Raw genomic sequence first — 57,671 nt, forward strand, 5'->3', positions numbered from 1 at the left:
CCTCGTTGAGGGCTCGCGACTTGGTATTTTTAAGCTTCACGATTTACCCAAAGAAATTCATCTCAGTGAAATGATTCGCAGTGGCCAAGATGCCGCACTGTCGGGTGACGTGTTGGTTCTGACCAAAGGCAATCAGAAAAGTAAAGTCCATCGGCCTGCGTTTGCTGATTATATTGGCATCAAGCGCTTCAATGATGCAGGCCAAGTGATTGGCGAGCACCGCTTTATTGGCCTGTACTCATCGTCGTTGTACAACAACAGTGCTCAGCACGTCCCCATGTTGAATAAAAAGCTCGCTCGGATCATGTCGAAGTCGGGGTTGATGAGCGGCTCTCATGCTTACAAAGCGTTACTCAATCTGGTTGAAACCTATCCAAGAGACGAATTGATCCAAGCATCCGAAACAGAGTTACTGACTGCAGCCATGGGTGTGTTGCAAATACAAGAGCGCGATATGACCCGTGTGTTTGTCCGTCGTGAAGTGTTTGGTCGCTATTATTCGTGCATGGTGTATGTCACCAAAGAACGCTACAACACCCAGTTACGGCGGCAAACTCAAGCGATTTTAAAGCATCACTTTAACAGCAGTGACCCCGTCGAGTTCACGACATTTTTCTCCGAGTCAGAATTGGCCCGTACTCACTACATCGTTCGCGTGGATGACCACCAACAGGAAGTAGATGTGAATCAGATTGAACAAAACCTCATTGAAGCCGCACGTTCGTGGGATGACCGTTTCGCCGATGCGCTGACCAAGAAGTTCGGTGACAACAAGGGCCGTAAGCTAGCAGCAAAGTACCAACATGCGTTTGTGCCAAGCTACAAAGAACAAGTATTACCGAATGCCGCTTTGGTTGATATCGACAAGATCGAGCAACTGACTGGCGATGATCAGCTTGGCATGCTGTTCTATCAGGCCCAAGAAGAAACCGACAACAATGCGGTGAAACTCAAGCTATTCCATCGCGATCAACCGATTCCACTGTCTGATGTCCTCCCTGTGCTGGAAAACCTTGGTTTGAAAGTGATTGGCGAACGGCCTTATGAGGTTCGCGACCAAGAAGGCGCGAAAAGCTGGATCCTTGAGTTTGCGATGACCTACCTTGGTGAAGCGGAGCTTGATATTGTCGCCAGCCAACAACGCTTCCAGCAAGCGCTCGCTGGTATCTGGCAAGGCCATTACGAAAACGATGGCTTTAACCGCTTGGTATTGGCAGCCGATTTGTCGGCTCGACAAGTGTCGATGTTACGCGCTTACAGCAAGTACATGCGCCAAATTGGCAGCACGTTTTCTCAACAATACATCGAAAATGCGCTTAACAAATACGCCGGCATTGCTAAACAACTTGTTGCGTTATTCGAAAGCCGTTTTTCGCCGGACTTTGCCGGTGACCGTGTTGCGGTCGCGCAACAGCAGGCCGATGACATTGAAGCGGCACTGGATAAGGTATCCAATCTCGATGATGACCGAATTATTCGTCGCTACTGGTCATTAATTGCAGCGACTATTCGTACCAACTTTTATCAAACAGAAAATGGCGAAGCCAAGCCTTACTGTTCATTTAAGCTACTACCTGGGCAAATTCCAGAAGTGCCTAAACCGCTGCCAGCATACGAAATTTTCGTATACTCGCCACGCGTGGAGGGCGTTCATTTGCGCGGCGGCAAGGTTGCCCGCGGCGGTTTGCGTTGGTCCGATCGACGCGAAGATTTTCGCACTGAAGTGCTTGGCTTGGTGAAAGCCCAGCAAGTGAAAAACACCGTCATCGTACCTGTGGGCGCGAAAGGAGGTTTTGTCTGTAAGCAGCTGACTGATGACATGAGCCGCGATCAGTTTCTTGCTGAGGGCCAAGCCTGCTATCGCTTGTTTATTCGCGGTTTACTCGATATTACAGACAACGTCATCCAAGGCGAGTTAATTCCGCCGTCAGATGTCGTTCGTCATGACGGCGATGACTCCTACCTCGTAGTGGCGGCAGACAAAGGTACCGCAACCTTTTCCGATATCGCCAACAGCATTGCCGAAGAGTATGGCTTTTGGCTTGGTGACGCGTTTGCATCTGGCGGTAGTCAGGGTTATGACCACAAAAAGATGGGGATCACTGCCAAGGGCGCATGGGAATCGGTAAAACGTCATTTCCGCGAACTGGGTTTGGATTGTCAAACTGAGGAATTCACTGCTATTGGCGTCGGTGATATGGCCGGTGATGTGTTTGGCAATGGTATGTTGCTGTCACCCAAAACGCGGTTAGTCGCCGCATTTAATCATCTTCATATTTTTATCGACCCGGAGCCAGATGCAGCAAGCAGTTATGCCGAACGTCAGCGCTTATTCGATTTACCTCGCTCAAGCTGGGAAGATTATCAGACCGAACTGTTATCAGAGGGGGGAGCGATTTATTCTCGTGCAGCCAAGTCCATTACTATCTCCGAGCAGGCACAAATCGCGTTGGATACCCGGCAATCTACATTCACTCCCACTGAATTGATTCAAACCATCTTAAAAGCGCCCGTCGATTTGATGTGGAATGGTGGCATTGGTACATATTTCAAAAGTGAGCAAGAAAGTCATACAGATGTTGGCGATCGAGCGAACGATAGTTTACGCATCAATGGTGGTGAACTTCGTGCCAAAGTAGTCGGCGAGGGCGGTAATTTAGGCGCAACGCAACTTGGACGGATCGAATTTGCTCGTGCCGGCGGCCGCATTAACACCGACTTTATCGACAATGTTGGCGGCGTTGATTGTTCCGATAATGAAGTCAACATCAAGATCCTGTTGAACCAAATCGAACAGCAAGGCGAGTTAACGCGTAAGCAGCGCAACCAATTGTTGTTAGAGATGACCGACGAGGTATCAACGCTAGTATTGGATGATTGCTACCAGCAAACTCAAAGTATCAGTGTCACAGAGTTTCGTGGCGCAGAGTTACTGAAAGAACAAGTGCGATTAATCCACGATTTAGAGCGTGAAGGGCTTCTCGACCGTGCTTTAGAATTCTTGCCGAGCGACGATGAAATCAATAGCCGTCAAGCACTTGGTCAGGGCTTGAGCCGACCAGAGCTATCGGTGCTGATTTCTTATGACAAGATGCGTTTAAAAGAGCAGCTCGATAATGACGAGATCACTCGCGATACCTTTCATAGTAAAGCCATGGTGAGTTCATTCCCGGTCCGTCTGCAACAAAAGTACAGCAAACAAATGGCCGCTCATCCGCTGCGTTCTGAAATTATTGCGACCCAACTTGCCAATCAAATGGTGAACGATATGGGACTCAATTTCGTTAATCGCATGAAAGATGAAACAGGTGCTGAGGTTATCGATATCGCCAGTTGTTATACCATCGCTAGAGAAATCTTTGGTGCCAGTGAATTGAGAAATGCGGTACAAGCGCTGGATAACCAGGTCGATGCAGAGGTCCAATTCGAGTGTTTTGTTGAGCTAAGGCGAATTTTACGCCACGCCTGCCGCTGGTTCCTTCGTCACCGTAATCGAGCGATGTCGATCAAAGATACTATTACCTTTTACGCGCCAGCATTTGACGCGGTTCGTAACCATATGTCATTGAGCCTAGTTGAAGGGGAATGGCAGGAGCTGGTTGATAAACAACAGGAATACATGGAACAGGGCCTGCCTGACTCACTAGCAGCCGATTTCGCTCAACTAAGCACGTTGTATTCGACACTCGATATTGCCCAAGTTGCAGAACTGCAAAGTCGACCGATTGAATTGATATCTGATATTTACTTCAAACTAGGTGCCAAGCTAGAACTTCACTGGTTCCTCAACCAAATCAACTCGCAACCTGTGGCCAATCACTGGCAAGCTCTGGCTCGGGCCTCGTTCAGAGAAGAATTGGATTGGCAACAGCGGGCCTTGACCCTAGCGGTCAACCGCTACTGCCAAGATGGTTGCAATGCCGATGATATGGTCGAACGCTGGTACCAAGAGCACAGCCACACGATCACCCGATGGCAGCAGATGCTAACCGAGTTTAAAACAGCTAAAGGCCATGAGTATGCCAAATTCTCTGTCGCTTTAAGGGAGTTGATGCTGTTAAGCCACACTAGTGATCCGCTACAATAGCCGGATTCGACTAGCTCCGACCGATCTGCCTCATGCAGATCGGTCTTTCTTAGGGTAATTCATCTATGTATTACAACCTGGCTCGTAGCCTTATCTTCACTCAAGACGCCGAACGTGCCCACGATTTGACGATTGGTATGCTCAAGCGCGTTGGTAAAACACCTTTACGCAAATTACTGTCAACTTCTGCGGCAGGTTACCCTAAGAGCGTCATGGGGTTGAACTTTCCCAATCCTGTTGGCTTGGCGGCGGGGCTAGATAAGAATGGCGAGTGTCTTGATGCCTGGTTTGCGATGGGGTTTGGTTTTGTCGAAGTAGGGACTGTGACACCGCGTCCGCAAGACGGTAATCCGCAACCGAGACTATTTCGAATATTAGAAGCCGAGGGCATTATCAACCGCATGGGCTTCAACAATAAGGGTGTTGACTACCTTGTTGAACAAGTGAAGCAGGTGAAAAACCGCACAGGCCTTGTTGGCATCAATATCGGCAAAAACAAGGATACGCCGGTCGAAAATGGCAAAGATGATTATGTTATTTGTCTAGACAAGGTTTATGCTCATGCTGATTATGTTGCGGTGAATATTTCCTCACCAAACACGCCAGGTCTGCGGTCACTGCAATACGGTGAAGCCTTAGATGATCTGCTAGCCAGCCTTAAATCGCGTCAGGCCGAATTGGCTGAACAGCATGGCAAACAAGTGCCGTTGGCAGTCAAAATCGCCCCTGATATGTCTGATGACGAAATTGCTCAAACTGCTGATGCCTTTGTAAGGCACGGTATTGACGGCGTGATTGCGACCAACACTACGCTCGAACGCGATATGATCAAAGGCTTACCGCACTGTGATGAAACTGGTGGCTTGAGCGGCAAACCACTACAAACTCAGTCGACCGCGTTTATCGCCAAGCTAGCTAAGGAGCTAAATGGACAGCTGCCGATTATTGGTGTTGGCGGTATCGATTCTTTGCAAGCAGCGCAGGACAAACGCCAAGCTGGCGCTGATTTAGTCCAGATTTACTCCGGGTTTATCTACAAGGGACCACCGCTAGTTCATGAATTAGTTCAAAATTTACAATAATTTGACACCTGCCAACTTCACAACAGCAACTAAAGGATGTAAATTGGCCAAGTCGATGACTTAGGGTTGAATTATCGTGAATATAGCCAAACAGGACTGGCACTGGCAGTTTAACGAATCGAGCAACCGCTTAGAGGTATGCTCTAGCGAAGATTGCTGTTATCAAACAAGCTTGAAGCGCTCACAACTAACTGGCGATGCGTTTCGAAAACAAAGCTTAGCGATCGACGATCTGTCGTTCTTGCACGCTACCTATGAGCTTATGGGCGAAAATTGCGGCAAGGACGACCTCAGTGCGATGACCCTGGCAATTAACGCCACGTCTGCCCGTAAGTTTTTTAAACCGGCATTACCGCAGAGTTGGTTTTTCTTACCATCGTCGGCAGTTCTGACAATTTCTGAGCAAATGTTGGTTGAACTCGATACCGCCAGCGAATCAGGTATTTTTCTTATTATCGAAACCAATGACACCACGTCGCTGCTGATGGCGGTTAATGAAACGCTGTCGTTGACCGAACACAAAACAATGTCGGCAGGAAATATGATTCGGGTGATGAATGATCGTATTGCCCGATACGCATCCAATACAGCCATTCAAAATTCAAAACGCTTACTAAGCGCCTAACGTGACATCAGCCATATCGTTTATTGAACGCCAGCATTAGCTGGCGTTTTTTGTGGTTTGTCGCGTCAGTACGATCGCAGAGATTGCTGCTGAACAATTCAAAAGTAGGGCAACGGGCCGGATCTAGTGAGAGTTGCGCCTTGGCTTATAACCAATTGAGAAAGCTAATCTTGGAAAGTAAGAAATGGTTGCGGGGGCCGGATTTGAACCGACGACCTTCGGGTTATGAGCCCGACGAGCTACCAGGCTGCTCCACCCCGCGTCATTGGGTGTGATATACACAGTTAAAAAGTGCACATCTCATTGGTATAAACCAATGCTGGTATGTCGAAAATGTCGATTGGTTGCGGGGGCCGGATTTGAACCGACGACCTTCGGGTTATGAGCCCGACGAGCTACCAGGCTGCTCCACCCCGCGTCGACAGGTGGCGCATATTATAGATAGGTACCGGGCTTGGCAAGCTTTTTTTCAATTATCTTACAGCCGCCATTTTAGCTATAATCGCGCCATCTTTTCTGGTGGAACAAATCTTGTGCACAAATTATTCGCTACGTGCAGCTTAGGCCTCGAATATCCATTAAGTATCGAGCTCGGACATTTCGGCGCATCTGAAATTGTCCAACGCCAAGGTGGCGTCTCTTTTACTGGCGACTTGGAATGCATTTATCGAGTATTGCTTGGTACCCGTACCGCTAGCCGATTATTTCTAACCTTGGCTGATGGCATCGCTAAGTCGGGCGAAGACATCTCTATGCTGGCGTATCAGCAAGACTGGTCGATGTTATTGCCAACCAATAAACCATTCACTATTGAGTTTGTTGGTAGCAACCGCGAAATCCGCAGCACTGGCTACGGCGCACAATGTGTTAAAGATGGCATATTCAAGCAACTGAGCGAAGAGGGGTTTGCACGCCCGATCATCGATAATAAGAATCCATCGGCCGTTGTTCGTGCGCGTTTAGGTGGCAATAAATTAAGTCTGATGCTTGATTTAACGGGCGATAGTCTCCACCAACGCGGTTACCGGACCGAGGCGGGTGAAGCGCCGCTACGTGAAACCGTAGCAGCGGGACTGGTTCTGCGCAGTGGTTGGCTAGATGATATTGAGGCGCCGTTTATCGATCCTATGTGTGGTGCCGGCACCATTTTGATTGAGGCGGCGGCAATGGCTGCTGGTGTTGCGCCCAATGCTGACCGCGATGAATTCGCTATCCACAAGTTACCCCTGCATAAACCGACGCTATGGCAAGAGATTCAATCGGAAGTTGCTGTCAAAGGCCGCCGTGGTTTAAACAAAGCAAACTTTAAATTGATTGGCAATGATGCCCATCCGGAGGCCATCAAACGAGCCAAAGCCAATGCTGAACGTGCTGGCGTTGCGCAATTAATCGACTTTAAGCAGTTGGCGCTTGGCGATAATCCAATGACCGACAGCGAAGCAGGGTATTTGGTGTGTAACCCGCCATATGGTGAGCGTTTAGGTGACGAGGCGGAAGTCGTATCCTTGTATTACCACTTCGGTTTGCAATTGCGCCGCAAGTTCGTTGGTAAAGCCTTCTTGCTGACGTCTGCTGATGATTACATCCCTGCATTTAAACTGCGAAGCGATAAATCTTGGATGGTGATGAATGGTAAGTTGGAATGTCAGTTACTGTCGTTCCAGTTAAACGCGTTACCCGAAGGCGCGGAGCCAAGAGAAGAAAAGCTAGGTATTACTCCGTCAGGCCAAGAGTTTGCTAATCGCCTCGCTAAGAACCTTAGCCGTATTGATAAGTGGGCCAAACGTGTTCCAACCGACGCGTACCGCGTCTATGACGCCGATTTGCCTGAGTACAATGTAGCAATCGACCGTTATCTTGATTGCGTGGTGATTCAAGAGTACGCGCCACCTAAAAACATCGACGCGGAAAAAGCCAAACGCCGCTTACTCGATGTCGTTCTGATCACGCCGGGCCTGATGAATGTCTCAGCGAGCAACGTGTTTTTGAAAACACGACGTAATCAATCAGGTACCAGCCAGTACCAACGCGTTTCAACGCGCAAGGCATGGCAAGTGGTTCATGAATATGACTGTGCCTTCAAAGTCAATTTATCGGATTATCTAGATACTGGCTTGTTTCTTGATCACCGCATTACTCGCCACGAATTTGCCAAGCGCGCTGAAGGCAAGCGATTCCTCAACTTGTTCTGTTACACGGGTTCGGCCACTGTTCATGCCGCTCGTGCCGGCGCATCGTCGACCTTGAGCGTTGATATGTCGAAAACGTATCTGGAATGGGCGCGTGAAAATCTGGCCATCAATCATTTGATTGCGCCGCAACACAAGTTTGAGCAATCCGACTGCTTTAAGTTTCTAAAAAACAGCAGTAGCGAATTTGACTTGGTGTTCTGCGATCCGCCAACCTTTTCTAATTCGAAGCGAATGAAAAACACCTTGGACGTTCAGCGCGACCACATGGAGTTAATTCGTTTGATCGATAAAGTGTTGGCACCAGGCGGAACCATCATGTTCTCCAATAACTACCGTCGGTTTAAGCTAGATAGTGAAGCGATTGAAGCCTTGGGCTACAGCATAGTCGACTGGAATAGCAAAACGCTTCCTGAAGACTTTAAGCGCAACCCACATATTCACCATTGTTGGCTGCTGGAAAAGAACGCTTAATGTTTGTGTTGTACGAAAGCGAAGGCTGCCATTTGTGTGAACAAGCAAAGGCAATTTTGGCAAATAGCCCAATTGCGCAGTTGGGCTGCGAGTTAATCGACATTGCCTACAGTGATGAATTAGTCGAACGTTTTGGCCATCATATTCCGGTGCTCGAGCACCAGACATCGCAACAGCAACTTTTTTGGCCATTTGATGAAGTTCGTCTTGCGAACTGGCTCAAGCAACTCCCTGAGTTCATAGAATCAACAGAATGACATTAATAAATATTCAGCAGGCATCGCTAGCATTTGGTCATATCCCTTTGCTAGAAAACGCCGAACTACAAATCGCAGCCAAAGAGCGGTTGTGTATCGTGGGTCGCAATGGCACCGGCAAAAGCACCTTACTCAAGGTGATCAATAGCGACATTCAGTTAGACGATGGCGATCTGCAGTTTATCGGTGGGCCCAGCGTCGCTTATTTACCGCAAGATCCGCCAAACCACAGCGATACCCCGGTGCTCGACTATGTGTTGCAGGGTCATCAAGACTGGTTAGATCAACTCCACGAATATCAGCAGCTAACCGATCGGATGACCGCTGGTGAGGACGTCATGACTGCGCTAGATGCGTTGCAACAAAGCATGGAAGTCACCGGTGCGTGGCAGGCTGAAACGCGGGCAAGGCAGGTCATTCAGCGTTTAGAACTTGATGCCCAAGCACCACTTGATAGTTTGTCTGGTGGTTGGCTGCGCCGCGCCGCATTAGCACAAGCGCTGGTGTCACAACCCGATGTATTGCTACTCGATGAACCGACCAACCACCTCGATGTTGATACCATTGCTTGGCTTGAACAATTTCTGAAAAGTTTAAACATCACTCTGGTGTTTATCAGTCACGACCGAGCGTTTATTCGCAATATGGCAACACGGATCATAGACCTAGACCGCGGTCAGTTGACCTCTCATCCAGGAAACTATGATCAATACGTTGCCAACAAAGCGAAGTTGCTCGAAGAAGAGCAGCGCCATAATGCCGCTTTTGATAAAAAACTGGCCGAAGAAGAAGCTTGGATCCGTCAAGGTATCAAGGCTCGTCGCACCCGTAATGAAGGCCGAGTTAGAGCGCTGGAAGACCTGCGTCGACAACGCCAACAACGGATCAATCAACAAGGCCGAGCGAGGGGCGCGATTGCTCAATCGGATGCTAGCAGTAAAGTGGTGTTCGAAATTACTGACTTGTCAGTACAGCAACAGCAGCAACAATTAGTTGCAGGTTTTAGTTCGATTGTACAAAAAGGTGATCGGATTGCCTTTGTTGGGCCCAATGGTTGCGGCAAATCGACGTTGATTCGCACCTTGTTGGATGAGCATTCACAATATTCAGGTACCATCAAACGGGCACAAAATATCTCCCAGGCATATTTTGACCAACATCGGGCGCAGTTACCGCCTCAAACAACAGTGTCAGACTTTGTTGGCGACGGTAAACAGAATCTTGATATCAATGGCAAAAGCCGCCACGTATTGGGTTATCTGCAAGATTTCTTGTTCAGCCCAGCGCGTGCCCGTTCGCCAATTTCCGCATTGTCCGGTGGTGAGAAAAACAGGCTGTTGTTGGCAAAACTTTTCTTAAAACCAAGTAATTTGTTAATTCTTGATGAACCAACTAACGATTTAGATATCGAAACACTTGATTTGCTCGAAGAGTTGGTCGCTGATTATGGCGGAACAATACTCTTGGTCAGTCACGACCGAGAGTTTGTCAATCGTGTAGCCACCTCTTGTTGGCTGTTTGAAGGGCAAGGTGTATTAGTTGAAATTTACGGTGGATTTAATGAGATCCAACAGTACAAGGAGACTAAGTCGGAGCAGTTACATCAACCGGAAAATAAAGCGAAAGCAGCCAAAAACGCTAAACAGTCCGCGAAAAAGCAAAGTAATAAGCTTTCCTACAAGTTAAAGCTTGAACTGGAAACATTGCCAGATAGAATCCTAGAGCTTGAAAGTGAGGTAGAGAGATTACAAGGCATCGTTAACGATGCAGCTTTCTTTGCTCTACCACACCAACAAACTGAACCAGTGCTCAATGAATTAGCTGAAACAGAAACAAGCTTAGCTACAGCATACGAGCGTTGGGAAGAATTAGAAGCGCTAGAAAATAGTTGCAAGGAATAATATGAAGCAGTTGCATCGTTGCGTCTCCCCAATATGTGCCGCGGTATTGTCGGCACTCGCATTAAATAGTCACGCCGCTCTCTATGAGGTCATTGAATTAACAGTGAGCGAAGAGGGCGAAGTCCACACCTACGCTTTAGATGGAACCAGCCCACGTTCGGATACCGGCGTTGTTGTTGGTGCAGGATCGCCAATTCCTGTTTTTAACGATAACGATTTAGACCCGGAGGACGACGAAAACTACCCGGTATCGCCGGCGCCAGATAATTCCAATCTCGGCGAGTTTGATTTGAACGGAGATGGCGACGAGGAAGACATCGTCGATGAGATTGAAGACGCGGATTTGCGCTTCATGTCCGCTTACCAATCTAAATACAAAGCGTTGATCAATGACTCACTCAATGAGTGGGACCGGATCAATGTTTGGGACACGATCAACCCAGAAGACGGCGAGTATCGTGAAACCACCGATGACTATTTCTTTGGCGTCAACGACAAACGCGTGGCGACAGGTTACGGCTCTTCACCTTACTATGTCTACAAATGGGAAGATGAAGACACCCATGATGAGACCTATGCGATTTTACGGGACTTCGCGAGTCGCGCTTTTGTTTACAAAGCTGGTGATGATCCAGATGGCGAGCGCGTTGCCCTGTACCCTGAAGAAATGGAATTTGGCGGTGTTAGCGGCGCCTATGACATTAGTGACTCTAACCTGGTTGCTGGCTACGCTTCTGTATCGCTTGCAACAGGCGCAAGAGAAGCGCACGACTCATGTCTTTACGATCGTAACCTGCCAGAGGTCGTCTGTGATTATGAAGCAAACTCGGGCCAAATTGGCTTGTCGGTCTATAACATTGAGGCATTCATTTGGCAGCTAAACAGTGATCAAGAAGTGGTCTTTACCCGCGCACTGGGCTCACCAATTGAATTGCCAGCTGGTGTTGATGCTCGTCTGGTATCACAGGCGTTTGCTGCCAACGATAATGGCTATGTGGTCGGCAGTGCCGACAACTACGTCACCCCGGATGCGCCAAGTCTGCAGCTGCTGCGTGAATATGCAGCCATTTACACCGAGTACAGTCCCAACGATGTTGGTATTCTCGATATTACTGACCGCGATGTATATCAAGCCAACAGCGATAGCCCGGTGGTATCGAGAGCCACTGGCCTCAACAATAACGACATCGCTATTGGCTTTGCGACGCGTTTAGTGAACGGCTTCTGGCGCACTAAGGCTTGGTATTACGACATTAATGCCGACTTACCACAAATGGTCGAAGTGCCATCATTTTTTGACAGCTCGTCAATGACGGCAAAATCAATCAACGATCACGACATGATTGTCGGTGAATTCGAATGGGAACCACGCCCAGGTAACGTGACACGTCGCCGCCATGGTTACCTCTACGACATTCGCTCAGAAACCTTCATCGACCTGAACGATGCTGTTGGTTGTATCTCAGATCTGGATATCGTTGAGGCCAACGTGATCCGCAACGATGGCGTGATTTTGGCAACAGCAACAACACAAATGCCGCTGTTAACGGTCGATGGCGATCCGGTGTTTGATAGTAACGGTGACCCAATTACCACAACGGTTGCTCGCGCAGTTGCATTGAAACCTATCGATGGTGGTGATTACGATAACTGTACCGACAAAGATGAAGCATTTCCTAAAAACGAAAGGGAAGGTGCTGGCTTTGGTTGGTGGTTGGCCGCATTACCTATTGCAGTGTGGTTCCGCCGCCGTTATAGCATTTCGCGATAAAAAACCACGTTTTTAATCGTAAAAAATCTTTAATAAAAAGTTCATCCAATCCAGCCTGTTAGCATCTGTCAAGGACTAAACTAACAGGCTTTGCTTTGATCTTTGCTTCAATCTCTTTAATTCTTAGTCATGAAGCTACGGTTTCATAATCATTGTTTGGCCAAAAGAGGAAGACAGGATGAAGCGACAGAAGCGCAATCGGTTACACAGGGCTCAGGCCCGTGGCTATCAGGCCGGCGTACTGGGGCGGTCTAGAGAAAATTGTCCCTACCAATCTCTCGATAGTCGGTCGAGTTGGTTGTTGGGGTGGCGTGAAGCCATGACTGAGCGAGCAGACGGACTTTTCCGCTAATACAATGCGCTGGTGTCAATTCTCACCAAACTAAAAAACGCCCCATAATAGGGGCGTTTTCGTCTCATTCTTTTGAAGCTGCTAGTTTTAAAAACCAGACGTGTCAGTGAACAAGCCAACCTTCAAATCTGATGAGGTGTAAATCACTTTACCATCAACATCCACTTTACCATCAGCCAGACCCATGACGAGTTTGCGATTGATTTTGCGCTTGATATCGATGGTGTACGTTACTTTTTTCGCTGTTGGCAGGATTTGACCGGTGAATTTGACCTCACCAACACCTAATGCACGACCACGGCCTTTGCCACCAGTCCAGCCTAAGAAGAAGCCTACCAACTGCCACATTGCGTCTAACCCCAAGCAACCAGGCATAACTGGATCACCGGGAAAGTGACAATCAAAGAACCAAAGATCAGGGGTGATGTCGAGTTCAGCGATGATTTGGCCTTTGCCATATTCGCCACCGTCATCAGTGATAGTGACGATACGATCCATCATCAGCATATTTGGGGCAGGTAACTGAGCATTGCCTGGGCCAAACATTTTGCCATGGGCGCAGTCGAGCAAATCTTGCTTTTCAAATGAGGCTTGCATGATATTCCTGTTAGTACAGCAAATTAAAGTCGGCAAGGTTAGCGAACAGTTGTACGCTAAACAAGTCCGATGTCAAAGTTAAGTCGAATTATTACTCGCCCTTGAGCCAGTAGGCGACTTTTTGCAACCAGTTTAGACTAGCTGATTCAAGTGGATCTGCCAGATCTTGTAGGCGCAGTTGAACTCTGCCGTAGACGGTATCCAGCGGATAACGTTGCTGCTCGTCCTCTTCGCCAATACCCGATTTAATACCCGTCAGTATTTCAATTGCCTCTGACACATGCGTGACGCAACAGATTTTAAGGCGGCCATCATCAATAGCCTGACGCACCGACTGACTGGGGTTGAACTGCAACAGATTGGATTTTGGCATCACAATGCTAATGATTTGCTCTGGCGCTAATTGGCTTGCCACCGACCAAAAACCTTCGATTTTTTGATTGATACCACCAATCGATTGGACATTGCCAAACTGATCAATGGCGCCGGTAACAGCCATATGCTGATATACCGGAATGCGGCCAATGGCACTTAGCAATGCGACCAATTCCGCAAGTGAGGCTGAATCACCATCGACTTCATAATACGATTGCTCGAACACAATGTTGGCAGATAAGTGAAGCGGGGCGTCTTTGGCAAAAATTTGGCTAACATAGGCCGCTAAGATCATCGTGCCTTTGGCGTGAATGTTACCAGCCAACTCAGCCTTGCGCTCAATATCAATGACGTCACCATCGCCATAGTGAACGCTGGCAGTGATCCTGACCGGTTCGCCATAACTGATATCACCTATATCAACTACCGTCAGACCATTAATTTGGCCGACTTTACTATCGACAACATCGAGCAGCATGCTGCCATCAATAAAATCTTGGTAGCTTGTTTGGGACAAACTAGCTATTCGTTGCTGGCGGCTCTCTAACGCGGCAATGATGTCATGCGCTGTAATTTGCTCGCCATCAACTGTCGCGGCTTCTTTGATCAGTGCGGTTATTTTTTTGGCTTCAAGCGAAAAGTAATGATTGTGTTCGGCAAGCTTAGATGTGTATTGGCAAAGCTCCCGCAGGCCGTCCTCAGAGATAGTTTGCTGCTGCTGTTCTACCAAACTCTGTAAATAACCCAAATAATCTGGCCCATGGTCATAATGGAGGCGGTCGCGCAGTTCAACATGCAACGGCACAAGGGCGTGAAATTGCGGGTAACACTCTGCCAGCGCATACAAATCAGTCGCAGTGCCGTGAATCGCCACGATACCGTTAAATCGAGCAGCTGGAATATTGGGCGCTGGATACTTACTGTGGCCTTGAAACTGCAATTGAATATAGCCACTATCGAGCGTCGCTATTAGGCTGTCACAGGTGCGCTGATCGTTGAGTAGTTGGCAAGCATCGAGCACAACCAATTGACTATCCGAGTGCCAAAGCAAACCGGGAGTGAAATGCCAATTATCGTCACAATAACTCAGGTGGCCAAATAGAGACTGGTAACTAATAAGCGGGCACCACAGTACGCTATGATCGTCAGTTGCCAATCGTTCAGTTTTTACTATCTGGCCAATATCGCCATCAAAGGCAATGGTTTGGCATTGCACAGAGGCGCTTGGCGGCAACTGTATGGCCGAGACTAACTGCGATAGCGAGACACCGGGAGGCGTGCATATGCGACTATGCAACCCGGTTACAATGCTCTTTGTTAGTGTTTCAGCCAGCTCGCTTTGACCGTAATGAAGCGGTTGCGGTTCAGCCGTCGCCAATTTCACCGCACTGTAGCTTGGCGTGTTGCTCATTCGGCAGCGCCTATCGGCGTACTCGCATGCTCTTCGATCCATTGCAGAACATTAGTTTTGTGCAAGCCGTAGTGCGGTTTGGTCAGAGTGGTGATCAATAAAACGTCGCGTTCAGCAAGGAAAGGTTTAAAGCGCAGAAACACTTGAGCCGGGCTTTCTTCGGTAGCAATTGCAACCGCTCCCTCGCCAATCATGCAAAACGGATAAAGCTTAATGACTTGAATTACTTTGACGTAATCCGGATCGTTTGTCGCTTTGTCGAGACGAAAAGTAATCAGTAATGCAGCCATGAGTTGTTTCCGGTGAAAGCACTAGGACAGTATAAAAGATACTATCGATGCCAGATAAATGTTTTGCAAACCAAGCAGATAATCAGTCAATTATACAAAAATTGAGATGCCGGTCGAATTCGAATTTGATGGCGCAGGCTGACCAGCTGCATCTGAACTGGTGGCAGCTTCAAGTAGCTGCAATCCTAACTGAGCTTGTTGAAGTTGCTGGCTCTGACTGAGGGCGGCTTGAATTGCTTGCAAGCTGGCATTTAATTGATTGTTTACTGTCATGTTGGGTTTTGTAGGCGCTCATATTAAGCGCCATGTTATTAGTCTCTACGACGCCGGAGCATCAACTGCGTCGTTCTCTGGCTGCGGTGGTTGTTCTGGCTCAGGCCGCGGCTCATACGGTCGGATTTGAACAATCATACCGAACATCGGGTGATCAAAGTAGTGTATTTCAGTGCTTCTAACCCGGCGAAATTGCGACATATTGTAGTCGAATAGATACGGTACAGTAGCCGCATCTGAAACCAAGGTACTCGTTGACTCAGTTGGTAATAACACCGCTTCTGCAGCTGCATCGTCCAGATCCTGTGGTGACTTCCGGCCAGATCGGCGCAACACCAAATCGGTTTCAATATGAAGCCAGGTCGCTAGCCAGATATGCAGATCCGCCTCAAGCTCCCATACTGCAGGTTTATACTCAACCGGCTCATCATTGAGCGCAATCTCTTGCCATGTTTGAGCTGCTACCGGCTGCTGCAGCATAGACTCTGCGGCCAGCGGCGTTTGCTCTGAAGCCGTCGTTTCAGTTTGGTCGCTGTCAGTGGTCGGTATCAAGCTATTGTCGACAACGTCCAACTCAGTTTCATCAGCGAGTTCTAACGGATGTTCCCAACCATCGGCGGAGTAACGGCTGCCAAAGTTTTGTCCAGCGATTAACTTAATCGCTGGCATTCTACGCTTACTGTCGATATTAATCCGCCAACCAGCGTGTAACATTGGTTTGTATGCGCCACCATTAGTTAATTTCTGGCGAGCATCGGAGAGTTGCAGCAAGTCAGCACTGAGCAAATAGGGTCCATCATCCCAATCTGGGATTTGGTGAGGCGTCATAGCAACCGGGAGTTGTGTTAACTCATCATAGCTACGCGGCTTTTGGCAATCGCTTAGCCATTGCTCATAAGCGAGCTGCTCTTCAGGTGTGCGTTCTGGCTCGCTGCTGGTTTGATCGGTAACATCAACTTCATCGGCAATCGGAAAACCAAATTCATCATATTGGACGCCGCGTTCAAGATCATCGCCTGTCACTTCGGTTCCGGCTGATGCTGCTGATGGTTCTAACAGCGCTGCGACTTGTTGTTCTTCGCTAAGCTCTGCGGTCGTGCCAAGTGGTTGTTCTGAATTGATAGGCTCGGCAATCAGGGCAAGGCCTTGGTCAGCTAACTCAGCTAACGGTGGTGCCGGAGGCTCAGGCAGCGGGCAGTCTTCAGGTGCTAATAAGAAGTTAGAGAATAAATCGAGTGATGCCGCATTGACCTTGTTTGCACGGGGTGCTTCGAAATCTTCATCGAGCTGCGTTGGGTCTTGAATTCGTGAAAACAAAATAACTTCGACTTCAAACCAACGCGCGTGCGCAGGAGCAATTAAGCTGGCGGCCAAAATTGGCGCCGCTATATATTTCAATGTGCTCACTGAACTAATTCTCCTTTAGTTTCAGGTGCTAATATCGCTAACAGGTCCTGAATAATCGCTATTCGTTGAGCTGGATCTGGCTCACCTGTCATCAGCTTCAATTTGTTTGGCCCTTCCATCCGGTAGTATGCCGGTTGACTCTGAATAAGGCCAATGATCTTCTCCGGCGCCACTTGGGTGTCCTGCTTAAATAGCAATTGCCCGCTTTGATGGCCAAGTTCAACTTTACTGATCCCCAGTTTAGCGGCGTTTAGCTTCATGTTGGCGATATGGAACAGGTTTTTACTTGCTTCGGGTAACAGGCCAAAACGGTCAATCAGCTCGACTTGTAACTCGTTAAGTGCCTCGTGGTCGGGGGCCGACGCGATGCGTTTGTACAACGACAGCCGTTGATTAACATCATGAATATAGTCATCTGGCAGTAGTGCAGGTAAACGCAACTCGATTTCAGTTTGTTCACCAAGCAAGCTGTCCAAGCTAGGTTGTTTGCCTTGTTTTAACGCTTCAACTGCTTGTTCGAGCATTTCCATGTATAAGCTAAAGCCAATGGATTCAATTTGCCCACTTTGGTCATCGCCCAGTAGCTCTCCGGCACCGCGGATTTCCAAGTCATGAGTTGCTAGCGCAAACCCTGCGCCCAAGTCTTCCAGTTGCTCAATGGCTTCAAGCCGTTTGGCGGCATCTTTGGTCATGGCTTTGGGGTGCGGCGTAAACAAATAAGCGTAAGCTTGGTGATGGCTACGGCCAACTCGGCCACGCAGCTGGTGCAACTGGGCCAAACCGTATTTATCAGCACGATTGATAATAATGGTATTGGCGGATGGCACGTCAATGCCGGTTTCAATAATGGTAGTGCACACCAATACGTTAAAGCGCTGGTGATAGAAATCGGACATCACTTCTTCGAGCTCGCGCTCGCGCATTTGCCCATGGGCAATGGCGATCCGCGACTCCGGCACTAGTTCGGCAAGTTTTTCCGCGACATGCTCAATGGTTTCCACTTCATTGTGTAGATAATAAACCTGACCACCACGTAACACTTCGCGAATAATGGCTTCTTTAACTTGCAGGTCGTCGATCTGACGGACAAAGGTTTTAACCGCTAAACGTTTGGCCGGCGGCGTCGCAATAATTGACAAATCGCGCATGCCGCTCATTGCCATATTCAACGTGCGCGGAATTGGCGTTGCCGTTAGCGTAAGGATATCGACATCGGCACGAAGCGCCTTAATTTTATCTTTCTGGCGGACACCAAAGCGGTGTTCTTCATCAACGATTAACAGCCCTAAATCGGCAAATTTAACATCCGGAGATAACAGTTTATGGGTGCCGACGACAATATCGACTTTGCCCTCGGTAATGTCATTAAGAATGGCGTTGGTTTGTTTGCTTGAATTGAACCGGGATAACACTTCAACGCGCACTGGCCAGTTGGCAAATCGGTCACGCAAGTTTTCGTAATGCTGTTGTGCCAACAGCGTGGTTGGCACTAGCAGTGCCACCTGTTTGCCGTCGTTAACAGCAACGAAGGCTGCGCGCATCGCAACTTCAGTTTTACCAAAACCAACGTCGCCGCAAACTAACCGATCCATCGCCTGAGCGCGCGTCATATCATTGATGACACTTTCAATTGCATTTTGTTGATCGAAGGTTTCTTCAAATGGGAACCCTGCGCAAAACTGCTGATAGGCCGCTTGCTCCAGTTTAAAGCCGTAACCAGGCTTTGCCGCTCGTTGGGCGTATATGTCGAGTAATTCGGCGGCGACATCATGAACTTTTTCCGCAGCTTTGCGCTTAGCTTTTTCCCATTGATCGGTACCGAGGCGGTTCAACGGCGCAGTATCGGCATCACCACCGGTATATCTGCCGATTAAATGTAACCCTGAAACGGGCACATAGAGTTTGTCGCCGCCAGCGTATTCGAGCGTGACAAACTCATTGGTCATGCCGCCAGCATCCAACGTTTGCAAGCCTGTGTAGCGACCAACTCCGTGTTCAAGATGGACGACTGGCTGGCCAATTTGTAATTCCGCCAGGTTGCGAATGACGCCTTCAGTACTTATGCCTTTTTGTTTGTCGCGGCGCCGCTTTTGCATCACTCGTTTGCCGAGGAACTCTGACTCGGTGACAAACAAAAGCTTGTGGTTTGGTGCGGCGAACGAATGCTCTGCCGGGCTAATTACAAGTCCGAAACGAGCACTTAATTGGCAAAACTCATTGATCCCTTGTGTTTGTTCAATACCGATTTTAAGCGGTTTGAGCAATTCAAGTAGCGCTTCTCGTCGGCCTTCTGATTCAACGCTAAACAAGATGCGGTGATCGGACTTCGTAATGAAGTTGGCGAGTGCTGCAAGCGGTTTATCACTCTGGCCATCAACGCGTAGATCGGGAATTTCTTTGGTATCAAACTTGATATTACCAGCGCGACGACTGGGTTTATTGAGTAACTGCACGCGACGTTGTTTCTTGAGCGCAGTCATCAAGTCAACCACCGATAAGAACACTTCTTCTGGCGCCAAAATCGGGCGCATAGTGTCGTATCGTCGATCTTCATAGCGTTTGCTTACGTCGCCAAGAAATTGCTGCGCTGACTGTTCCACTTCATCCCACAACACAAACACCGTGTTGGCTGGCAAATAGTCAAATAGGGTGCCGCACTGTTGGAAAAACAGTGGTAAATAGTATTCGATACCTGCCGCCGCAATACCTCGGCTGACTTGCTGATAAATTGAATCTTTGTCATTGCTGATAGTAAAACGTTCGCGAAATTGGCGACGGAATCGCTCGATGCCGGCGTCATCGAGGGGGAACTCATGGGCAGGTAAAAGGTTGAGTCCATCAAGCTTATCACTACTACGTTGAGTTTCCGGATCAAACAATCGTAACGAGTCGACTTCGTCATCGAAGAAGTCAATGCGGACCGGTTCATCCATGCCCATAGGGAACACATCGAGCAGCGACCCCCGAGCGGCAAATTCGCCATGTTCCAGTACTTGTTGGACCGGGTTGTAGCCTGATTTTTCGAGACGCTGACGAAGCTCGTGCATATCCAACTTATCACCAGGATTTAGGATCAATGCCGATTGGTCAATGTATTCGGTCGGCGCAATTTTCAGCATCAGCGTATTGATCGGAATGATCACAATGCCTTTGCTGAGTTGCCGCATTTGATAAAGCGTCGCGATTCGCTGACTAACAATATCTTGGTGAGGTGAAAACTGATCGTATGGTAGCGTTTCCCAATCGGGGAACAATTGCACATCTAACGCGTATGGTTTGGCGAAATACTTGAGTTCTGATTCCATCCGCAATGCGGTACTGGTATCTGGTGCGAGAAGTACCAACGGCGCATCGGCGTTTGCAGCGGTTTCAGCGATTGCTAGTGATAACGAGCAACCACGATAGCTATGCCAAAAACGCTGCTGTTGCGAATCGAGGGGAATGTCATGAATAACGTGTTCGAAGAGGCTGTTTGCGGTCATTAAAATCTGATCTTTTATGAGTCTGTTTGGGCTGTGCCCGACGGCTGAAACCTTCAGCCGCGAATAATCGATGTCATTACGGCGCTAATCACTCAGTGCAAAGCTTAGCGGCTATTTCTGATTGCGTCGCTGCTGCAGCTGCTTGGTTTGAATGTGCAACGTCGCTCGGATCAAGTGTTCCTGATCTTCATCTCTAATCAAGCTGTAATCTACGGCAATATTGTATTCATCAGCCGATTCGGTAACAGCGCTAACCTGAGCGTAAGCATATACAGCAACGGCTTCTTCCGGCAGAAAGATTTTTAGTTGCACATATTGACCAACGTTAAAACGCTGCGAGGCTTGGAACGACAAACTACTAGCGCTAATGGTATTGGTCACATAACGCTCTGCCTCGTTATCTTGCAATTGCAACACGTAGCTCAAAATTACGTCAATTTTGCGCGATTGATTGGCGAGGTAATCGGCTAATTCGTCATTGGCATCGCCAATTTTACGCAGGCTTCGCAACGATGCTGCTTCAATATGGCTAACTTCCGAGCTTATCAAAAATGGTTGCGGAATTTCTTTGGCAAAGTCGCTCTCAGTTGGCAGACTAGCGCTATCGGGTAAGGCCTTAACATTGATGTTGGTTTGATAATCGACGCTGAAATAACTGGAACGTTCCATAGATTGAGAGCCTTTAACCTGTGCTTCTGTTTGTTTTCGGCGGTATTATCCAGTAACTTGCTGTCTCGGTAAAACTTTTACAACACGATTAACGCAATTTTATGTTTCGACCAGCTGCCGTTTTTATTGGACTTCGCTATGCAAGAGCACAGAAAGGCAGCGGATTTGTCTCATTTATTAACTTCTTTTCTACCGCTGGTATTCTTCTTGGTGTCATGGCTCTGATCGTCGTGGTATCGGTGATGAATGGCTTTGAACGTGAGTTAAAGCAACGAATCCTAGGCCTCGTGCCGCAAGTCGTGGTTAGCCAACAACAATTTATTCCTCACTCTGAGCAACAGCCGTTGATCACCGCGCTTTCGGCGCTGGAATCAGTCAAAGGTGTGGTGCCTTTTGTCGAATCTCAAGCCATTATCCAGTCAAGCCAACAAATGGCTGGCGTACAACTGATTGGCATTGACGCGTCTTATGAACAACAAGTATCGCCATTGCCAGCGGCAATGCTCGAAGGGTCTATTGCTGAATTAGCCGACACCAAGTACGGCATTGTCATCAGTCGGGCACTGGCGCGAAAACTCGGTGTTGGAGTAGGGCAGCGAATTCGCTTGTCGGTTATGGAGGGCGCACGACACACACCATTTGGCCAGATGCCAAACCAACGAAAATTCACCATTGTTGGTTTGTTCCAAATGGGTTCTGAAGCTGATTTACAGTTTGCATATGCCCGTTTAACAGACACCGCTCGTTTGATCCGGCAAGCGCCAGGTAGTGCTGAAGGATTGCGGCTGTATTTGACTGATGCGTTTTTAGCGCCGCAAGTCGTCAACGCGATTGACACCAACTTCAAAGACATGGAGGTCACCAGTTGGCAACAAAGCCATGGCGACCTGTTTGCGGCCGTATCAATGGAAAAGAAAATGATGTGGTTTATGTTACTGCTGATCATCGCAGTAGCGGCATTTAACATCATTTCTGCGCTGTTTTTAATCGTCGCCAATAAGCAAGGTGAAGTGGCCATTCTACAAACCTTGGGGCTAAGTCCTGCGCAGATCACCCAAGTATTCATGATTCAAGGTTGTGCCCAAGGAGTGATTGGTGCGCTGGTTGGCACCATCACCGGCCTAGTAGTGGTGTTCAACCTTGATGCGGTGTTGGCACTGACCGGCATTCAAGTGGTCGCGACACCTGGCTATGACGCATTTAGTCTGCCGGTAGACCTTAGATATTCACAAATTATCGCGATTGCGTTCATGGCTATTTTATTGAGCTTTGTTGCGACTCTTTATCCGGCGCGGCAGGCGGCCTCAATTGAGCCTGCGGAGGCATTACGATATGACTGATGTACTGATGCAAGCGCGTCAGATAGGTAAATCTTATCAAGACGGTAAACTGACCACGCCGGTGTTACACGACATCAACTTTGATTTGCATGTTGCAGAGATGCTTGCTGTTGTTGGTAGTTCCGGCTCGGGAAAAAGCACCCTAATGCACATTCTCGGTTTACTGGATAAGCCCGATAATGGTCAACTGCTTTGTCATGGTACCAACTTATTGACGTTAAACCGTAAGCAAGCGGCTCAGTACCGCAATCAGCAGCTTGGCTTTGTCTATCAGTTTCATCATTTACTCAGTGAATTCAGTGCACTAGAGAATGTTTGCATGCCGTTGTTGATTGCCGGCGAACAACCGCAACGAGCCAAGTTGCGTGCTACTGAGATACTCGATCGTGTTGGTTTGTCCCATCGGATAAAACACCGACCAGCTGAGTTATCAGGTGGCGAACGACAACGCGTTGCCATCGCCAGAGCAGTGGTTAATGAACCACAACTGGTCCTGGCAGATGAGCCTACGGGCAACCTTGATCAGACCACTGGCGCTGAGATCTTCGCATTGCTCAAAGAACTCAATCAAAAGTCCAACACCAGCTTTGTCATCGTGACCCATGACTTGCAGCTTGCCGCACAAATGGATCGCATCCTGACACTGCAGAACGGTGAGCTGGCATCATGAACATGCCGTTGTCTTTGTTGACCGCATTGCGCTTTATGAGTGCGCGACGTTCCAGCAAGATGGTGTCCTTTATCAGCGCGTCTTCCACCATTGGTATCACCGTCGGTTTGGTGGCAATTATCCTAGTGTTGAGCGCCATGAATGGTTTTGAGAATGCGCTCAAGGAAAAACTATTGGGGGTAATACCGGACGCTGAAATTGTTACCTTGCAACGGCCAATGTCCAACTGGCAGGGCTTTCAGCAACAATTATCGGCACTCGAGGGGATTGAGGGGGTCGCGCCGTTTATCCAGTTTAGCGCCATGATTGTTCGCGGAGAAACGTTAAGAGCACTGCAACTTCGGGGCATTGAGCTGCAATTCCAAGCGCAAGTTTCAAGTTACCAAGACTATCTGCAGCCGGCCTGGCCAGAGACTCTTAAAAACGGCGAGTTAATCCTTGGCGCAGGGTTAGCTGCCGCACTCGACGTTAAACCAGGTGACTCGGTTAACGTGTTGATAGCATCCAACCAAGGGAGTCTGAAAGCCCCGAAGAGTTACCCGTTTAAGGTGGTGGCACTATTTCGCTTTGGTGGCCAAATCGACAGCATTAGCGGATACATTGGCTTACCACAGGCGCAAGCGATTAAAGGTAACGGCGACAGTGTCGATGGCTTGGAGCTGAAGGTAGCTAATATTTTTGATGCCAACCGTACTGCCTACAAAGCGGCGTCACAATTGCCCGTCTATGTTTACGTAACCGATTGGATGCGCACCCATGGCCATGTCTATCAGGACATACAAATGGTTCGCGGTGTGGTGTACATCGTAATGGCGCTGATCATTGCCGTTGCTTGCTTTAACATCGTCTCGACGTTGGTCATGACAGTGCAGGATAAGCGCAGTGAAATAGCGATTTTGCTAACCATGGGCGCTTCTACTCGTAGCTTAATAGCTACCTTTATTTGGCAGGGGGCATTATCGGGCTTGCTTGGTGTTGTCAGCGGCGTGTCAATTGGTAGCGCACTAGCGCTCTATCTCAACCAGATCATCTCGTTCTTTGAGTCGGTGACGAATCGACACTTACTATCTGCTGATATTTATTTCATCGACCATATTCCTACGGTATTGCGGCTCGATGATGTGTTATTAGTGGCATCAGTGGCGTGGGCCATGGCCATACTATCGACTCTTTATCCGGCGTGGCGAGCGAGTAAAATTGAACCGGCCCATGAACTCGGTGGGCACTAGCGATTAGTGACCTCAATAGCGAACGCGGTCAGTTTTCACCGCTTCGCGGAGCTGGCGTTTTTGCCACTCATTAACGACACTCCAGCGCCACAACATACGAATGCCGAAATAACCAATCAGGCCAAACACCACACCACATATCAGGCAACCAGCTAGAAACGCTGGGCCCAGGTGAACCACGCTGCTTTTCAGCCATTCCCAACTCAATTCAAACGAAAAGTTATGTTCGGTGGCTCCAGTGGTCCAAACGCCGACTTTATACGCGAAGTAGAACATCGGCGGCATCGTTATTGGATTACTGATCCAAACCAAAGCCACCGACAACGGCAAATTTACCCGGGCAACGCCAGCCAAAATAGCAGCTACAATCATTTGGGAAGGGATCGGTAAAAATGCCACAAACAAACCAATGGCAAACGCGCCTGCTGCGCTTCGGCGGTTAATGTGGAATAAGTTTGGGTCATGCAGGAGGCTGCCCAGAATACCGAGCTTCTTGTTATTCCGGAGGGATTCCGGAGCTGGCACGATTCGCTTAATTGTCTTTCTGGGCATAGCGTACAACGAACTCACTGATTAACGTCACGGACGATGTTGATAATCTACGTACTGACCGCACTGTCGGCCAATTGGTGGCCGGGTGTATTGCCAAGACCCGCGATAATACTCTGTGTTGCACTAACATGCATCTGTTTGTTGGTAAGGCGCGGGCGGCCATTGGCTGCTTTGTTATACGCAGTAATTATCATGTCTGGCCACGCATTAACCTATCAAGAATCAATTTTTGCGGCGGATCAGCTCAACAATGATGCGATCCTGTCTATACAAGAGATCAAGCCGCTAAGTCATATTGACGCCATTGAGCTCCGCGCAAGCGTTGCGTCATTGAACCCGCAGATGATTGTCAAATTGCGTTGGTATCGGCCCAATCGGCAGTTACTTGTTGGTGATAATTTAGTCGCAGAGGTGGCCACTAAGCCGCCCAATGAATTAGCCAACGTTGGCGGCTTTAGTTACCGCCGCTACTTGTTGAGTGAAAACATCGTTGCCACCGGTTCATTAAAGTCGGTCAGTAAAATTAACCGGCAACAGCCGACCGTTGCGCCAATAAGCCGATTTCGACAGTCGATTGCCGACAAGCTATCAAGGTTTACGCGCGGCGACGTATTGTCTGCACTGGTCATCGGTGACCGATCATCGCTATCTAAATCAGTACGACAGATCTTTATTGACACTGGCACGGCTCATTTGATGGCGATATCTGGCCTCCATATCGGTATGGTTTATGGCTTTACGTTGCTTGCGTTTAGTTGTTTGACGCGTTTGCTGCCTTTGCCAAGGAGTCATCAAGCACAGCTAATTAGCTCCGCTGGCGCCTTCGCAATAGCTTTTTGCTACGCCGCTATCAGCGGATTTGCACTGCCAACGATCAGAGCTTTAGTGTTCCTAGCGCTGTGGCTTGTGGTGAAAGCTTGTCGCTGGCACGTATCAGGCTGGCGTTTGCTATGGTTTACCGCAGCTGTATTCATTACGGTTGCTCCTCAAACCGCATATTCGGTGAGTTTCTGGCTCAGCTTTAGTGCTGTTGCTGGTGTCTTTTTGGCGTTAAAGGTCGCCGATTCATTGCAGTTAAATGGCGCCAAGAAACTTGCAACCATGCAGTTGGTCATAGTCATCATGCTAATGCCGGTGCAAGTGAGTTTTTTTAATCAACAAAGTTTGTTGGCGCCGCTTGTGAACCTGTTTGCTATTCCTTGGCTAGGCATCGGTATCTTGCCGCTCGCGCTAATAGGTGCCTTGGCGAGTGTTGTGTGGCCACTCGCTGGCAATGCAATGTTGATGATAGCAGACTGGCAGCTGCAGTTGATGGTTGAAGTGCTGATGCCCGTGGCAAACTGGCAAGGGCAGCTAATCCATATGGATAGCGCATCACTAACCTTAGCCATTGTTGGGTTGGTTACGGTGCTTAGCAGTAGATTGGTATTTAAGCGCTGGTTTGCGCTACTGGCTATAGTTGCCATATTGGTGATTGTCGCCAGCGTCTACCGACATTGGCGCGTTGCACCGACAGTGGATGTATTGGATGTCGGTCAGGGGTTATCTGTGGTCAGCCGGTATCGTGGCAATACTGTCATTTATGATGTCGGCGCCAGTTACCCGAGTGGCTTTAATATGGCTGATGCGGTGATCAACCCGTATTTGACCCATCAAGGCATTCATCATATCGATTGGTTGGTGCTAAGCCACGATGACAATGACCATGCCGGTAGCGCTAATAAGCTCAGTGACAAGGTGAGGGTTAATCAGCTGCTGGCGTCGTTTGTGCCTGATAAGCTGCCTGCTAATTTTGATGGTGCGTTACACCAATGCCACGGCCAATTCAATTCGTTAAAGCGATGGTTCAGTGGCGGTATTTCGTTGCAAAACTTGACCTCGGATGTTGGTCAGCGTGCTTCAGATAACGATTTGTCTTGCGTTGTAAAGATGACAATGGACGGGGCGAGTTTATTGTTACCCGGCGATATTAGCCGGGCAGTCGAGGGTAGGCTCAATCAACAGTTACTGGATGCCGGTCTTTTGATTGTCCCACACCATGGCAGTAAGACCTCTTCATCAATTCAGTTTATCAAGGCTGTAGCGCCCCAAATGGCGGTATTTTCCGCGGGTTATAGAAACCGTTGGCATCTACCAAACGAGCATGTCGTGCAGCGATATCATGCCTTAGATGTAGCGACCTATTCGACCAGCGATGTTGGTATGGGGCGGTTTATAGCCAAGGGCGACCAATGGCAAGCCACTTCATTTTGTCAGCTATCTTGGCCTACTTGGTATCGCTGTTATGATTTAGCTATCGATTAAGCGATACTGCGCCACGTCATTGAATGGGGCCTCTAGGTTGCGATCCTAGCGCGTGCCATTACAATGTGCCGAATCATCCTTATGAAAGACCTGTCATGGCATCTCAACAGCCGAGCGATTTTCGTCGATTACTTTGTTATATAAAACCTTTCCGAATGGGTTTTGGCATCGCCATTATTGGCATGCTGGGCTACGCTGGCGTTGACTCGCTATTCGTCTATTCCATTAAACCATTGATTGACGATGGTTTGTCTAAGCCCGGTAGTGATGTACTGAAGTACGCCCCAGTCTTTGTCGTATTAATTCTGATTGTTCGTGGTATCTGCAGCTTTATTTCAAGTTACGGCTTGGCTTGGGTCGGTTCGAATGTCGTGATGGTGATGCGCCAACAAATGTTCTCCCGCCTCGTTCATTTGCCCGTCGGTTTCTACGATCAGAACAGCACCGGCGATCTCATTTCTAAAGTGACATTTAATACCGAACAAGTATCTAACGCGGTGAGTAAAGCGCTCATCACCTTAGTTCAAGAAGGCGCCTTTGTGGTTGGTTTGTTGGCTGTGATGTTTTGGTATAGCTGGCAGTTGTCATTGATATTCCTGATTGTTGGGCCCATCGTGGCCTTGATTGTTCGGGTCATCAGCAAACGGTTTCGTAAGGTATCGAAGCAAATTCAATCGGCGATGGGCGATGTAACCAGCGCCACCGAGCAAATGCTTAATGGCCACAAAGTGATGTTGTCTTATGGCGGCCAAGACATTGAAAAGCAGCGGTTCAAAAAAGTCAGTAATAGAACCCGCCAACAATTAATGAAATTGCGCACTACAGAAGCGATGTCATCGCCAATTGTTCAAGTTGTCGCTTCGTTTGCGCTAGCCGGCGTACTCTACGCTGCAACTATACCCGGCATGATCGAAGACTTAACGCCAGGCACCTTTACTTCGATGGTTTCGGCGATGCTATTTCTGTTACGGCCGTTGAAAAAGTTGACCAATGTGCAATCGGATTTTCAGCGCGGGCTGACCGCCGCACGGTCAATTTTTGAAATCATCGATCAGCTCGAAGAAGATGATCGCGGGAGTCAGGCGCCCAAACGCGTTAACGGTGAGATTAAGTTCACCGATGTCACCTTTACTTATCCAACCAAAGAGACGCCTGCGCTTAATAAAGTGTCATTGGCGTTAAACGCAGGGCAGTCACTCGCACTGGTAGGTCGCTCTGGTAGCGGCAAATCAACCATTACTCAGTTGCTTACTCGGTTTTACGAACCTCAATCTGGGCTCATTGAAATCGATGGCATTGCCATTGATGAACTGACATTAAAGGCTCTGCGGCGGCAAATCGCCGTGGTTTCACAACACGTCATTCTATTCGATGACACGGTTGCCAATAACATCGCTTATGGTTTGGATGGCGAAGTCAGCCGTGAACGCATCATTGAGGCAGCGAAAAGCGCGCATGCCATGGAGTTTATTGAACGGTTACCAAATGGCTTAGATACAGAGATAGGCCAAAATGGCGTTACTCTTTCGGGTGGCCAACGTCAGCGCCTCGCCATTGCCCGTGCAATTTTGCGCGATGCGCCAATCCTGATTCTCGATGAAGCAACATCTGCACTCGACACCGAATCAGAGCGATATATCCAGGAGGCGTTGGAGTCGTTGCAAGCAAACAGAACCTCAATTGTGGTCGCACACCGATTGTCAACAATCGAGAAATCGGATCAAATTGCAGTGATTGATGATGGTCGCGTCGTGGAGTCTGGTAACCATCAAGAGTTGCTCGAAAGTGGCGGGGCCTATGCCCAGCTACATCGTATGCAATTCGACTCCGCCAGCGATTAAAGCGCGAGACTAGCAAACGTGGCAATTGAACAGGCGTGGCAAAAAAAGCTGTCTTGGACACTACTGTTGTTGCCATTGACAGCACTTTACTTCCTGATTGTTCAAATCAGGCGGCTGGCGTATCGGAAAGGCTGGCTAGCGCGGCAGCAAGTATCAGTGCCTGTTATTGTTGTTGGCAACATTAGCGCCGGCGGCAATGGAAAAACCCCTGTTGTACTGTGGCTGGCAGAATTACTGCAGCGACAAGGGTTTCATCCCGGTGTGGTATCGCGTGGCTACGGCGGCAAATCAGCACACTATCCACTCGTCGTTGCCCCTGAAATCACGCCGCAACAGTGTGGCGACGAACCCAAACTGATCGCCAACCGGCTCAATATTCCTGTCGTCGTTGCGCCGCATCGCAGCGATGCTGTCAATAAAGCCGCTGAGTTAGGAGCTGATATCGTCATTAGTGATGATGGTTTGCAACATTATGCAATGCCACGTGCGATTGAACTGGCGGTTATTGACGGTAACCGGCGTCATGGTAACGGCTTGATGTTACCTAGTGGGCCGTTGCGAGAACCAATATCGCGCCTCAATAGTGTATTTGCAGTGATATGCAATGGCGACGAGGCCCATACTGACGAATATCAAATGCAGCTTAAACCGCAACAGCAATGGCTTGCGGTGGATGGTAACGCTGCTGCTATTGGTCATAATGAATTGGCTGGCAAAAAAGTACTGGCGATCGCCGGCATTGGCCATCCGCAGCGATTTTTTGATTTGGTTTCCAAACTTGGAATTAGCGCTGACGTTAACCCATTGATTGACCACGCCAAGATTTCAGCAAGCCGATTGCGTCAATGGCAAGCACAATATGATGTCATCATCATGACCGAAAAGGACGCGGTGAAGTGTGAAAACCTCGGTGCGACCAATTGTTACTATTTGCCTGTTACGGCACACATCGATCCGAAATTAGAACATAACTTAATTCGCGAACTGCGCGAACTAACAAGAGAGTAAGCCATGGCCTTTGATCGAAAATTACTGGACATTCTTGCTTGTCCGGTCTGTAAGGGAAAACTGGACTATACGACAACGCCGGAAGGTGAAGAGTCACTCGTTTGTCATTTTGATCGCTTAGCGTATCCAATTGATGAAGGCATACCCGTACTGCTTGAAACAGAAGCTAAACCCATCACTGCGACAGAGTAATTGAGATGAGTTTTACTGTAATTATTCCCGCGCGCTATCAATCGAGCCGGTTGCCGGGCAAGCCACTTGCCGATATTGGTGGTAAACCAATGGTGTTGCACGTTGTTGAGCAGGCGAAATTGTCCGGTGCCAGTCGTGTGGTAGTCGCCACCGATGATGAACGCATTGCCGAGGTCGTTCGTGCTTCGGACACCGAATTGTGCATGACGGGCGACCATCACCAATCTGGCACCGAGCGACTGGCCGAAGTTGTCGAAAAGTTACAACTGGCTAGTGATGAAATCGTCGTTAACGTCCAGGGTGATGAGCCACTTATTCCACCCTCGAACATCCGCCAAGTTGCAGATAACTTGGCAGCTAGCAATGCTCAAATGGCGACTTTAGCGACGCCAATTCATCGCACTGACGAATGGCTCGATCCGAACGTCGTTAAGGTTGTACACGATGCTAGCGGTAATGCCTTGTATTTTTCTCGCAGTGCCATGCCTTACGACCGTGATGGCGTATTGGCCACTGAGGACGCGCTGAAAGCCAAGTTCTGGCTGCGCCACATTGGTATTTATGCCTATCGCGCCGGTTTTATACAGCAATACATTGATTGGCAACCATCTCCGTTGGAGCTAATCGAATCACTCGAGCAGTTACGGGTACTTTGGTACGGTGAGAAAATTCATGTTGGATTAGCGCCAGAAGCGCCGCCAGTAGGTGTCGACACCCCGGAACACTTACAGTTGATCCGAGATTTAGTCGCAAAAGTAAGCGAATCTTAGTGATGCGCAGGCAATAAAAAAGCGGCTTAAATAGCCGCTTTTTTTGTCGTTCGATGACTAACGATTAAAAATCGCGTACATCTGAACCTGTGTAGAGCTGACGAGGACGACCAATCTTGTTGTCCGGATCGCCGTGCATCTCAATCCAGTGAGCAATCCAGCCAACAGTCCGTGATAGAGCGAAAATCACAGTAAACATGTTGGTTGGGATACCAATGGCTTTGAGGATAATGCCAGAGTAAAAATCGACGTTTGGATACAGTTTCTTCTCAACGAAGTAAGGGTCTTCCAACGCAATTTTTTCCAAACGCATGGCGACGTCGAGCAGTGGATCTTGAATATTCAGGTGATCCAGTACTTCGTGGCAAGTCTCACGCATTACAGTTGCGCGTGGGTCATAGTTTTTGTAAACCCGGTGACCAAAGCCCATCAGGCGGAATGGATCTTCTTTGTCTTTCGCTTTGGCAACGTATTCGTCAATGCGATCAACAGAACCAATTTCTTCCAGCATTTTCAAGCAAGCTTCGTTAGCACCACCATGGGCAGGTCCCCAAAGTGAAGCAATACCCGCCGCGATACAAGCAAATGGGTTAGCGCCAGACGAACCTGCCAAACGTACAGTAGACGTTGAAGCATTTTGTTCGTGATCAGCATGCAGAATGAAAATCTTATCCATTGCTTTGGCAATGATTGGATCCGGTTTGTAGTTGTCACATGGCGTGGCAAACATCATGTGCAAGAAGTTCTCTGCGTAGTTCAAGCTATTCTGCGGATACATGAATGGCTGACCGACGCTGTACTTGTAGCACATTGCTGCAACGGTTGGCATTTTCGACAACAGACGGAATGCCGCAACTTCACGGTGACGCGGGTTGTTAACGTCTAGCGAATCATGGAAAAAGGCTGACATTGCGCCAACAACGCCACACATGATTGCCATTGGGTGCGCATCACGGCGGAAGCCTTGGAAAAGGTGAACTAGTTGGTCGTTCAACATGGTGTGTTTGCTAACCATACCAACAAATTCGCTGAGCTGTTCAGGAGTAGGGCGCTCGCCATACAACAACAGGTAAGAAACTTCGAGGTAACTAGACTTGTTAGCTAGCTGGTCGATTGGATAGCCGCGGTGCAACAGCACACCTTTATCACCATCAATGTAGGTGATAGAAGACTTACAAGATGCAGTTGAAACGAAGCCGGGATCGAAAGTGAAGTATCCATTTTTAACTAGCGCCCTAATGTCAATGACATCATGGCCTGCAGTTCCGCTAAGTACTGGAAGTTCCACTTCCTGGCCGTCCACGGAAAGCACAGCTGTTTTATCAGCCATAGGGTATCTCCTTGCTATTTTATTATGTGCGCGAGGCAAGGCACGTGCTCGAATAAGCGGCTTACTACTATCCAGATTCGGCCTTAAAAGTCAATTCAATTGGCCGTTTGAATTATCATGGTGCGCGCGCCTGAAATTTGAGCGCATGGGCCCAAAGTCGAGCAATAGTCTAGCCCCAAAATTGTCCATAGATATAAGACTTTGGTAGCAATTGTAATTGTTATATACGCTCAGTATACTGCTGTCGTGCGCCCTACGAAGGTGTTGTCACTTCTTTGTGCAAGGTCAACAAATTGATTTAATTTGAGCACCTTTTCACACTCGAAGAAACTATCGTAGGAGTAAACAAGATAGAGCAATAAAAAGCACATTAATAATAATGCAGAGAGCTTAGTGAGCCTTAACGTGAATAAACAACGACCGGTCAACCTCGACCTTTCGACCATTCGCTTTCCCGCGACTGCCGTCGCATCCATTCTTCACCGCGTCAGCGGTGTCATTCTGTTTTTCGGTGTTGGAATTTTGTTGTGTATGCTCGGCATGGCGCTGGCATCAGAGCAAGGTTTTGCCGATGTAGCAGGTTTTGCTAACAACCCCTTTGGAATTTTCATTCTGTGGGGAATTTTGACCGCATTAGCCTATCACTTGGTCGGTGGCATTCGTCACTTAATCATGGATATGGGCTTTTGGGAAGAGCTGGACTCCGGTATTAAAAGTGCCAACGTTAGCTTTGTCATCACAGCGGTGTTGTCAGTATTAGCGGGAGTGTGGTTATGGTAATGCAAGCAGCGACCCTTGGACGCAACGGCGTTCAAGATTTCATTTTATTGCGTTGTTCTGCCGTTATATTGGCAGCATATGCAATTTTTGTTGTTGGATTTTTTGTCCTTACTCCAGAGCTAACGTATCAGTCTGTTACCAGCTTCTTTGCTCATTTAGGCACTAAGGTATTTTCGCTTATCGCGTTAATCGCATTCTTAGCGCATGCCTGGATTGGCCTGTGGCAGGTACTGACCGACTATGTCAAACCAGCAGGTTTGCGCGGTACGTTACAGTTTTTATTGAATGTCGTGATATTTGCCTATGTTGGCACCGGCATTTTTGTCTTGTGGGGTATTTAAGTGGCAATTCCAACGTATGAATTTGATGCGGTAGTGATCGGCGCTGGCGGCGCAGGTATGCGTGCTGCATTACAGATTTCTCAATCAGGGCAGACCTGTGCGCTGCTATCAAAAGTATTTCCAACCCGTTCCCATACGGTGTCTGCCCAAGGCGGCATTACCGTAGCGCTGGGCAACGCCCACGAAGACAACTGGGAATGGCACATGTATGACACCGTCAAAGGTTCCGATTACATCGGTGACCAAGATGCCATTGAGTACATGTGTAAAACCGGTCCCGAAGCCATTACTGAGCTCGAAAACATGGGCTTGCCGTTTTCCCGTTTTGAAAACGGCCGCGTTTATCAACGTCCATTCGGTGGCCAGTCAAAAGAATTTGGCGGTGAGCAAGCCGCTCGTACCGCTGCAGCGGCTGACCGTACTGGTCACGCATTGTTGCACTGCTTGTATCAGCAGAATGTAAAAAACAAAACCAATGTCTTTTCTGAGTGGTATGCGCTCGACTTGGTGAAAAACCAAGATGGTGTGGTTTGTGGCTGTACCGCAATTTGCCTGGAAACAGGTGAAGTCGTTTACTTCAAAACCAAAGCGGTTGTGTTGGCAACAGGTGGTGCAGGTCGCATTTATGCATCAACCACTAACGCTCACATTAACACTGGTGATGGTGTTGGCATGGCATTACGTGCTGGCGTGCCAGTGCAAGACATGGAAATGTGGCAATTCCACCCAACCGGTATTGCTGGCGCCGGCGTATTAGTGACAGAAGGTTGCCGCGGAGAAGGTGGTTACCTGCTCAATAAAGACGGTGAGCGCTTCATGGAACGCTACGCGCCAAACGCCAAAGACTTGGCAGGGCGTGACGTTGTTGCGCGCTCCATTATGACTGAGATTCGTGAAGGTCGTGGCTGTGATGGCCCATGGGGACCGCATGCCAAGTTGAAGTTGGACCATTTGGGCAAGGACGTTCTTGAATCACGCCTACCTGGTATCTGTGAATTGTCGCGGACCTTCGCCCACGTTGATCCAGTGCATGAGCCAATTCCAGTTATCCCAACCTGTCACTACATGATGGGTGGTGTACCAACTAACGTGAACGGCCAAGTATTGGGCCGTGATGCCAACGGTAATGACACTATTGTTGAAGGTCTATTCGCAGTTGGCGAAATTGCTTGTGTATCGGTTCATGGTGCCAACCGCCTCGGCGGTAACTCACTGCTCGATTTGGTGGTGTTTGGTCGTGCCGCAGGTAAATACCTTGGCGAAGCACTGACCAATGTTGAAGCACGTGATGCATCTGATTCAGACGTTGAGGCAAGCCTGACCCGGATCAACCGCTGGAATAACACTCAGAAGGGTGAGGATCCGGTTCAAATCCGTAAAGACTTGCAGCAATGCATGCAATTGAACTTCTCAGTATTCCGTGAAGGCGAAGCGATGGCTGAAGGCCTTAAAGAATTGAAAGAAATTCGCGAGCGCCTTGCGGTAGCGCGCCTCGATGACACTTCGGCTGCGTTCAACACCCAGCGTATCGAATGCCTCGAGCTTGAAAACTTGATGGAAACAGCGGTTGCAACTGCCGAAGCAGCAAACTTCCGTACCGAAAGCCGTGGCGCTCACTCGCGTGAAGACTTCACTGAACGCGATGATGACAACTGGTTGTGCCACAGCTTATACATCCCGGAATCGCAAAAAATGGAAAAACGCGACGTCAATATGGCGCCGAACTTCCGTGAAGCATTCCCACCAAAAGTTCGTTCTTACTAAGGGGGCCAGACGATGAAACTGACTTTTTCAATTTATCGCTACAACCCGGATGTAGATAACAAGCCTAAAATGCAGGACTACTCGCTGGAAGTTCCAGAAGGTAGTGACATCATGGTGCTGGATGCTTTAATCCAGCTCAAGGAACAAGATCCAACGCTATCATTCCGTCGCTCTTGTCGTGAAGGTGTGTGTGGCTCTGACGGCCTTAACATGAATGGTAAAAACGGCTTAGCTTGTATCACGCCTTTGTCTGATTTGACCAAGAAAGGCGGCAAGATCGTCATTCGACCACTGCCAGGATTGCCAGTAGTTCGCGATCTGGTTGTCGACATGAGTCAATTCTACAAGCAATACGAGCGCATCAAGCCATACTTGATCACCGACGGCGCACAACCGCCAGCCGGCGAATACAAGCAAAGCCCAGAGCAACGCGCCAAACTAGATGGCTTGTACGAATGTATCTTGTGTGCGTGTTGTTCAACAGCATGTCCGAGCTTCTGGTGGAATCCAGATAAGTTTGTTGGCCCATCTGGCTTACTGCAAGCATATCGGTTCCTGGCTGATAGCCGAGATACCGCAACTGAAGAACGTTTGGCCGATTTGGACGACGCCTTTAGCGTGTTCCGATGCCACGGCATCATGAACTGCGTGAATGTTTGTCCAAAAGGTTTGAACCCGACCAAAGCAATTGGTCATATTAAGTCAATGTTGTTACAGCGCTCAGTTTAAGAGTGCACAATGGGCTGTCAATAGTGCTTAGGCTGACAGCCTGATATAACTTAGCTCTACGTGAAACTAAACCAATAAAGGTGTTGCGGCGCAAGCTGCAAAGGGAAGCAATAACAAATGCACGAAGGTTCCTTACAAGCCTGGCTTGATTCCTCCCATTTATCCGGAGGGAACGCGGCTTATATCGAAGACCTGTATGAACTCTACTTAGAGGATCCTGGGTCGATCGATGACAAATGGCGGGAGCTGTTCGATCAACTGCCGGTAGTATCGGAAGGCGAACTTGAACAGCCTCATTCTCGTATCCGCACTTATTTCCAGCGACTCGCAACCGAATCCCATCGCTACGCTGGAACCTCCGCGTCAGACCCTCAAACCGACGCAAAACAAGTTAAAGTCCTTCAATTAATTAACGCCCATCGTTTTCGTGGTCATCAACACGCAAGTTTGGATCCACTCGATTTGTGGAAACAGCCACGCGTGTCTGAGCTCGATCCGGCATTTCATGGGTTAGAAGGCGAAGATTTCGAACACGAGTTCAATATTGGTTCGTACGCCGCTGGCGGCGATACCATGAAACTCGCCAATTTGGTTGATGCATTGAAGAAAACTTACTGCGGCAACATCGGTGCCGAGTACATGCATTTAACCGAAACGGAAGAGAAGCGTTGGATTCAAAGCCGTCTTGAACCGATTCAAGCAAAGGGCACGTTTAGCCACGAAGACAAAGTTCGTTTTCTTGAAGGCTTGACTGCCGCAGAAGGGCTAGAAAAGTACTTGGGAGCGAAGTTCCCCGGTGCTAAGCGCTTCTCGCTCGAAGGTGGCGATGCGCTAATCCCTATGTTGAAAGAAATCATCCGTCGCGGTGGTGAGCAAGGCGCCAAAGAAATGGTCATTGGCATGGCTCACCGTGGTCGACTCAATGTATTGATCAACGTTCTTGGTAAGCGTCCATCCGAGCTATTTGATGAATTCGCTGGCAAACACGGTGAAGGTTGGGGCTCAGGTGATGTGAAATACCACATGGGCTTTAGTTCAGATTTCACCACCCCTGGTGGCAACGTTCACCTCGCGCTGGCGTTCAACCCATCGCACCTTGAAATCGTCAACCCAGTGGTGATGGGCTCAGTCCGAGCACGGCAAGAACGCATTGGCACAGATGATGGCAAATCGGTGGTACCAATTACCATCCACGGTGACTCAGCGATTGCTGGTCAAGGTGTGGTGCAAGAAACCTTTAACATGTCGCAGGCCCGCGCGTTTAAGGTTGGCGGTACCATTCGCATCGTGGTCAATAACCAAGTTGGTTTCACCACGTCGAACCCAGAAGACACGCGCTCTACGCAGTACTGTACCGACATCGCCAAAATGGTTCAGGCGCCGATTTTCCACGTCAACGCCGATGATGTCGAATCAGTCATTTTGGTCAGCCAACTAGCACTGGATTTCCGCAACACCTTTAAGCGTGATGTTGTCATCGACTTAATTTGTTATCGCCGCCACGGCCATAACGAAGCTGATGAGCCGAATGCAACTCAGCCGGTCATGTACCAGAAGATCAAGCAGCACCCGACGCCGCGTAAACACTATGCCGATCATTTAATGTCGATAGGCCAGCTGCAACAAGCAGATGTCTCTCGCATTAATAACGAGTATCGCGAAGCTTTGGATCACGGCGATTGCGTTGTTAAAGAGTGGCGCCCAATGAAAGCTCACTCAGTCGACTGGACGCCATTCGTTGGTGTTGATTGGGCGGCTGACTATGATTCTAGCTTCTCAAAGTCGCGACTATTAGCACTAGGTCAATCACTCACTAAGCGCCCGGAAGATTGGAAGCTGCAATCTCGAGTGAAAAAGATCTGTGATGACCGCGATGAAATGACCGCCGGCAATAAGTCTGTCGATTGGGGTTATGCTGAAAATCTGGCCTATGCGACCTTGCTTGACGAAGGCTATCGCATCCGCCTCACGGGGCAAGACTCTGGCCGCGGGACTTTCTTCCATCGTCATGCGGTATTGCACAACCAATTAGATAATCGCGGCTTTATTCCACTGCAGAATATTGGTGAAAACCAAGGCCCATTTGATGTTTGGGACTCAGTGCTTTCAGAAGAAGCGGTGTTGGCATTTGAATATGGCTACACCACGGCCGAACCGAGTGGCTTAACCATTTGGGAAGCGCAATTTGGCGACTTCGCTAACGGCGCACAAGTGGTCATTGATCAATTCTTGAGCTCAGGTGAGCAAAAGTGGGGGCGCCTTTGTGGCTTGACCATGCTTCTGCCGCACGGCTATGAAGGCCAGGGCCCAGAGCATTCGTCGGCCCGTTTGGAACGTTATCTGCAGCTTTGTGCTGACCACAACATGCAGGTCGTGATCCCATCAACGCCGGCGCAGATCTTCCACATGCTGCGTCGTCAGGTGCTGCGACCAATGCGTCGTCCACTGGTTGTGATGTCGCCGAAGTCGCTATTGCGTCATCCGTTGTGTACATCAGAACTGGATGAATTAGCTGAGGGTACGTTCCAGAACGTTATCGGCGAAATCGACAATATCGATCCAGCTTCGGTCGAGCGCGTGGTGTTCTGCTCGGGCAAAGTTTATTACGACTTACTCGAAACTCGCCGCAAGCAAGAAATCGGTAATGTGGCGATTGTTCGTATCGAGCAGCTGTACCCATTCCCAACAGAACAGATGTTAGAGCTACTTAAGCCCTACGCCCATGTTCGTGATTGGGTTTGGTGTCAGGAAGAGCCTCAGAATCAGGGCGCTTGGTATTGTAGCCAGCACCACTTCTGGAGCGTTATTCCAGCAGGCTCAAAACTGACTTACGCCGGCCGTGAAGCCTCAGCAGCACCTGCTGTGGGTTACATGTCGGTCCATTTGAAACAACAAAAAGCATTGATTGAAGCCGCATTGAACGTGGCGAGCAACTAATTGGTCGAAGGAAAATAGAATGACAATCGAGATCAAAGTCCCGGTTTTACCAGAATCAGTTGCGGACGCGACCATTGCCACTTGGCACAAACAGCCAGGTGACCAGGTTGCTCGTGATGAAGTATTGGTAGACATTGAAACCGATAAGGTAGTACTGGAAGTACCTGCACCAGAAGATGGTGTGCTGCAAGAAATTTTAGAAGCAGAGGGCGAGACGGTACTGGCAGAGCAAATCATTGGTAAATTCGTTGCCGGTGCAGCAGCCGCGCCAAAAGAAGAGCCTGTTAAAGCACCAGAAGCTGCAGCGCCTGCTGCTAGCTCAAACGACAAGGGCGATGTCGTGACTCCGTCCGGTCGCCGCGCAGCTGGCGAAACTGGCGTCGATGCCGCTGGCGTTGCTGGTTCAGGAAAAGATGGCCGTATTCACGGCTCTGATGTGAAAGCCGCAGCAAGCTCTGCACCTGCAGCAGCTTCGGCTGAGCCGTTGGTTAATCCGGGCCGCAGCCAGAAGCGGGTACCGATGACACGCTTGCGCAAGCGTATTGCCGAGCGCTTGCTCGAGGCAACCAACAGCACCGCCATGTTGACAACGTTTAACGAAGTTAACATGAAGCCAATCATGGACATCCGTAAGCAATACAAAGATGTCTTTGAGAAAAAGCATGACATTCGTTTAGGCTTTATGGGCTTCTACGTCAAAGCGGTTTGCGAAGCACTGAAGCGCTTCCCAGCAGTGAATGCATCTCTCGACGGTGATGACATTGTTTATCACAACTACTTTGACGTTAGCATTGCAGTATCCACACCACGTGGTCTGGTGACTCCGGTATTGCGTGACTGCAATCTAATGACCGTAGCGGAGATTGAAAAAGGCATCCGCGAGCTGGCACTTAAGGGTCGCGATGGCAAATTAACCGTTGAAGAAATGAGCGGCGGTAACTTCACCATCACTAATGGTGGCGTGTTCGGCTCATTGATGTCGACACCAATTATTAACCCGCCACAAAGCGCAATTCTGGGTATGCATAAAATTCAGGATCGACCAATGGCGGTTGATGGCAAGGTTGAAATCTTGCCAATGATGTATCTCGCTTTATCGTATGACCATCGCATCATTGACGGTAAGGAATCAGTCAGCTTCTTGGTAACTATCAAGGAAATGCTGGAAGATCCAACACGTCTGCTTTTGGAAGTATGATCGAACGCCCCTGTGTTGCGCACAGCATTGTCACAGGGGCACTTACCTCAAAATACGCCAACAACGAAGTTGAGCGTGAATTCAACAAAGACGGAAAGTCATAATGAACCTACACGAGTATCAGGCTAAACAACTGTTTGCCGAATACGGCCTTCCTGTGTCTGAAGGATACGCGGTTGATACACCGCAAGCGGCTGTTGAAGCGGCCGATCGCATTGGCGATAACAAATGGGTTGTGAAATGTCAGGTTCACGCAGGCGGTCGCGGTAAAGCGGGCGGCGTGAAGTTGGCATCAAGCAAAGATGAGATCCGCGAGTTTGCCCAAAACTGGTTGGGAAAAAACTTAGTCACTTATCAAACAGATGCCAATGGCCAACCGGTTAGCAAAATCTTGGTTGAGTCATGCACCGATATCGCTGAAGAGCTATATCTTGGTGCTGTTGTTGACCGTGGTACACGTCGCATCGTGTTCATGGCGTCAACCGAAGGTGGCGTTGAGATTGAAAAAGTAGCGGAAGAAACGCCAGAGAAGATCCTCAAAGCTGAAATTGATCCATTGGTTGGTGCAAATCCATACCAAGCTCGCGATCTGGCATTCCAGCTTGGTCTTGAAGGCAATCAAATCAAACAATTCACCAAGATCTTTCTGGGTCTGGCGAAAATGTTTGAAGACTATGATTTCGCCCTACTTGAAATCAACCCATTGGTGATTACAGAGCAGGGTGATTTGCACTGCTTAGATGGCAAGATCAATATCGATTCAAATGCCATGTATCGCCAAAAACGCTTACAAGAGTTCCACGATCCTTCGCAAGAAGACGAGCGTGAAGCACATGCTGCTCAGTGGGAACTGAACTATGTTGCTCTTGATGGCAACATCGGTTGTATGGTCAACGGTGCTGGCTTGGCGATGGGTACCATGGACATCGTTAAGTTACACGGTGGTGCCCCAGCTAACTTCCTTGATGTTGGTGGCGGCGCAACCAAAGAGCGTGTTGCTGAAGCATTCAAAATCATTTTGTCTGACGACGCGGTTTCTGCCGTATTGGTGAATATTTTCGGTGGTATTGTTCGCTGTGACATGATTGCCGAAGGCATCATCGGTGCAGTTAACGAAGTTGGGGTAAAAGTTCCTGTTGTTGTTCGCCTTGAAGGTAACAATGCAGAGCTTGGCGCCAAGACTCTGGCCGAATCAGGTCTGAACATTATCGCTGCAACAAGCCTGACGGACGCAGCTAAGAAAGTTGTTGAAGCCGCCGGAGGTGCAGCATGAGCGTTCTAATCGACAAAAACACCAAAGTCATTTGTCAGGGCTTTACTGGTGGCCAGGGTACTTTCCACTCTGAGCAAGCAATTGACTACGGCACTCAAATGGTTGGCGGTGTATCGCCAGGCAAGGGCGGTCAAACGCATCTTGGTTTGCCAGTGTTTAACACCGTTAAAGAAGCGGTTAAAGCCACTGGTGCGACAGCGTCTGTGATCTATGTTCCTGCACCGTTCTGTAAAGACGCGATTCTCGAAGCAGCCGATGCTGGTATCGAGTTGATCGTCACCATTACCGAAGGCATTCCAACTTTGGATATGTTGGTGGTTAAAGAGTACTTGACGCAAAAAGGCGTTCGTATGATTGGCCCTAACTGCCCAGGTGTGATCACGCCGGGTGAATGTAAGATTGGTATTATGCCAGGCCACATTCATAAGCCAGGTAAAGTCGGTATCGTCTCGCGCTCAGGTACGTTGACGTACGAAGCGGTTAAACAAACGACCGACGAAGGTTTTGGCCAGTCAACTTGTGTTGGTATTGGTGGTGACCCAATCCCAGGTTCTAACTTCATTGATATTTTGAAGTTGTTCCAAGACGACCCACAAACTGAAGCGATTGTCATGATCGGTGAAATTGGTGGCTCAGCAGAAGAAGAAGCAGCTGAATACATTAAAGAAAATGTAACCAAGCCGGTTGTTTCTTACATTGCTGGCGTTACGGCTCCTCCGGGCAAACGTATGGGCCACGCCGGTGCGATTATCGCAGGCGGTAAAGGCACGGCAGCAGAGAAGTTTGCAGCATTGCAAGCTGCTGGCGTTACTACTGTAGATAGCCTTGCTGATATCGGCAAAGCACTGCGTGAAAAAACTGGTTGGTAAGCTCAAGCTAGCAACCAATACAGAATGCCAATGAAGAAAACCGGCCTAATGGCCGGTTTTTTTATCTTTGCTGTTAGTCACAACTTGCGTGAGGTAAGGGCGCTTGTGTCACAGTGCTTTGCTGGTCTAACTCAACCGCGAACAATTGCTGCCCTAATCCCTGAATATTTGCCGAAACTAGGTCGCCGTTTTGCAAATACCCAAGGCGTTCTCTCGCGACAAATTGATCTTCGAGAAATGCTTTGCGCGCATTGTCGATCGAAAAACCGCCTTCGAAAAACAATCCAATTTTTTGCCAAATGGAAGGTGACTGAATCGCAGTGCCGCCAGCGGTTCCTGTTAATAGTATCGAACCGGCTGGGATGATTCCGTTTTCTGGCAACACCCAGTGCGGATTACCCTGACGGTCACGCATGCATTGATTTTTGCCTTGTTGGTAGCGCGTCGCCATAACTTGAATGATCTGATACGGGTCGAACCGCATTTGCATTAAACTCGCATCTTGCTCAAGGATGAATTCACCGGTTTTGGCCTTGGTAACACCTAACGAAATATTGGCATCGATTTGCCACTTGCCTTCTGCGTCTGCAAAGCCTTCGCGACCCAAACGGAGCCAAGGTCCTAGGGGCAGGTAACCAGGGTCACTTTTACCTTGGGTGTAACCCGAGTCAGGATTCAAGATTATTGGTACCCGATCAGATAAATCATTCGCTAAAACAAATGCCACATTTGGATACAGTTGTTGCGGGCGAGGAGGCACGGTTAAATCTATGTCTTCAAGCAATACCATGGCCAGCTCAACCTCGTAATCGAGCAGCATATCATTAGCTGCACCAGCTGTTACTTGCTGATATGGGCCCGTTGGCAGAATTGGCTTCGGAAAGAGCAGCAATGCATTATCGCCAGAATAGTCACCAGTTTCCTGCAAATGCTCGGTATAGTTAAAACCGACGCCAATCACAAGCCGCTGTTTTTGGTCCAACTGCTGTTGAGAAAACGCGATGGGCGCTAAGATTCGACTAGGTGTTTCCGACGAACTAATAACTTCGATTTGACTCTGTGCAACGTTATCGGGCGCCAACAGTGCTTGTTTGACAAGATGCGGGTCAACCGGCTCACCAATGGCGTTGCAGAAACTAGCATCCTGAGTGCCTAAATTGGCAATTTCTGATGGAATGCCTTGTTTGTGTTTAACCACGGCGCCAAAGCAAGCCTGACCATAGAATGCCGGATCATGACTGACAAAGCGCACAAGTTTGATAGCAGCATGTGCTTGAAAACTCACACACATCATTAGTGATAAAGACAGCGTTAACTTGCGATACACAACAAAGCTCCTCGGTTTAAAGGATTACGGATTAACTTTAGCAAGCTAAATTGAATGTCAGCTGAATTAACAAATCGAAAGAGAAAACAACATGGATAACTGTATGGAAATAATTATCGCGTCTGCAGCTGCGCTGATAGCCTTATGTTCTTTGTTTGTTGCTGTTTGGCAGGGTTACGTCTCTAGAAAACATGCTCGGCTAAGTGTGATGCCACATCTAGATTTGCACATTGCTGTCAGTGAGCAGGCTCCGTTTATTGGTCTTTCGCTCGAGAACAATGGGCTTGGAACAGCTAGAATCAGAGATATCAAAATATCGAAACTGACCAACAATGAAGCAACCATCGTCGTTGACAATAACTCGGGCTGGCACGACTTACTCAATGCTTTTGACATCAAACAAACGGGTGTGTCTTGGGCATCGATTTCAACGGATGAAGCAATACCGTCAGGCAATGAGCATCATTTTCTATCCATTGATAAAACCTCGACAGAACTAAGCGACCTAAAAGACAAACTTCGGGCGATGGTCGATCAGATGCTAATCCGCGTTGAATACGAATCCTTATACTCAGAACGAAAAACACTAGAATGGCAAAGAACTAAGAGTTAAACGTTGCGAACGATGCAAGCCAGCAGAATAGCTAACCGTGGGTAATGACATAAATCTTGAGATTTCTGTTTTTTTGAAATCAGTGACTTAGACACTGCGGTGAGAATGACCTCAGAGCTTTTGACATAAAGCCTGAGAAATCTTCTTTAAATTGACAGCAATCTTGAGACAAATGCAGCGAAAACACACCTATATGTCGGCAACATCTCGATTATAGTCATTTGCTAATAATTTGTACAATATGATATCTCGCTACAGAATGACTGTCATATTGAATTCTTATGTTGTGCAGTCCCAACTAAAAGTGAACGAAAACTGAACCACCAAGACCTCAGAGAGTGCTCTTTGGTTATAGATAAATTGGTGCGGGTCAGGGGAATCGAACCCCTCGGTCTATCGGATGAAGCCAGGGCTGTCCCTCACCGTATTCGCAATGTCAAAGTAAGACCCGCAGAACCGTACCGCACCATGCCAATACTGTAATCAATTCCATAAAAGCTTCTCCCATAGTTGTATATAAAAACGCACATACTGTAACGAGATCTGCTAAGACAGATAGAATACTAGTGAGCTTCGAAGCACTAAGCATCATTTTGCCCAATTTGTCCTCCCCATTTTCAAAAGGAGAGTTATATGTATTTTTCTTACAAAGCGCTCAGAACTTGGTTCTAGCTAAAGATCGCCAACATGAACCTTTTTGTAATTACAAGTTATTTCCAATTCTCAAGCTTGGTTTTGTCTATTTCAAAGTCAAAACCATAAGTTCGATACTCTTCTATCTCTTCTCTACAATCGGTGAACAGTTCATGACGCTCGACAACTGGAAACCTTGTTCTAGCCATAAAGTCTTCATTTGTCAGAGAGTCCTGGGCACGATAGAACTGGAGCCATAGCGAGTTCTGGTCAAAAAACTCGAGTAGAGTCCGCTTTCTATCAACACGTTTGGCTTCCTTCGACCGAAGAAAACTGAAAAGACCGAAACTACTTTGAACATGTATAACGCCAACATCAATCAAATGCTGAATCGCTTTGCCCTGGATACTTTCAGCTGCATTTGTTATTGAGGTGTTGTAGTAGTCTGCTAGTTGGCCTGAAATGAACACAAGCTTTCCGTTCTTTACTTGAATCCTAAGATAACAGTAACCTTCATCGTTGTGATAGGCTGGAAAATTAAAAGGGATGAGCTCGGCATCGTAGTCTCTTGTTACATCGATTCTTGTTTTCATTTACTTGCTCCTGCTCTAACTAGTCCAATTAGCCACATGACCGGCAACCAAAAGGTATGCGAAAGCCATAAACATTAAGATGAGAATGCGAGCACCATTTCCAGCGCTCTTGTCAGTAATATTCGCAACCCATAACCAAAAGCCTTGAAATCTTCCTAGAACCCTTTGGTTCATAAGCGCGACGTAGTGAAGTGCTGCGAAAGTACTAATCAGAGCTAGTACGATGATCATGCATAGCCCTATTACTTGAGAGATCATCAGAACCTGACCGTACCGTGTTAGATGATCGGAGAAAAACTCTATAAATGTTGAGTTCGTAGCTAAGTTTATTAGGTCTTGTGATACGGCACCTCTTGCTTTAATCAAAAGGGGAAAACACATCATTAGTGCTATGGAAGGGAACACAAGCTTGTAAAACCATTCGCTGTCGGTGACATGTCCTTTAATTGCGGAGATTAGAATGGCTGTGAATGTAAAACATAAGCAACAGGTTAGTCCTAGGCTGATGTAATGGTGAATCAAATTGATGTTCACTACATACTGCCATACAGCGAGCATTAGCAATGCAACCATTCCAAGGACTTCCCTACCATCTTCTTTTGTACTGCTAGTACTCTTTCGATGGACTTCTCGATGTTCGACGTAGATGCGCTGGGTCAATACAACTGATTTTGGCGAATTGTCAGTCGGTGCTGCTGTGAGCCCAGTAAAAATCGCAGCAAATGCAACGCCCATCAATGGTGAAAAGACAAAGCTTTGCAATGTTGGATCTTTAAGAATTTCAATCATCCAATTCCCCTAATAAAAGGGCTAGGTGATGCCTAGCCAAAATTACTTTCTAGTGACAGGTCAAAAACGGTTGCTGTTGGTGCTTCACTTTTCACGGCGGCTATTCCGGCATCTCGCGCTTGTGCGGAACTGTACGTTTCACTGACACCAATAACTTGGCCATTGGTTGCGTTTAAAGTGAAGTACGGAAGACCATTTATCGCTGTTAAGCGTCGAAAAGCGTGCTCATATGGCGCATTCGCAATTGCAGATGCTATGCCATTCTTGCAACCTGATTTCGAAACATATCCCTCACTGGCCAATATTATCTGGTAGTTACGCGCCCTTAATCGCCAGTAGTATTGGTGGTTAGAACCCTCAAAAATCTCGAATTTGCTACTCATTACATTTCCTACTTTTCTTTTCTAACGCCTTTAAAAGGCTTTTTGTCTGACTTAACGTTCATGAACTGACCGTTTGTAGTATTTCGCTTTACCCAATGCCCAGAGGCAGTTTGAGTTTGCGAGCGTTGTTTTACTGCGCCAATTCGACGCCCATCACCGAAAGGTTTGTTAACAGCCAAAATGCGTTACTCCTCATGCAATCAAATCTAACTTACTGACAAAGGCGACAATATCCATAAAATAACTGTGCCTTCATATACATTGACGACTTACAGATAAAATCTGGACACTTGTCCAAGAATTAATTTTTTACCGTCTTGTTAGTACAGGGAGTTCATATGACACAAGACTATGAATATCTTCATCCTAATGAGTTTGAAGAGAGGCTTAGTGATCTGAGCCCCACGTGTTTTTCGCGAATCATGAAAGCGTGTCTGTTTCTTAAAAGAACAAAAGGGTTGCATTGTGAGCCAGAGGATCTTTTTCAAGAAGCGGTTACGAGGATTTTGGAAGGAGAGAGGCGCGTACCAAGGGAATGCCAGTTGGTTGTATCAATCGTAAACGTTTGTCGGAGTATCGCATCTGATATGCTCCGTTCCTTGGAGTCCAAGCATTTATCCGACCAGGATTTAAGTGAGCTGGCTCCAACTGCTGACTGTCGCAGTCATCCAGACGCAGCTAGTGAGGTACACCTATCAGAGCGACTATGGAACTCCTTGAAAGAGCACTTCAAGCAGGATAAGCAGATTACAGATTTTCTTAATGCTACAGAACGAAACCTTAAAAAAGGCCAGATTGTAGATGAGGTATTTGGGGGGTGTCAGCGGACCTTTGACAGTGTTCGTCGACGTCTAATAAGAAAGTCTAGGGGTATAGAAGCGATTTTGGAGGCAACGAAATGAAAAAAATGTCGGCCCAGCAGCAGTTGGAAGAGTTAGCGATTGAGCAAATTCTCAGTATGACAGAGGAAGAAATCGCTGAAGATATGGAAGCTGAAGGATACTGCTACAAAGATGAGCTCAAAAAATTTCAGCTAGTGGCTAAGCAAAGCTCGCTTCAATTTAGGAAAAGACGTTTAGAGAAAGCCAAGCAAGGTCTAAAAAGTGAGATTGCACAAGAAAGCCAGTTTAGTGCGTTAGATTGGATTAAGAAAAAAGGTTTAGATGCTCATGACGCTTTGATTGAACTGATGAAATCGGGGCAAGTTCCCAACGATATGACCATAGCTTTCCGAGAAGGAAAGGAAGTTACGGAAGAAGAAGCATTGAGCATCATTGAAGATCTAGTTGAGTTAGGCGTTGTGACGGATGATGAACGCAAAGATAAAAAGTGAGATTTATGGGCTTTACCATGAGCTTGGTATTACCAGCCCATCTGAGATAGATCTCGAGGCGATCGCGTACTATAAAAATGCTCGAGTTCAGTACAAACCTCTAAAAGGTTGTGAGGCGAGGATTATAGGCGTTGATGGGCGAGCAATCATCACAGTCAACGATTCGGCTAGTCTAGAGCGTCAGCTTTTCTCCATAGGACACGAGTTAGGGCATTGGTTTAAAGACAGGGGGAAAGTCGGGAGCCTGTGTAGTAAATCAGATATGGAAGAAGGTAAATGTAGCTTGAATCACAGGGAAAAAACAGCTAACAGTTTTGCTTCTGAGTTATTGATGCCGCACTTCTTATTCTCACCGGTAGCAAAGGACATAGATTTAACGATTGACGGTATTCAATACGTTAAGTCTATGTTTTCAGCAAGTTTTATGGCAACAATTCGCCGAACTATTCGGCTTGGGCACCATGTCGGCTTTCTAGCGTGTTACGGTAGCGATGGAGTCCGCAAGTACTTCGAATGCACACCTGAACTACCTTATAATTTTATCCCTCCTCAACACATGCCTGTTGGATCCGCTATCCAAACTTTGATCAGCAACAAAACAAAAGTAGCGCCGTCATTTGTTGACGGTGAGGTCTGGAGTCGAGCAGATATCAGCTTCGGTGGTGTAGTTAGGGAACATGCATTTCACTACCACGGTGACGATTTTTTAACATTGGTTTGGTGGGAAGATGAAGCACCAATAGTAGAGTGGATCGAACGGGAACATACAGAAGCTTGAATTGAGGAGCCTTCTCTCGACACGGATGCAGCGACGCCACTGTCTGATTTACTCAAATATTGTGAAGAACAACTAGAGTAGGGTGGGTTTGGCCCTTTAGGTAAGCCATGTGTGCGGAAAGGTGCCTCTTTACTAAAGGCTTGCATTATAAAGAAGAACTGAAGGGCCACTTGTCGTAGCGGCTTTTCAATGTTTGTCGCGGATTTGACTTGCTTTGATGGCAAACTCAACCTGTTGACAGGTGTTGTCGTTGGTGTTTTGATTAACATGTCATCACGGTGACAGAGTTGGCAACTCGTGAGCCTCACACAACAGCCATTTTCATTCAAAATCAATATTTTAGGTTACGAACCGTTGTTTTTAACAAGTCAGCGTAACATGCCCTGCTAATTTGCGGAGCGTAAAGAGGCGTACTGTGCTGAGAGGTAAGAACAATGAGCCTAACATTCGATCATCATGATTCAAGCACCGAAAACTTAACGCTCTTCATAGATAACAAAAAAGGCCTCGATACATTAAATCGATGCCTGCAAAACTATCTTCAAAGCGAAAAGTCAATTAGCGTGAAATTCACTACACACCGCGAAATTGTGGCTGAAGCGCTGAACTTCAAAAACCATAACGACATACTCCACTCACTACCTACCCAAATTGGGGCGGCTAACTTCGTTCGAGGTTACGTAAAGCAGATTAATGCGAGGCTATCACAGAAGCTGTCGAAAAGTTATCTAGCCCAATTCATCTACCCGCTACTAGAGAACGATCTTGCTCGCAAGAAAGCTATTGTTATTCCGGTGAAGAGTTCTCACCCCGAACCGTTTTACGAATCAATGGGGCCGAATGAGTTTGATCAGCCGTTCCCCGTCGGAATTTTTCTGGATCATAGCGACAACACGCTATTCATTCAGAAAACACCGAAGCAATACGGCCCGGCTAAGTTCGCATACGGTATCGAGGAAATGTTTCAGATATCAGCATCAATCAGCGGTGCGGAATTAAACAAGTTTCTAAAAGAACACTGTGGCCTTTTTGAGGCGCTATTAAACGAATGTTGGATCTCCTGGGACGGGTACAATTATGTGTGCAAGTCGACGGAGAAGGGCGATGATATTCGCTACAAGGTCAAATCATTAGTCGAACATGAGTTGTATCACCGGTAACTCTTAACCAGCTTAGTTTGATTAGTGAACGCAATCTGTCATTTTTCACGTCAAGGCTTGATGCAGTCTGACAGGTTGCTCTAACACATTTGTGCCCCAAAACGAGTTATAACACTTGGATGTGATTTGTTGGTCGTCTAGCTCCCAGTAAGGACCGAGTTCGATCTCCCGCTACAAAAATAGATCAAATCTGCATGTAAGCTTGAATGTTACTTGTCGTTGCGCTGAGCGTTTTGCTCACGCAGGCCACTTGCCCATATAATCTGTCTCTGATAATTTCGTTTGTCTAGTTTAGTGTTTTCGGATTAATAACTTGGTGCTTGGCAGCCGTTTTACATTATTGCTTACTCTCATGATTGCTCTGCAATCATGGTTTGCTGTTGCCTCCACTTATGAACCGCACCAATCTGGCTTAAAACACTACCAAACTAGCCACTCTCATAAACATGCTGTAGATGCTGGTGCATCCTTTGGTCATGGGGACTCAGGCTCGCATTCGGCAAGTACAGATATACCAGCAAACGATTGTCATCAATGTGGACATTGCCATGGACATGCATCGGCTGCTCTTGTCGTTTTCATTGCTTCAGCGTCATTCGTACCTTCGGCTGAAGCGCCGCTAGATTTTTTATCAAGCAAAACAAACTACTTACCTATCTCGTTGTTTCGTCCTCCAATAGCGTAATCGACTCTTTCAGTTTTTGAGGTCGCAGAGGCAACGGGTCTCTGCGTATCTAACGATATTCAATGTTTGGTCGAAACAATGACAAATCTTTTTTTGAAGCGCCTGACAGGCGCAATACGGTACTTTCCGCTTGGCGTAGTTTGCGCCTCATTTCTTCAATCACAAGCACTAGCTGGCGACTGGAATAGCTGGCTAGCCACGCAGATTAATCAGCACCCAGATGTACTTGCAGCAAAGGAGCGCTGGCAGGGGATGAATGCCAATGCTGAAGCAATGGGTCAGCCTATTTACAACCCCGAACTGTCTGTTGGGGCAGATCGCAATGGCAATGAAAACAATTATGCGGTGGGTTTAGAGCAAACTATTGACCTTTGGGATAGAAGGTCGCTGAACACCAAGCAAGCGACATTCCAAAAAACAGCCGCTATGCACATGTACAAGCAGCAAGTGCTGAATAAAACTGCGGAGGTTGTTACGGCACTGGTTGAATGGAAAACCGCTAGTGAGGCAGCCGAGATTGCTCAATCACAGAAGGCGCAGCTCACTTCATTACTTCAATTGGTCGATGCTCGGCAAAAGACTGGCGATATTGGGGCTATTGATGCGCAGCTAACATTATTGTCATTGTCGCAGCAAATCGCCCAAGTCGCAGATATTGAGTCAAACTTGGTGCGGGCCGAGATTCAGCTTCAGGAGCTTCTGCCCGAATGGTCACAATCAAGAGGTGGTCTTCCCGAAGAATTTTGGCCATCTTCAATTTCCGTGGCTACCGACGAAATTCTCAGTCAATACCCATTAGTCGCAAGCTCTGAAGCTGTTTGGCGTTCAATGAAGGAAAATACTGAATCGGTTCGTAGAGCATCGAAACCTGATCCAACGTTTGGAATAAGTGCCGGTCGGGATGGTGGTGACAGCTTAGTCGGGCTGACCGTCTCCGTTCCTCTTCATGTCCGAAATAACTTCAGTGCCGAGACTCGTGCGGCGCAAAGTCTGGAACTAGAAGCTGAAGCGCAATGGATAGCGACCTTTCGAAAACAGCGAATTGATTGGGAGGCAGCACGGGGTAGCTGGCAACGTTATGAATACCACCTCCAGTCGTGGAAGGCGCTGTTAGCCAACCGAGCAGAACACAGTGAAAAACTGTTAGAGCGTCAATGGCAAAGCGGCGACCTATCAACCCCCAACTATTTATTAGCTTTAAACCAGCGCACAGAGAGTCTATTGGCAGGTATCGAGCTTGAAAAACAAGCATTGCTTGCATTAACCGAAGCACTCTACCAATCCGGGCAATTGGCCACTCTCATTCAACCGATGAACTAAGCGTAGGACGGTATCAATGAACATGAAATTTGTGACTATTTTAATTGCCGGATTGCTCGGTTCATCGGCTACATTGGCATCTGTGACAGAGCATGCTCATGCGGCCTCTCGAACTGATAGCCACGAACCACATCAAGAATCGCATGAGCACAAAGAGGCACATAATGAGGAGCATGGTCAGCATGACCACAGTGAACATGCACACGACGAGCACGACGACCAAAAGGTTGGACACGAGCCAAGCAATGGAGATAACGAGAATGGTGCTGACGGTGCGGTAACATTAAGTCCTGAGCAAATGACTCTTGCTGACATTGTTGTTGAGCCACTTCAGTTCCAACAAATTGATTATCAGTTGTATGCTCCGGGAGAGATCCTAACCAATGGCTACACAAGCTATCGGGTGTCCCCCCGCGTTCCCTCTGTGATTTTAAATCGCCATGTGGCTCTCGGAGAGCATGTTGAAAAAGGACAAAAGCTAGTCACGCTCTTTAGCGAAAGTGTCGCCATAGTTCAATCTCAGTTTCGTACCGCATGGCCTGAATGGCAAAGAGTCAAATCGTTGGGCCAACAAACGGTTGGCGCTCAACGCTATGTTGAAGCAAAGTCGAACCTTGAAGCGGCGCAAGCGACCTTGCTGGCGTATGGGCTGGCGTCCAGTGATTTAGAAAGTTTGAAAAAGCAGAGCGCACAATCTTTGGGTGAGTATACATTAAGAGCTGAAATTGCTGGCTCGGTACTATCCGATGAATTTGAGCAAGGGCAACGTATTGACCCAGGCGAGCCTCTCATCCTAATTGCTGATGAAAAGCAGCTCTGGGTAGAGGCTCACTTATCACCGAACTTGGATATGTCATTGGAAGCTGGCTCAAAAGCCGAAGTGGTAAGCGCAGGTAAAAGGGTCGAAGCCGTTGTATCTCAAGAAGCCCATACCATAGACCCGGTTACGCGCACACGCCTCGTGCGGCTGGTCGTTGATAATGCTGCTCATCAACTTCATCCTGGTCAGTTTGCCGAAGTGTTTTTTAGCTTTCGCACGAAACATTCAGTGATTGCAGTACCAGAGTCGGCATTAATTCGAGATGAACATGGTGATTGGACTGTTTTTGTTGAAGATCATCCAGGGGAATTTATTCCTATGGAAGTCCAGTTGGGTGATGCCTATGGGCAAGTTCGCGAAATTCGGGGAATGAAACCGGGGACGCGGGTTGTGACTAAGGGGGCATTTTTCGTTGCTTCACAAATCGCCAAAGGCGGTTTTGACCCCCACAACCACTAAGTAACTGGAGTCCCAATGTTTAATCGAATTATTGATTGGGCTGTGGCCAACAGGTTGTTGGTACTGATAGCCCTCGTTGTCATTATTGTTAGTTCTACGTTTCTGATCCCTAAACTAAATTTGGACGCATTTCCTGACGTCACCAATGTTCAGGTCTCAGTGAATACCGAAGCACCTGGGCTTGCTGCCGAAGAGGTTGAGCAGCTTATTACCTATCCGATTGAAGCGGTTATGTATGCGCTACCCGATGTGAAGGAAGTCCGCTCTATATCAAAGACGGGCTTGTCGGGTGTGACGGTCGTATTCGAAGAAGGCACCGACATATACTTTGCCCGACAATTGGTGTTTGAAAGGCTTCAAGCTGCTAAAGAGCTAATTCCTGAGGGCGTAGGTACGCCAGAAATGGGGCCAAATACGTCAGGTTTGGGTCAGGTCTATCAGTACCTTTTGGTCGCTGAGCCCGATTCTGGATTTGATGCAATGGCCTTACGCAGCCTTAATGATTGGGTTGTGAAGCTGCTGCTTATTCCAGCAGAAGGGGTGACCGATGTGCTCTCATTCGGTGGTGAGGTTCGCCAGTATCAAGTCAACCTAAATCCTTCCCTATTATTGGCATACGAGCTCTCTCAGAACGATGTAATTGCTGCTCTGGAACGAAATAATACTAATGTTGGCGGTTGGTATATGAATAGAGGCCAAGAACAACTCGTGATCAGAGGAACTGGCTGGGTAGCCTCGGGAGATCTTGGGTTGAAGCAACTTGGGCAGGTTCCAGTTAGAACTATTGATGGTGTTACTGTCACTGTTGCCAACGTTGCTGATGTCTCGTTGGGAGGCGAGATCCGTCAAGGTGCGGTAACCATGAGCCGAAGGGCCGAAGATGGCACTATCGACCCCCTTGGCGAGGTTGTCTCTGGCATCGTTCTTAAGCGTATGGGAGCAAATACCAAAGCAACCATTGATGGGATCAACAGCAGGGTTGAGCGTATTAATCAAGCATTGCCAGAAGGGGTTCACTTTGAAGCTTTCTATGACCAGGCAGATCTGATTTCGCAAGCGGTGCAGACGGTAGTCAATGCGCTGTTACTGGCCTTCGCGCTGATCGTGGTGATATTGGCACTGTTTCTGATGAACCTCAGAGCAACATTGCTGGTTTTGCTTTCCATTCCTATTTCCATTGGTATCGCCCTAATGGTGATGGCCTGGTTCGGTATCTCGGCTAATCTGATGTCATTGGGAGGCATCGCCGTTGCGATTGGTATGCTCGTTGATGGCTCGGTGGTGATGGTAGAAAACATGTTTAAGCACTTAAGTCACTTTGATGCTGAACATGATGAACAAAGCTCTGCCAGAGCAGCACACTCGGCCAGCGTTCTTAGGAGTGGTTCTCCTAACAAAAGTAGCATTGCACTTAGGCTTCAACTCGCAGGCCGGGAAGTGGCGCGACCTATCTTTTTTGCAACCGCAATTATTCTGGTTGTATTCATGCCTCTGTTTAGCTTCGAGGGAGTGGAAGCAAAACTGTTTCAACCCATGGCCGTGAGTATCATGTTGGCAATGCTAGCTGCTGTGGTTGTCGCTCTGTTGATCGTACCTGCGCTTGCGACATATTTGTTCAGAAATGGCATCAGAGTAAGGCATAGCTTTGTGCTTCAACCTCTTGAGCGAGCATATAGAGCAGGACTGCTCTGGAGCCTGAATCACAGTCGGGTTGTAGTAAGTGTCGCTGTTTTGCTGGTCATTGGGACGGCTACTGTAGTCCCTCGTCTGGGTACTGAGTTTGTACCAGAGCTTGAAGAAGGAACGATTAACCTACGCGTTACATTGGCTCCATCTTCCAGCCTAAATACAGCACTGGAAGTTGCGCCTAAGCTCGAAGCTATCTTGATGCAATTTCCCGAAGTAACCTATGCCATGTCTCGTATTGGTAGGGCGGAAATTGGTGGCGATCCTGAGCCTGTTAACAACATAGAAATTTACATTGGCTTAAAGCCCGTTGCTGAATGGACAAGTGCAAACAGCCGCTACAAGTTGCAAGAGCTTATGGAGCACAAGCTTGAGCAGCATCCGGGCCTGCTATTCAATTTCTCTCAGCCTATTGCAACTCGGGTCGATGAGCTACTCTCGGGGGTTAAAGCTCAACTCGCAATTAAACTTTTTGGACCTGATCTAACTGTTTTGGCGCAGAAAGGGCAAGCGATAGAGTCCGCAGTAAAGGATGTAGCTGGTGCGCGTGATGTCGCCATGGAGCAAATCGCTGGCGAATCTCAATTGGTAGTGAAACCTAATCGTCGTGCTCTTTCCCGATATGGCTTAGATGTTGAAGATGTAATGTCATTGGTTCGTGACGGAATGGGAGGGGTAAGTGCGGGTCAGATCATTAACGGTAATGAACGCTATGACATCTATGTGCGAATAGCAGAGTCGTTCCGTCAAGACAGAGAACAAATCGCAGAGCTTCGTTTACGCTCTCCTTCTGGTGCATGGGTGCGCTTGGGGGATGTAGCAGAGGTGTCGGTAGAGTCTGGGCCACCGCAAGTGCGCCGGGATGATGTTCAACGCAGGGTTGTTGTTCAAGCCAACGTCCATGGCAGAGATATGGGCAGCGTGGTGGCTGATATTCAGGAGGCGATTGCCAAGAAGGTTGATTTACCTCCCGGCTATTCAGTGGATATCGGGGGGCAGTACGAAAACCAGCAGCGGGCACAGCAACGGTTGTCACTCGTAGTGCCGTTATCTCTTGGTTTAATTGCACTGCTATTGTATTTCACATTTGCTTCCGTTGGGCAGGCGATGTTGATCCTTGTGAATGTTCCATTAGCTGTAATTGGTGGCGTGTTCGCTTTGTGGCTATCTGGCCAATACTTATCAGTGCCAAGTTCTGTTGGCTTCATTACGCTGTTTGGCGTCGCGGTGTTGAACGGTGTAGTGATGGTTGAAAGCATCAATCAACGCATTAAAGATGGTTCTCCTGCTGAAAGCGCCGTGTTTGATGGGGCGCTCTCAAGGCTCAGGCCGGTACTAATGACCGCAATGACCTCGGCACTGGGGCTCATCCCGATGTTACTCTCAAATGGTGTTGGCGCTGAGATCCAAAAACCACTGGCTACCGTTATTGTCGGAGGGTTGGTAACAGCAACGCTGCTAACACTCTTTGTACTACCAGTGCTATTCACTTGGTTTTCAAAAGGCAAATTACAGGAAACTTCATAACTAAGTAGCCTACCGCTTCAGCTCGAAGCGGTAGGCAATGACACACCGGCCAAATTGTCCAAGATTGCTACACAAGCTTAATTTTCAATTTCAGATGGATGATTTAGGTGATAGCTCATCCAAAATTCCACACTGCTCAATGGTGCGAGCTTGTCCACATTTTTGACGCAGTACCTTTAAATCATCGTGAAGCTTTTGCAGATCAATAATACGAGACTTCACAATACCTATGTGTTCATCAATCATGCCGTTTACTTTCTCACAAGGTCTTCCTGGAGAGTCCTGAAGCATTATCAATTGTTTAATTTCATCCAAAGTCAAACCCAGAGTTCGACAATTTTTGATGAAAGTTAACTTATCCAGAGCCGGAGAGTCATACACACGAAAGTTTCCACCCGTCCTGGCTGGCGCAGAAATCAACCCTTCTTTTTCGTAGTAACGAATGGTCTGGACAGAGCACCCACTGCGTTTTGCCAATTCACCTATTTTCATCTTGTATGAAAGCTCCTTATTGACCCTATAGTAACTATAGAGTGTAGGCTTAGAGAAATAGTAACTTCAAGGCCTAGTTATGACATCTGATCCCTCACAATGCTGTGGTTGCAAAAGTAATAAAGTTGATACATCGCCTTCGAATGAATTTCCGCAATCCGATCCTGCTTTGACAGAGTTAAATTTGGTTAGTGTGTTCAGCGTGCCAAAGATGGATTGCCCGTCGGAAGAAAACCTAATCAGGACAGCGTTTGCTAGCTTTGGCGAAACGGTCTCCTTCGACTTCGATATACCTAACCGTAAAGTTCATGTTTATCACGCTGACTCGCCCGAAAAGGTGGAGGTAACCATCAAATCGGTTGGTCTTGGTGCTCAGCGCCTATCGCTCGAACATGTCGATGCAGAAAGTGCCAAGAAGATATTAGAAGAAGCTAAGCACAACGACTCACGAGAAGCTTGGGTATTGAAATGGCTGCTTGGTATCAATGCAGTGATGTTTTTTATTGAGTTTGCAGTGGGCATTGTTGCGCAATCTGCGGGCCTTATTGCGGACTCTTTGGATATGTTTGCTGATGCAGCTGTTTACTTAGTGGCATTGTATGCTGTTGGAAAAGCGGCTGAAGCCAAGCTAAAAGCTGCGCATGTGTCTGGCTGGTTGCAGTTAATCTTAGCTGCTGGATTGTTGATAGAGGTCGCTAGGCGAG

46 protein-coding genes and 2 tRNA genes (2 of these 48 cut by a window edge) are annotated in these 57,671 nt (G+C 48.0%); 32 read left to right on the forward strand and 16 right to left on the reverse strand.

The genetic code is table 11. From position 1 onward, the window contains the following. The 3 genes from CBE68_RS08030 to CBE68_RS08040 form a co-directional block, all read left to right on the forward strand. Positions 1-4,087, forward strand: partial view of an NAD-glutamate dehydrogenase gene (locus CBE68_RS08030; RefSeq protein ID WP_087505564.1) — the 3' portion only. 746 nt of this gene lie to the left of the window's left edge; the window shows 4,087 of its 4,833 coding nt (coding positions 747-4,833); its start codon lies off the left edge, out of view; its stop codon occupies positions 4,085-4,087. Positions 4,088-4,152: 65 nt separating this feature from the next. Beyond that, positions 4,153-5,169 carry a quinone-dependent dihydroorotate dehydrogenase gene (pyrD, locus tag CBE68_RS08035; RefSeq protein ID WP_087505565.1) on the forward strand — a complete coding sequence of 339 codons (1,017 nt, stop codon included), beginning with the start codon at positions 4,153-4,155 and terminating at the stop codon, positions 5,167-5,169. Between the two features lie 76 nt (positions 5,170-5,245). Then, a complete protein-coding gene (locus tag CBE68_RS08040) occupies positions 5,246-5,794 on the forward strand; it encodes a cell division protein ZapC domain-containing protein (protein ID WP_158100537.1) in 549 nt (182 codons plus the stop codon). Positions 5,795-5,979: 185 nt separating this feature from the next. Here CBE68_RS08040 and CBE68_RS08045 read toward each other — a convergent pair. Both CBE68_RS08045 and CBE68_RS08050 read right to left on the reverse strand, forming a co-directional pair. Beyond that, positions 5,980-6,056 (reverse strand) — tRNA-Met (locus CBE68_RS08045). A gap of 79 nt (positions 6,057-6,135) precedes the next feature. Next, a tRNA-Met gene (locus CBE68_RS08050) sits at positions 6,136-6,212 on the reverse strand. A 115-nt stretch (positions 6,213-6,327) separates the two neighbouring features. Here CBE68_RS08050 and rlmKL point away from each other — a divergent pair. From rlmKL to rmf, 5 genes are all read left to right on the forward strand, one after another. Further along, positions 6,328-8,457 (forward strand): bifunctional 23S rRNA (guanine(2069)-N(7))-methyltransferase RlmK/23S rRNA (guanine(2445)-N(2))-methyltransferase RlmL, encoded by a 2,130-nt coding sequence (rlmKL, locus tag CBE68_RS08055; RefSeq protein WP_158100538.1) that lies wholly within the window; start codon positions 6,328-6,330, stop codon positions 8,455-8,457. Then, positions 8,457-8,714, forward strand: a complete 258-nt coding sequence (locus CBE68_RS08060; protein ID WP_087505568.1) for a glutaredoxin family protein — start codon at positions 8,457-8,459, stop codon at positions 8,712-8,714. Before rlmKL ends, CBE68_RS08060 begins: the two co-directional genes overlap by 1 nt. Next, positions 8,711-10,615 carry an ATP-binding cassette ATPase Uup gene (gene uup, locus CBE68_RS08065; RefSeq protein WP_087505569.1) on the forward strand — a complete coding sequence of 635 codons (1,905 nt, stop codon included), beginning with the start codon at positions 8,711-8,713 and terminating at the stop codon, positions 10,613-10,615. The genes CBE68_RS08060 and uup overlap by 4 nt, the downstream gene beginning before the upstream one ends. A 1-nt stretch (position 10,616) precedes the next feature. Next, positions 10,617-12,386 (forward strand): DUF3466 family protein, encoded by a 1,770-nt coding sequence (locus tag CBE68_RS08070; RefSeq protein ID WP_087505570.1) that lies wholly within the window; start codon positions 10,617-10,619, stop codon positions 12,384-12,386. A 178-nt stretch (positions 12,387-12,564) separates the two neighbouring features. Continuing rightward, complete coding sequence (rmf, locus tag CBE68_RS08075; protein ID WP_087505571.1) at positions 12,565-12,738, forward strand: ribosome modulation factor; 174 nt, start codon at positions 12,565-12,567, stop codon at positions 12,736-12,738. An 87-nt stretch (positions 12,739-12,825) separates the two neighbouring features. Here rmf and fabA read toward each other — a convergent pair whose 3' ends face one another. The 7 genes from fabA to CBE68_RS08110 form a co-directional block, all read right to left on the reverse strand. Beyond that, positions 12,826-13,335 (reverse strand): bifunctional 3-hydroxydecanoyl-ACP dehydratase/trans-2-decenoyl-ACP isomerase, encoded by a 510-nt coding sequence (gene fabA / locus CBE68_RS08080; protein WP_087505572.1) that lies wholly within the window; start codon positions 13,333-13,335, stop codon positions 12,826-12,828. Between the two features lie 91 nt (positions 13,336-13,426). Beyond that, on the reverse strand, positions 13,427-15,121 hold the full coding sequence (locus CBE68_RS08085; protein WP_158100539.1) for a S16 family serine protease: 1,695 nt from the start codon (positions 15,119-15,121) through the stop codon (positions 13,427-13,429). Beyond that, positions 15,118-15,411 (reverse strand): hypothetical protein, encoded by a 294-nt coding sequence (locus CBE68_RS08090; RefSeq protein ID WP_087505574.1) that lies wholly within the window; start codon positions 15,409-15,411, stop codon positions 15,118-15,120. Before CBE68_RS08090 ends, CBE68_RS08085 begins: the two co-directional genes overlap by 4 nt. Positions 15,412-15,501: 90 nt before the next feature. Beyond that, positions 15,502-15,684 (reverse strand): hypothetical protein, encoded by a 183-nt coding sequence (locus CBE68_RS08095; RefSeq protein WP_087505575.1) that lies wholly within the window; start codon positions 15,682-15,684, stop codon positions 15,502-15,504. Between the two features lie 45 nt (positions 15,685-15,729). Next, positions 15,730-17,091: a CsiV family protein gene (locus CBE68_RS08100; RefSeq protein WP_158100540.1), complete on the reverse strand. Its 1,362-nt coding sequence runs from the start codon at positions 17,089-17,091 to the stop codon at positions 15,730-15,732. Beyond that, positions 17,088-20,573 carry a transcription-repair coupling factor gene (gene mfd / locus CBE68_RS08105; RefSeq protein ID WP_087505577.1) on the reverse strand — a complete coding sequence of 1,162 codons (3,486 nt, stop codon included), beginning with the start codon at positions 20,571-20,573 and terminating at the stop codon, positions 17,088-17,090. Before mfd ends, CBE68_RS08100 begins: the two co-directional genes overlap by 4 nt. Positions 20,574-20,684: 111 nt before the next feature. Continuing rightward, entirely contained in the window at positions 20,685-21,242 is a 558-nt protein-coding gene (locus CBE68_RS08110) for a PilZ domain-containing protein (protein WP_087505578.1), read from the reverse strand. A gap of 101 nt (positions 21,243-21,343) precedes the next feature. Here CBE68_RS08110 and CBE68_RS08115 point away from each other — a divergent pair, with 101 nt between their 5' ends. From CBE68_RS08115 to CBE68_RS08125, 3 genes are read left to right on the forward strand one after another with little or no spacing between them, the layout of a single operon-like run. Then, positions 21,344-22,582 (forward strand): lipoprotein-releasing ABC transporter permease subunit, encoded by a 1,239-nt coding sequence (locus tag CBE68_RS08115; protein ID WP_087505579.1) that lies wholly within the window; start codon positions 21,344-21,346, stop codon positions 22,580-22,582. Beyond that, positions 22,575-23,252 carry a lipoprotein-releasing ABC transporter ATP-binding protein LolD gene (gene lolD, locus CBE68_RS08120; protein WP_087505580.1) on the forward strand — a complete coding sequence of 226 codons (678 nt, stop codon included), beginning with the start codon at positions 22,575-22,577 and terminating at the stop codon, positions 23,250-23,252. The genes CBE68_RS08115 and lolD overlap by 8 nt, the downstream gene beginning before the upstream one ends. Further along, on the forward strand, positions 23,249-24,481 hold the full coding sequence (locus tag CBE68_RS08125; RefSeq protein WP_087505581.1) for a lipoprotein-releasing ABC transporter permease subunit: 1,233 nt from the start codon (positions 23,249-23,251) through the stop codon (positions 24,479-24,481). The genes lolD and CBE68_RS08125 overlap by 4 nt, the downstream gene beginning before the upstream one ends. A 12-nt stretch (positions 24,482-24,493) precedes the next feature. Here CBE68_RS08125 and CBE68_RS08130 read toward each other — a convergent pair whose 3' ends face one another. Then, positions 24,494-25,033, reverse strand: a complete 540-nt coding sequence (locus CBE68_RS08130; RefSeq protein ID WP_087505582.1) for a DUF2062 domain-containing protein — start codon at positions 25,031-25,033, stop codon at positions 24,494-24,496. Positions 25,034-25,069: 36 nt separating this feature from the next. Here CBE68_RS08130 and CBE68_RS08135 point away from each other — a divergent pair, with 36 nt between their 5' ends. The 5 genes from CBE68_RS08135 (at position 25,070) to kdsB (ending at position 31,148) form a co-directional block, all read left to right on the forward strand. Then, entirely contained in the window at positions 25,070-27,337 is a 2,268-nt protein-coding gene (locus CBE68_RS08135; RefSeq protein WP_087505583.1) for a DNA internalization-related competence protein ComEC/Rec2, read from the forward strand. Between the two features lie 95 nt (positions 27,338-27,432). Next, positions 27,433-29,178: a lipid A export permease/ATP-binding protein MsbA gene (msbA, locus tag CBE68_RS08140; protein ID WP_087505584.1), complete on the forward strand. Its 1,746-nt coding sequence runs from the start codon at positions 27,433-27,435 to the stop codon at positions 29,176-29,178. Between the two features lie 18 nt (positions 29,179-29,196). Continuing rightward, positions 29,197-30,186 carry a tetraacyldisaccharide 4'-kinase gene (lpxK, locus tag CBE68_RS08145; RefSeq protein WP_087505585.1) on the forward strand — a complete coding sequence of 330 codons (990 nt, stop codon included), beginning with the start codon at positions 29,197-29,199 and terminating at the stop codon, positions 30,184-30,186. Between the two features lie 3 nt (positions 30,187-30,189). Further along, positions 30,190-30,378, forward strand: coding sequence for a Trm112 family protein (locus CBE68_RS08150; protein ID WP_087505586.1), 189 nt, complete (start codon positions 30,190-30,192; stop codon positions 30,376-30,378). A 5-nt stretch (positions 30,379-30,383) separates the two neighbouring features. Beyond that, positions 30,384-31,148, forward strand: a complete 765-nt coding sequence (kdsB, locus tag CBE68_RS08155; protein WP_087505587.1) for a 3-deoxy-manno-octulosonate cytidylyltransferase — start codon at positions 30,384-30,386, stop codon at positions 31,146-31,148. Positions 31,149-31,212: 64 nt separating this feature from the next. Here the strand turns inward: kdsB and gltA are convergent, their stop codons facing one another. Beyond that, complete coding sequence (gene gltA / locus CBE68_RS08160; protein WP_087505588.1) at positions 31,213-32,478, reverse strand: citrate synthase; 1,266 nt, start codon at positions 32,476-32,478, stop codon at positions 31,213-31,215. Positions 32,479-32,883: 405 nt separating this feature from the next. Between gltA and sdhC the strand changes: the two genes are divergently transcribed. From sdhC to sucD, 8 genes are all read left to right on the forward strand, one after another. Next, positions 32,884-33,258: a succinate dehydrogenase cytochrome b556 subunit gene (sdhC, locus tag CBE68_RS08165; RefSeq protein ID WP_371870484.1), complete on the forward strand. Its 375-nt coding sequence runs from the start codon at positions 32,884-32,886 to the stop codon at positions 33,256-33,258. Continuing rightward, entirely contained in the window at positions 33,252-33,599 is a 348-nt protein-coding gene (gene sdhD, locus CBE68_RS08170; RefSeq protein ID WP_087505590.1) for a succinate dehydrogenase, hydrophobic membrane anchor protein, read from the forward strand. The genes sdhC and sdhD overlap by 7 nt, the downstream gene beginning before the upstream one ends. Then, positions 33,600-35,363 (forward strand): succinate dehydrogenase flavoprotein subunit, encoded by a 1,764-nt coding sequence (gene sdhA / locus CBE68_RS08175; RefSeq protein ID WP_087505591.1) that lies wholly within the window; start codon positions 33,600-33,602, stop codon positions 35,361-35,363. It begins immediately after the preceding gene. A 12-nt stretch (positions 35,364-35,375) separates the two neighbouring features. Then, positions 35,376-36,092 (forward strand): succinate dehydrogenase iron-sulfur subunit, encoded by a 717-nt coding sequence (locus tag CBE68_RS08180; RefSeq protein ID WP_087505592.1) that lies wholly within the window; start codon positions 35,376-35,378, stop codon positions 36,090-36,092. Between the two features lie 117 nt (positions 36,093-36,209). Continuing rightward, on the forward strand, positions 36,210-39,029 hold the full coding sequence (gene sucA, locus CBE68_RS08185) for a 2-oxoglutarate dehydrogenase E1 component (RefSeq protein ID WP_087505593.1): 2,820 nt from the start codon (positions 36,210-36,212) through the stop codon (positions 39,027-39,029). A gap of 19 nt (positions 39,030-39,048) precedes the next feature. Beyond that, positions 39,049-40,227: a 2-oxoglutarate dehydrogenase complex dihydrolipoyllysine-residue succinyltransferase gene (odhB, locus tag CBE68_RS08190; RefSeq protein WP_087505594.1), complete on the forward strand. Its 1,179-nt coding sequence runs from the start codon at positions 39,049-39,051 to the stop codon at positions 40,225-40,227. A gap of 103 nt (positions 40,228-40,330) precedes the next feature. Further along, positions 40,331-41,500 (forward strand): ADP-forming succinate--CoA ligase subunit beta, encoded by a 1,170-nt coding sequence (gene sucC / locus CBE68_RS08195; RefSeq protein ID WP_087505595.1) that lies wholly within the window; start codon positions 40,331-40,333, stop codon positions 41,498-41,500. Beyond that, complete coding sequence (gene sucD / locus CBE68_RS08200) at positions 41,497-42,369, forward strand: succinate--CoA ligase subunit alpha (RefSeq protein ID WP_087505596.1); 873 nt, start codon at positions 41,497-41,499, stop codon at positions 42,367-42,369. Before sucC ends, sucD begins: the two co-directional genes overlap by 4 nt. Before the next feature lie 73 nt (positions 42,370-42,442). Here the strand turns inward: sucD and CBE68_RS08205 are convergent, their stop codons facing one another. Beyond that, positions 42,443-43,696, reverse strand: a complete 1,254-nt coding sequence (locus CBE68_RS08205) for a fumarylacetoacetate hydrolase family protein (protein ID WP_143824512.1) — start codon at positions 43,694-43,696, stop codon at positions 42,443-42,445. A gap of 103 nt (positions 43,697-43,799) precedes the next feature. Between CBE68_RS08205 and CBE68_RS08210 the strand changes: the two genes are divergently transcribed. Then, positions 43,800-44,309 (forward strand): hypothetical protein, encoded by a 510-nt coding sequence (locus CBE68_RS08210; protein WP_087505598.1) that lies wholly within the window; start codon positions 43,800-43,802, stop codon positions 44,307-44,309. 710 nt (positions 44,310-45,019) lie between these two features. Here the strand turns inward: CBE68_RS08210 and CBE68_RS08215 are convergent. Genes CBE68_RS08215 through CBE68_RS08225 form a run of 3 tightly spaced genes read right to left on the reverse strand, consistent with a single transcriptional unit; the run spans position 45,020 to position 46,707 of the window. Further along, positions 45,020-45,535 carry a hypothetical protein gene (locus CBE68_RS08215; RefSeq protein ID WP_087505599.1) on the reverse strand — a complete coding sequence of 172 codons (516 nt, stop codon included), beginning with the start codon at positions 45,533-45,535 and terminating at the stop codon, positions 45,020-45,022. Positions 45,536-45,550: 15 nt separating this feature from the next. Continuing rightward, positions 45,551-46,324 carry a hypothetical protein gene (locus CBE68_RS08220; RefSeq protein WP_087505600.1) on the reverse strand — a complete coding sequence of 258 codons (774 nt, stop codon included), beginning with the start codon at positions 46,322-46,324 and terminating at the stop codon, positions 45,551-45,553. Between the two features lie 32 nt (positions 46,325-46,356). After that, positions 46,357-46,707: a YegP family protein gene (locus CBE68_RS08225; protein WP_087505601.1), complete on the reverse strand. Its 351-nt coding sequence runs from the start codon at positions 46,705-46,707 to the stop codon at positions 46,357-46,359. Between the two features lie 898 nt (positions 46,708-47,605). On the opposite strand from CBE68_RS08225, the gene CBE68_RS08235 reads away from it, so the two are divergent. The 6 genes from CBE68_RS08235 to CBE68_RS08260 all read left to right on the forward strand — a co-directional run bounded on the left by CBE68_RS08235 (position 47,606) and on the right by CBE68_RS08260 (position 56,475). Continuing rightward, a complete protein-coding gene (locus tag CBE68_RS08235; RefSeq protein WP_087505603.1) occupies positions 47,606-48,040 on the forward strand; it encodes a hypothetical protein in 435 nt (144 codons plus the stop codon). Beyond that, complete coding sequence (locus tag CBE68_RS08240) at positions 48,015-48,818, forward strand: ImmA/IrrE family metallo-endopeptidase (RefSeq protein ID WP_087505604.1); 804 nt, start codon at positions 48,015-48,017, stop codon at positions 48,816-48,818. The genes CBE68_RS08235 and CBE68_RS08240 overlap by 26 nt, the downstream gene beginning before the upstream one ends. A gap of 434 nt (positions 48,819-49,252) precedes the next feature. Continuing rightward, on the forward strand, positions 49,253-49,978 hold the full coding sequence (locus CBE68_RS08245) for a hypothetical protein (RefSeq protein ID WP_087505605.1): 726 nt from the start codon (positions 49,253-49,255) through the stop codon (positions 49,976-49,978). Positions 49,979-50,741: 763 nt separating this feature from the next. Then, positions 50,742-51,983, forward strand: a complete 1,242-nt coding sequence (locus CBE68_RS08250) for a TolC family protein (protein WP_087505606.1) — start codon at positions 50,742-50,744, stop codon at positions 51,981-51,983. A 16-nt stretch (positions 51,984-51,999) separates the two neighbouring features. After that, complete coding sequence (locus CBE68_RS08255; protein WP_087505607.1) at positions 52,000-53,262, forward strand: efflux RND transporter periplasmic adaptor subunit; 1,263 nt, start codon at positions 52,000-52,002, stop codon at positions 53,260-53,262. A gap of 15 nt (positions 53,263-53,277) precedes the next feature. Next, positions 53,278-56,475 (forward strand): efflux RND transporter permease subunit, encoded by a 3,198-nt coding sequence (locus tag CBE68_RS08260; protein WP_087505608.1) that lies wholly within the window; start codon positions 53,278-53,280, stop codon positions 56,473-56,475. A 90-nt stretch (positions 56,476-56,565) separates the two neighbouring features. Here the strand turns inward: CBE68_RS08260 and cadR are convergent, their stop codons facing one another. Further along, on the reverse strand, positions 56,566-56,967 hold the full coding sequence (gene cadR / locus CBE68_RS08265) for a Cd(II)/Pb(II)-responsive transcriptional regulator (RefSeq protein WP_087505609.1): 402 nt from the start codon (positions 56,965-56,967) through the stop codon (positions 56,566-56,568). A 79-nt stretch (positions 56,968-57,046) separates the two neighbouring features. On the opposite strand from cadR, the gene CBE68_RS08270 reads away from it, so the two are divergent. Next, a protein-coding gene (locus tag CBE68_RS08270) for a cation transporter (protein WP_087505610.1) crosses the window boundary here: on the forward strand, positions 57,047-57,671 show its 5' portion. Its footprint extends 287 nt past the window's final position; 625 of the gene's 912 nt are visible here — the first part of the coding sequence; it begins with the start codon at positions 57,047-57,049; the stop codon falls past the right edge of the window.

The sequence above is a fragment of the Neiella marina genome (assembly GCF_002165625.1).
Lineage (GTDB): Bacteria > Pseudomonadota > Gammaproteobacteria > Enterobacterales > Neiellaceae > Neiella > Neiella marina.

Coding starts and splice junctions, on each gene's coding strand:
- pyrD (WP_087505565.1), top strand. CDS start 4,153: ATGTATTACAACCTGGCTCGTAGCCTTATCTTCACTCAAGACGCCGAA.
- CBE68_RS08060 (WP_087505568.1), top strand. CDS start 8,457: ATGTTTGTGTTGTACGAAAGCGAAGGCTGCCATTTGTGTGAACAAGCA.
- uup (WP_087505569.1), top strand. CDS start 8,711: ATGACATTAATAAATATTCAGCAGGCATCGCTAGCATTTGGTCATATC.
- CBE68_RS08070 (WP_087505570.1), top strand. CDS start 10,617: ATGAAGCAGTTGCATCGTTGCGTCTCCCCAATATGTGCCGCGGTATTG.
- rmf (WP_087505571.1), top strand. CDS start 12,565: ATGAAGCGACAGAAGCGCAATCGGTTACACAGGGCTCAGGCCCGTGGC.
- fabA (WP_087505572.1), bottom strand. CDS start 13,335: ATGCAAGCCTCATTTGAAAAGCAAGATTTGCTCGACTGCGCCCATGGC.
- CBE68_RS08085 (WP_158100539.1), bottom strand. CDS start 15,121: ATGAGCAACACGCCAAGCTACAGTGCGGTGAAATTGGCGACGGCTGAA.
- CBE68_RS08090 (WP_087505574.1), bottom strand. CDS start 15,411: ATGGCTGCATTACTGATTACTTTTCGTCTCGACAAAGCGACAAACGAT.
- CBE68_RS08095 (WP_087505575.1), bottom strand. CDS start 15,684: ATGACAGTAAACAATCAATTAAATGCCAGCTTGCAAGCAATTCAAGCC.
- mfd (WP_087505577.1), bottom strand. CDS start 20,573: ATGACCGCAAACAGCCTCTTCGAACACGTTATTCATGACATTCCCCTC.
- CBE68_RS08110 (WP_087505578.1), bottom strand. CDS start 21,242: ATGGAACGTTCCAGTTATTTCAGCGTCGATTATCAAACCAACATCAAT.
- CBE68_RS08115 (WP_087505579.1), top strand. CDS start 21,344: ATGTTTCGACCAGCTGCCGTTTTTATTGGACTTCGCTATGCAAGAGCA.
- lolD (WP_087505580.1), top strand. CDS start 22,575: ATGACTGATGTACTGATGCAAGCGCGTCAGATAGGTAAATCTTATCAA.
- CBE68_RS08125 (WP_087505581.1), top strand. CDS start 23,249: ATGAACATGCCGTTGTCTTTGTTGACCGCATTGCGCTTTATGAGTGCG.
- CBE68_RS08130 (WP_087505582.1), bottom strand. CDS start 25,033: ATGCCCAGAAAGACAATTAAGCGAATCGTGCCAGCTCCGGAATCCCTC.
- CBE68_RS08135 (WP_087505583.1), top strand. CDS start 25,070: ATGTTGATAATCTACGTACTGACCGCACTGTCGGCCAATTGGTGGCCG.
- msbA (WP_087505584.1), top strand. CDS start 27,433: ATGGCATCTCAACAGCCGAGCGATTTTCGTCGATTACTTTGTTATATA.
- CBE68_RS08150 (WP_087505586.1), top strand. CDS start 30,190: ATGGCCTTTGATCGAAAATTACTGGACATTCTTGCTTGTCCGGTCTGT.
- kdsB (WP_087505587.1), top strand. CDS start 30,384: ATGAGTTTTACTGTAATTATTCCCGCGCGCTATCAATCGAGCCGGTTG.
- gltA (WP_087505588.1), bottom strand. CDS start 32,478: ATGGCTGATAAAACAGCTGTGCTTTCCGTGGACGGCCAGGAAGTGGAA.
- sdhD (WP_087505590.1), top strand. CDS start 33,252: ATGGTAATGCAAGCAGCGACCCTTGGACGCAACGGCGTTCAAGATTTC.
- CBE68_RS08180 (WP_087505592.1), top strand. CDS start 35,376: ATGAAACTGACTTTTTCAATTTATCGCTACAACCCGGATGTAGATAAC.
- sucA (WP_087505593.1), top strand. CDS start 36,210: ATGCACGAAGGTTCCTTACAAGCCTGGCTTGATTCCTCCCATTTATCC.
- odhB (WP_087505594.1), top strand. CDS start 39,049: ATGACAATCGAGATCAAAGTCCCGGTTTTACCAGAATCAGTTGCGGAC.
- sucC (WP_087505595.1), top strand. CDS start 40,331: ATGAACCTACACGAGTATCAGGCTAAACAACTGTTTGCCGAATACGGC.
- sucD (WP_087505596.1), top strand. CDS start 41,497: ATGAGCGTTCTAATCGACAAAAACACCAAAGTCATTTGTCAGGGCTTT.
- CBE68_RS08210 (WP_087505598.1), top strand. CDS start 43,800: ATGGAAATAATTATCGCGTCTGCAGCTGCGCTGATAGCCTTATGTTCT.
- CBE68_RS08215 (WP_087505599.1), bottom strand. CDS start 45,535: ATGAAAACAAGAATCGATGTAACAAGAGACTACGATGCCGAGCTCATC.
- CBE68_RS08220 (WP_087505600.1), bottom strand. CDS start 46,324: ATGATTGAAATTCTTAAAGATCCAACATTGCAAAGCTTTGTCTTTTCA.
- CBE68_RS08225 (WP_087505601.1), bottom strand. CDS start 46,707: ATGAGTAGCAAATTCGAGATTTTTGAGGGTTCTAACCACCAATACTAC.
- CBE68_RS08235 (WP_087505603.1), top strand. CDS start 47,606: ATGAAAAAAATGTCGGCCCAGCAGCAGTTGGAAGAGTTAGCGATTGAG.
- CBE68_RS08240 (WP_087505604.1), top strand. CDS start 48,015: ATGATGAACGCAAAGATAAAAAGTGAGATTTATGGGCTTTACCATGAG.
- CBE68_RS08245 (WP_087505605.1), top strand. CDS start 49,253: ATGAGCCTAACATTCGATCATCATGATTCAAGCACCGAAAACTTAACG.
- CBE68_RS08250 (WP_087505606.1), top strand. CDS start 50,742: ATGACAAATCTTTTTTTGAAGCGCCTGACAGGCGCAATACGGTACTTT.
- CBE68_RS08255 (WP_087505607.1), top strand. CDS start 52,000: ATGAACATGAAATTTGTGACTATTTTAATTGCCGGATTGCTCGGTTCA.
- CBE68_RS08260 (WP_087505608.1), top strand. CDS start 53,278: ATGTTTAATCGAATTATTGATTGGGCTGTGGCCAACAGGTTGTTGGTA.
- cadR (WP_087505609.1), bottom strand. CDS start 56,967: ATGAAAATAGGTGAATTGGCAAAACGCAGTGGGTGCTCTGTCCAGACC.